Annotated in this window: 58 protein-coding genes (2 of these 58 only partly in view); 27 read left to right on the forward strand and 31 right to left on the reverse strand. The window is 60.6% G+C overall.

Going from position 1 to position 55,930, the window contains the following annotated elements; genetic code table 11:
• Window positions 1-349, reverse strand: partial view of a peptide chain release factor 1 gene (prfA, locus tag ACMU_RS11225; RefSeq protein WP_035259496.1) — the 5' end (the start) only. It extends 704 nt beyond the left edge of the window; the window shows 349 of its 1,053 coding nt (coding positions 1-349); the start codon lies at window positions 347-349; the stop codon falls past the left edge of the window.
• 74 nt (window positions 350-423) lie between these two features.
• Between prfA and ACMU_RS19080 the strand changes: the two genes are divergently transcribed.
• Entirely contained in the window at window positions 424-714 is a 291-nt protein-coding gene (locus tag ACMU_RS19080) for a hypothetical protein (protein ID WP_081805499.1), read from the forward strand.
• Here the strand turns inward: ACMU_RS19080 and ACMU_RS11230 are convergent.
• The 4 genes from ACMU_RS11230 to dksA form a co-directional block, all read right to left on the reverse strand.
• Window positions 646-1,074 carry a DUF1499 domain-containing protein gene (locus tag ACMU_RS11230; protein WP_035259498.1) on the reverse strand — a complete coding sequence of 143 codons (429 nt, stop codon included), beginning with the start codon at window positions 1,072-1,074 and terminating at the stop codon, window positions 646-648. The two genes, ACMU_RS19080 and ACMU_RS11230, sit on opposite strands and share 69 nt — an antisense overlap.
• Window positions 1,075-2,037 (reverse strand): agmatinase, encoded by a 963-nt coding sequence (gene speB / locus ACMU_RS11235; protein ID WP_035259500.1) that lies wholly within the window; start codon window positions 2,035-2,037, stop codon window positions 1,075-1,077.
• A 13-nt stretch (window positions 2,038-2,050) separates the two neighbouring features.
• A complete protein-coding gene (locus ACMU_RS11240; protein ID WP_035259501.1) occupies window positions 2,051-3,211 on the reverse strand; it encodes an FAD-dependent monooxygenase in 1,161 nt (386 codons plus the stop codon).
• A gap of 75 nt (window positions 3,212-3,286) precedes the next feature.
• Window positions 3,287-3,709 carry an RNA polymerase-binding protein DksA gene (gene dksA / locus ACMU_RS11245; protein ID WP_035259502.1) on the reverse strand — a complete coding sequence of 141 codons (423 nt, stop codon included), beginning with the start codon at window positions 3,707-3,709 and terminating at the stop codon, window positions 3,287-3,289.
• Window positions 3,710-3,889: 180 nt separating this feature from the next.
• Between dksA and ACMU_RS11250 the strand changes: the two genes are divergently transcribed.
• The 7 genes from ACMU_RS11250 (at window position 3,890) to ACMU_RS11275 (ending at window position 10,195) form a co-directional block, all read left to right on the forward strand.
• Window positions 3,890-4,732 (forward strand): AAA family ATPase, encoded by an 843-nt coding sequence (locus ACMU_RS11250; protein WP_035259504.1) that lies wholly within the window; start codon window positions 3,890-3,892, stop codon window positions 4,730-4,732.
• Between the two features lie 107 nt (window positions 4,733-4,839).
• Window positions 4,840-5,283 carry a GNAT family N-acetyltransferase gene (locus ACMU_RS11255; RefSeq protein WP_035259505.1) on the forward strand — a complete coding sequence of 148 codons (444 nt, stop codon included), beginning with the start codon at window positions 4,840-4,842 and terminating at the stop codon, window positions 5,281-5,283.
• 12 nt (window positions 5,284-5,295) lie between these two features.
• A complete protein-coding gene (locus ACMU_RS11260) occupies window positions 5,296-6,660 on the forward strand; it encodes a DUF2927 domain-containing protein (RefSeq protein WP_035259506.1) in 1,365 nt (454 codons plus the stop codon).
• Complete coding sequence (locus ACMU_RS19085) at window positions 6,657-6,821, forward strand: apolipoprotein acyltransferase (RefSeq protein WP_081805500.1); 165 nt, start codon at window positions 6,657-6,659, stop codon at window positions 6,819-6,821. Before ACMU_RS11260 ends, ACMU_RS19085 begins: the two co-directional genes overlap by 4 nt.
• Window positions 6,822-8,006, forward strand: a complete 1,185-nt coding sequence (locus ACMU_RS11265; protein ID WP_035259508.1) for a vWA domain-containing protein — start codon at window positions 6,822-6,824, stop codon at window positions 8,004-8,006.
• A 109-nt stretch (window positions 8,007-8,115) separates the two neighbouring features.
• Window positions 8,116-9,474 (forward strand): family 16 glycosylhydrolase, encoded by a 1,359-nt coding sequence (locus ACMU_RS11270; RefSeq protein ID WP_035259509.1) that lies wholly within the window; start codon window positions 8,116-8,118, stop codon window positions 9,472-9,474.
• A gap of 43 nt (window positions 9,475-9,517) precedes the next feature.
• Window positions 9,518-10,195 (forward strand): M48 family metallopeptidase, encoded by a 678-nt coding sequence (locus ACMU_RS11275; protein WP_035259510.1) that lies wholly within the window; start codon window positions 9,518-9,520, stop codon window positions 10,193-10,195.
• A gap of 52 nt (window positions 10,196-10,247) precedes the next feature.
• Here ACMU_RS11275 and ACMU_RS11280 read toward each other — a convergent pair whose 3' ends face one another.
• The 3 genes from ACMU_RS11280 to ACMU_RS11290 all read right to left on the reverse strand — a co-directional run bounded on the left by ACMU_RS11280 (window position 10,248) and on the right by ACMU_RS11290 (window position 12,742).
• A complete protein-coding gene (locus ACMU_RS11280) occupies window positions 10,248-10,787 on the reverse strand; it encodes an RSP_2648 family PIN domain-containing protein (protein WP_035259512.1) in 540 nt (179 codons plus the stop codon).
• Window positions 10,784-11,983, reverse strand: coding sequence for an RSP_2647 family RNA methyltransferase (locus ACMU_RS11285; protein ID WP_035259514.1), 1,200 nt, complete (start codon window positions 11,981-11,983; stop codon window positions 10,784-10,786). Before ACMU_RS11285 ends, ACMU_RS11280 begins: the two co-directional genes overlap by 4 nt.
• Before the next feature lie 117 nt (window positions 11,984-12,100).
• Window positions 12,101-12,742: a DUF6778 family protein gene (locus ACMU_RS11290; protein ID WP_035259515.1), complete on the reverse strand. Its 642-nt coding sequence runs from the start codon at window positions 12,740-12,742 to the stop codon at window positions 12,101-12,103.
• A 287-nt stretch (window positions 12,743-13,029) separates the two neighbouring features.
• On the opposite strand from ACMU_RS11290, the gene edd reads away from it, so the two are divergent.
• Window positions 13,030-14,835: a phosphogluconate dehydratase gene (edd, locus tag ACMU_RS11295; RefSeq protein ID WP_035259517.1), complete on the forward strand. Its 1,806-nt coding sequence runs from the start codon at window positions 13,030-13,032 to the stop codon at window positions 14,833-14,835.
• Window positions 14,836-15,018: 183 nt separating this feature from the next.
• Here edd and ACMU_RS11300 read toward each other — a convergent pair whose 3' ends face one another.
• The 4 genes from ACMU_RS11300 to ACMU_RS11315 form a co-directional block, all read right to left on the reverse strand.
• Window positions 15,019-15,870 (reverse strand): alpha/beta fold hydrolase, encoded by an 852-nt coding sequence (locus ACMU_RS11300; protein ID WP_081805501.1) that lies wholly within the window; start codon window positions 15,868-15,870, stop codon window positions 15,019-15,021.
• Window positions 15,867-17,354: a tripartite tricarboxylate transporter permease gene (locus ACMU_RS11305; RefSeq protein ID WP_035259520.1), complete on the reverse strand. Its 1,488-nt coding sequence runs from the start codon at window positions 17,352-17,354 to the stop codon at window positions 15,867-15,869. Before ACMU_RS11305 ends, ACMU_RS11300 begins: the two co-directional genes overlap by 4 nt.
• Before the next feature lie 6 nt (window positions 17,355-17,360).
• Window positions 17,361-17,819 carry a tripartite tricarboxylate transporter TctB family protein gene (locus tag ACMU_RS11310; protein WP_051588284.1) on the reverse strand — a complete coding sequence of 153 codons (459 nt, stop codon included), beginning with the start codon at window positions 17,817-17,819 and terminating at the stop codon, window positions 17,361-17,363.
• Between the two features lie 64 nt (window positions 17,820-17,883).
• Window positions 17,884-18,837 (reverse strand): tripartite tricarboxylate transporter substrate binding protein, encoded by a 954-nt coding sequence (locus ACMU_RS11315; protein WP_035259521.1) that lies wholly within the window; start codon window positions 18,835-18,837, stop codon window positions 17,884-17,886.
• 45 nt (window positions 18,838-18,882) lie between these two features.
• Between ACMU_RS11315 and ACMU_RS11320 the strand changes: the two genes are divergently transcribed.
• Window positions 18,883-19,971 carry a LacI family DNA-binding transcriptional regulator gene (locus ACMU_RS11320; RefSeq protein WP_152544592.1) on the forward strand — a complete coding sequence of 363 codons (1,089 nt, stop codon included), beginning with the start codon at window positions 18,883-18,885 and terminating at the stop codon, window positions 19,969-19,971.
• Between the two features lie 137 nt (window positions 19,972-20,108).
• Here the strand turns inward: ACMU_RS11320 and der are convergent, their stop codons facing one another.
• From der to ACMU_RS11335, 3 genes are all read right to left on the reverse strand, one after another.
• Complete coding sequence (gene der / locus ACMU_RS11325; protein WP_035259524.1) at window positions 20,109-21,578, reverse strand: ribosome biogenesis GTPase Der; 1,470 nt, start codon at window positions 21,576-21,578, stop codon at window positions 20,109-20,111.
• Window positions 21,579-21,627: 49 nt separating this feature from the next.
• Window positions 21,628-22,950, reverse strand: a complete 1,323-nt coding sequence (locus tag ACMU_RS11330; protein WP_236626240.1) for a PQQ-like beta-propeller repeat protein — start codon at window positions 22,948-22,950, stop codon at window positions 21,628-21,630.
• A gap of 66 nt (window positions 22,951-23,016) precedes the next feature.
• The gene (locus ACMU_RS11335; RefSeq protein WP_035259527.1) at window positions 23,017-23,661 is read right to left on the reverse strand and encodes a tetratricopeptide repeat protein; all 645 of its coding nucleotides are present in this window, start codon (window positions 23,659-23,661) and stop codon (window positions 23,017-23,019) included.
• 210 nt (window positions 23,662-23,871) lie between these two features.
• On the opposite strand from ACMU_RS11335, the gene ACMU_RS18810 reads away from it, so the two are divergent.
• The 4 genes from ACMU_RS18810 (at window position 23,872) to ACMU_RS11355 (ending at window position 31,071) form a co-directional block, all read left to right on the forward strand.
• Entirely contained in the window at window positions 23,872-25,878 is a 2,007-nt protein-coding gene (locus ACMU_RS18810; protein WP_051588285.1) for an efflux RND transporter periplasmic adaptor subunit, read from the forward strand.
• On the forward strand, window positions 25,875-29,726 hold the full coding sequence (locus ACMU_RS11345) for an efflux RND transporter permease subunit (RefSeq protein ID WP_081805502.1): 3,852 nt from the start codon (window positions 25,875-25,877) through the stop codon (window positions 29,724-29,726). The genes ACMU_RS18810 and ACMU_RS11345 overlap by 4 nt, the downstream gene beginning before the upstream one ends.
• Before the next feature lie 179 nt (window positions 29,727-29,905).
• Window positions 29,906-30,106 carry a hypothetical protein gene (locus ACMU_RS11350; RefSeq protein ID WP_035259528.1) on the forward strand — a complete coding sequence of 67 codons (201 nt, stop codon included), beginning with the start codon at window positions 29,906-29,908 and terminating at the stop codon, window positions 30,104-30,106.
• 260 nt (window positions 30,107-30,366) lie between these two features.
• Window positions 30,367-31,071: a DNA helicase gene (locus ACMU_RS11355; protein WP_035259530.1), complete on the forward strand. Its 705-nt coding sequence runs from the start codon at window positions 30,367-30,369 to the stop codon at window positions 31,069-31,071.
• Here ACMU_RS11355 and ACMU_RS11360 read toward each other — a convergent pair.
• The 3 genes from ACMU_RS11360 to ACMU_RS18815 form a co-directional block, all read right to left on the reverse strand.
• Complete coding sequence (locus ACMU_RS11360) at window positions 31,068-32,900, reverse strand: ABCB family ABC transporter ATP-binding protein/permease (protein WP_035259531.1); 1,833 nt, start codon at window positions 32,898-32,900, stop codon at window positions 31,068-31,070. The genes ACMU_RS11355 and ACMU_RS11360 overlap by 4 nt on opposite strands.
• Window positions 32,901-32,953: 53 nt before the next feature.
• Window positions 32,954-33,334, reverse strand: a complete 381-nt coding sequence (locus ACMU_RS11365; protein ID WP_035259532.1) for a VOC family protein — start codon at window positions 33,332-33,334, stop codon at window positions 32,954-32,956.
• Between the two features lie 71 nt (window positions 33,335-33,405).
• A complete protein-coding gene (locus ACMU_RS18815) occupies window positions 33,406-35,292 on the reverse strand; it encodes a LysM peptidoglycan-binding domain-containing protein (RefSeq protein ID WP_051588287.1) in 1,887 nt (628 codons plus the stop codon).
• 99 nt (window positions 35,293-35,391) lie between these two features.
• On the opposite strand from ACMU_RS18815, the gene ACMU_RS11375 reads away from it, so the two are divergent.
• Entirely contained in the window at window positions 35,392-35,943 is a 552-nt protein-coding gene (locus ACMU_RS11375) for an LOG family protein (RefSeq protein ID WP_236626241.1), read from the forward strand.
• A gap of 73 nt (window positions 35,944-36,016) precedes the next feature.
• Here ACMU_RS11375 and ACMU_RS11380 read toward each other — a convergent pair whose 3' ends face one another.
• Window positions 36,017-36,616 (reverse strand): superoxide dismutase, encoded by a 600-nt coding sequence (locus ACMU_RS11380; protein ID WP_035259535.1) that lies wholly within the window; start codon window positions 36,614-36,616, stop codon window positions 36,017-36,019.
• 196 nt (window positions 36,617-36,812) lie between these two features.
• On the opposite strand from ACMU_RS11380, the gene ccmI reads away from it, so the two are divergent.
• The 3 genes from ccmI to ACMU_RS11395 are packed head-to-tail and all read left to right on the forward strand — an operon-like array spanning window position 36,813 to window position 38,733.
• The gene (gene ccmI / locus ACMU_RS11385; RefSeq protein ID WP_035259846.1) at window positions 36,813-38,039 is read left to right on the forward strand and encodes a c-type cytochrome biogenesis protein CcmI; all 1,227 of its coding nucleotides are present in this window, start codon (window positions 36,813-36,815) and stop codon (window positions 38,037-38,039) included.
• Complete coding sequence (ruvX, locus tag ACMU_RS11390) at window positions 38,036-38,515, forward strand: Holliday junction resolvase RuvX (RefSeq protein WP_035259536.1); 480 nt, start codon at window positions 38,036-38,038, stop codon at window positions 38,513-38,515. Before ccmI ends, ruvX begins: the two co-directional genes overlap by 4 nt.
• A complete protein-coding gene (locus ACMU_RS11395) occupies window positions 38,512-38,733 on the forward strand; it encodes a DUF1289 domain-containing protein (RefSeq protein WP_035259537.1) in 222 nt (73 codons plus the stop codon). The genes ruvX and ACMU_RS11395 overlap by 4 nt, the downstream gene beginning before the upstream one ends.
• Here ACMU_RS11395 and ACMU_RS11400 read toward each other — a convergent pair.
• On the reverse strand, window positions 38,730-39,554 hold the full coding sequence (locus ACMU_RS11400; RefSeq protein ID WP_035259538.1) for a sulfite exporter TauE/SafE family protein: 825 nt from the start codon (window positions 39,552-39,554) through the stop codon (window positions 38,730-38,732). The genes ACMU_RS11395 and ACMU_RS11400 overlap by 4 nt on opposite strands.
• Window positions 39,555-39,760: 206 nt before the next feature.
• Here ACMU_RS11400 and ACMU_RS11405 point away from each other — a divergent pair, with 206 nt between their 5' ends.
• Complete coding sequence (locus tag ACMU_RS11405; protein ID WP_035259540.1) at window positions 39,761-40,960, forward strand: multidrug effflux MFS transporter; 1,200 nt, start codon at window positions 39,761-39,763, stop codon at window positions 40,958-40,960.
• Here the strand turns inward: ACMU_RS11405 and dusA are convergent.
• From dusA to ACMU_RS11430, 5 genes are all read right to left on the reverse strand, one after another.
• The gene (dusA, locus tag ACMU_RS11410; protein ID WP_035259541.1) at window positions 40,957-41,958 is read right to left on the reverse strand and encodes a tRNA dihydrouridine(20/20a) synthase DusA; all 1,002 of its coding nucleotides are present in this window, start codon (window positions 41,956-41,958) and stop codon (window positions 40,957-40,959) included. The two genes, ACMU_RS11405 and dusA, sit on opposite strands and share 4 nt — an antisense overlap.
• A gap of 183 nt (window positions 41,959-42,141) precedes the next feature.
• Entirely contained in the window at window positions 42,142-43,173 is a 1,032-nt protein-coding gene (locus ACMU_RS11415) for a zinc-binding alcohol dehydrogenase family protein (RefSeq protein ID WP_236626242.1), read from the reverse strand.
• Window positions 43,170-43,961 carry an ATP-binding cassette domain-containing protein gene (locus ACMU_RS11420; RefSeq protein WP_035259544.1) on the reverse strand — a complete coding sequence of 264 codons (792 nt, stop codon included), beginning with the start codon at window positions 43,959-43,961 and terminating at the stop codon, window positions 43,170-43,172. Before ACMU_RS11420 ends, ACMU_RS11415 begins: the two co-directional genes overlap by 4 nt.
• A gap of 65 nt (window positions 43,962-44,026) precedes the next feature.
• A complete protein-coding gene (locus ACMU_RS11425) occupies window positions 44,027-44,974 on the reverse strand; it encodes an ABC transporter substrate-binding protein (RefSeq protein ID WP_035259545.1) in 948 nt (315 codons plus the stop codon).
• A 37-nt stretch (window positions 44,975-45,011) separates the two neighbouring features.
• Window positions 45,012-46,034, reverse strand: coding sequence for an ABC transporter permease (locus tag ACMU_RS11430; protein ID WP_035259546.1), 1,023 nt, complete (start codon window positions 46,032-46,034; stop codon window positions 45,012-45,014).
• Between the two features lie 122 nt (window positions 46,035-46,156).
• Here ACMU_RS11430 and ACMU_RS11435 point away from each other — a divergent pair, with 122 nt between their 5' ends.
• Window positions 46,157-47,059 carry a GntR family transcriptional regulator gene (locus tag ACMU_RS11435; protein ID WP_035259548.1) on the forward strand — a complete coding sequence of 301 codons (903 nt, stop codon included), beginning with the start codon at window positions 46,157-46,159 and terminating at the stop codon, window positions 47,057-47,059.
• A gap of 6 nt (window positions 47,060-47,065) precedes the next feature.
• Here the strand turns inward: ACMU_RS11435 and ACMU_RS11440 are convergent, their stop codons facing one another.
• Both ACMU_RS11440 and ACMU_RS11445 read right to left on the reverse strand, forming a co-directional pair.
• The gene (locus tag ACMU_RS11440) at window positions 47,066-48,031 is read right to left on the reverse strand and encodes an aldo/keto reductase (protein WP_035259550.1); all 966 of its coding nucleotides are present in this window, start codon (window positions 48,029-48,031) and stop codon (window positions 47,066-47,068) included.
• A 2-nt stretch (window positions 48,032-48,033) separates the two neighbouring features.
• A complete protein-coding gene (locus ACMU_RS11445) occupies window positions 48,034-49,143 on the reverse strand; it encodes a mannitol dehydrogenase family protein (protein ID WP_035259551.1) in 1,110 nt (369 codons plus the stop codon).
• 117 nt (window positions 49,144-49,260) lie between these two features.
• Between ACMU_RS11445 and ACMU_RS11450 the strand changes: the two genes are divergently transcribed.
• From ACMU_RS11450 to ACMU_RS11475, 6 genes are all read left to right on the forward strand, one after another.
• The gene (locus ACMU_RS11450) at window positions 49,261-49,812 is read left to right on the forward strand and encodes a permease (protein ID WP_152544593.1); all 552 of its coding nucleotides are present in this window, start codon (window positions 49,261-49,263) and stop codon (window positions 49,810-49,812) included.
• Window positions 49,809-50,297, forward strand: a complete 489-nt coding sequence (locus ACMU_RS11455) for a hypothetical protein (RefSeq protein ID WP_081805503.1) — start codon at window positions 49,809-49,811, stop codon at window positions 50,295-50,297. The genes ACMU_RS11450 and ACMU_RS11455 overlap by 4 nt, the downstream gene beginning before the upstream one ends.
• Before the next feature lie 41 nt (window positions 50,298-50,338).
• Entirely contained in the window at window positions 50,339-51,022 is a 684-nt protein-coding gene (gene rpe, locus ACMU_RS11460; protein ID WP_035259553.1) for a ribulose-phosphate 3-epimerase, read from the forward strand.
• A 2-nt stretch (window positions 51,023-51,024) separates the two neighbouring features.
• Window positions 51,025-51,576, forward strand: coding sequence for a thioredoxin family protein (locus tag ACMU_RS11465; protein ID WP_035259554.1), 552 nt, complete (start codon window positions 51,025-51,027; stop codon window positions 51,574-51,576).
• Window positions 51,573-52,217 carry a phosphoglycolate phosphatase gene (gene gph / locus ACMU_RS11470; RefSeq protein WP_035259555.1) on the forward strand — a complete coding sequence of 215 codons (645 nt, stop codon included), beginning with the start codon at window positions 51,573-51,575 and terminating at the stop codon, window positions 52,215-52,217. Before ACMU_RS11465 ends, gph begins: the two co-directional genes overlap by 4 nt.
• A gap of 71 nt (window positions 52,218-52,288) precedes the next feature.
• The gene (locus ACMU_RS11475) at window positions 52,289-52,708 is read left to right on the forward strand and encodes a TIGR01244 family sulfur transferase (RefSeq protein WP_035259557.1); all 420 of its coding nucleotides are present in this window, start codon (window positions 52,289-52,291) and stop codon (window positions 52,706-52,708) included.
• Here ACMU_RS11475 and ACMU_RS11480 read toward each other — a convergent pair.
• Window positions 52,705-53,844: an alpha-D-ribose 1-methylphosphonate 5-triphosphate diphosphatase gene (locus ACMU_RS11480; protein WP_035259559.1), complete on the reverse strand. Its 1,140-nt coding sequence runs from the start codon at window positions 53,842-53,844 to the stop codon at window positions 52,705-52,707. The genes ACMU_RS11475 and ACMU_RS11480 overlap by 4 nt on opposite strands.
• Window positions 53,845-53,918: 74 nt before the next feature.
• Here ACMU_RS11480 and ACMU_RS11485 point away from each other — a divergent pair, with 74 nt between their 5' ends.
• Window positions 53,919-54,608, forward strand: coding sequence for a DUF1045 domain-containing protein (locus ACMU_RS11485; protein WP_035259560.1), 690 nt, complete (start codon window positions 53,919-53,921; stop codon window positions 54,606-54,608).
• Here the strand turns inward: ACMU_RS11485 and phnN are convergent.
• The 3 genes in view from phnN to phnK are tightly spaced (at most 57 nt apart) and all read right to left on the reverse strand, a layout consistent with a single transcriptional unit that may run on beyond the window.
• On the reverse strand, window positions 54,590-55,132 hold the full coding sequence (gene phnN, locus ACMU_RS11490) for a phosphonate metabolism protein/1,5-bisphosphokinase (PRPP-forming) PhnN (protein ID WP_035259561.1): 543 nt from the start codon (window positions 55,130-55,132) through the stop codon (window positions 54,590-54,592). The genes ACMU_RS11485 and phnN overlap by 19 nt on opposite strands.
• A 4-nt stretch (window positions 55,133-55,136) precedes the next feature.
• The gene (gene phnL, locus ACMU_RS11495; protein WP_035259563.1) at window positions 55,137-55,817 is read right to left on the reverse strand and encodes a phosphonate C-P lyase system protein PhnL; all 681 of its coding nucleotides are present in this window, start codon (window positions 55,815-55,817) and stop codon (window positions 55,137-55,139) included.
• 57 nt (window positions 55,818-55,874) lie between these two features.
• Window positions 55,875-55,930: the final stretch of a phosphonate C-P lyase system protein PhnK gene (phnK, locus tag ACMU_RS11500; RefSeq protein WP_035259564.1), read on the reverse strand. The gene runs 715 nt beyond the window's last position; only the last 56 of its 771 coding nucleotides appear in the window; its start codon lies beyond the right edge, outside the window; the stop codon is at window positions 55,875-55,877.

Here is a 55,930-nt window from a genome sequence, read left to right on the forward strand (position 1 = left end):
CGTCCCCACCGGTGCCGGGGCGGATCTCGATAATGGCGGGGCGGGCGTCGGCGGCGTCCTTGGGGATCAGCGCCAGTTGCAGCGCCTCTTCGGTGCCGGGCAGCCGGGCTTGCAGCTCGGGCAGTTCCTCCTGCGCCAGCTCGCGCATCTCGGGGTCGTCCAGCATCGCCTCGGCCTCGGCAATGTCATCGAGCAACTGGCGATATGCGGCGATCTGTTCGGCCACCGGCTTCAGCTCGGCATATTCGCGGCTGATCTGGGCGAAGTCCGCCATGTCCCCCGCGGCCAGCTTGGCCTCGAGAAACTGGAAACGCTGGGTGATCTGATCGAGTTTTTCAAACGGAACCATGGGGTTGTTTTGCGCAAGGGCACGGCGGGGTCAAGGGGGATGCGACAGGACGGGCGATGTGATATGCTTGGCACATGATGCGTGTTTTCTTTGTTCTTTTGCTGATGGCTGCACCTGGGTTGGCGGATGTGACCAGCCCCTCGGGCAAAACGGTCGACTGCTATTGCACCGACACCGCCGGTGGTCGGGTTGAGTTAGGGCAGAGCATTTGTCTGTACGTGGATGGCCGCGCGTTCATGGCGCGCTGCGAGATGTCGCTGAACAACCCGATGTGGCGGCCCACAGGGGATGGCTGCCTAAACTCGGGCCTGCCGCAAAGCCTGCAACCAGTTCTGGATTCGGTTCCGGTTAACGCCCAAATCTGAGCGGCCCAGTACCAGATGCCCCTCGATCACCAGCCGGTCATCGATCAGGGCGATGTTTGTGACATCGGGAAACCCCCAAAAGGTTGACCGCGTCACAAAGCTCAGGTGCCTGTCTTCCAGCGATCCGGCCAGGCCCACGGTACGCGGCGTATCCTGGATCAGCGCGGCAAGGCGGGCCAGGTCCTGGATCGCCGGATCGGCGCTGTTCAGCACCGCGGCAAACCCGCCCGGCGCCGGGTATTCCCCAACATCGCGCAGCTCGGGCCGCTTGTGCCATTTCTCGGCGTCGATCTTGTAAAGGCGCACCCAGGCCATTGCGGCCAACAGCGCAATAAGCGCCAGAATTGTCAGCGTTTTCATTTATTTGCCTTTCTGGCCAGCGCCCCAAAGGCAAATCAGTTCTACTATCGCATGGGCACCTGCAATGGCCGTGGCCCCTGTGGAGTCAAATGGCGGCGAGACCTCAACCACGTCGCCCCCAACCATGTTGATCCCGGCCAGCCCGCGCAAGATTGCAGCCGCCTGCGCCGAGCTGAGCCCTCCCCAGACGGGCGTACCGGTGCCCGGCGCAAAGGCAGGGTCCAACGCGTCGATGTCAAAGGTCACATAGGCCGGGGTGTCACCGACAATGTCGCGGATTTGCTTGGCAATTTCTGCCGGTGTCGACGCGTGCACGGCGGGTGCATCGATGACGTGCACGCCCATCGTGTCGGGGTTCGACGTGCGGATGCCCACCTGCACCGATCGCGACGGGTCAACCACACCGGACTTCACCGCCTTGTAGAACATCGTGCCATGGTCAATCCGGTTCATGTCGTCATCGGCCCATGTGTCGGAATGCGCGTCGAACTGGATCAGGCTGAGAGGCCCAAATTTCGCCGCGTGGGCCTGCAGGATCGGAAAGCTGACATAGTGGTCGCCGCCCATTGCAATGCAGGCTGTTCCGGCATCCAGAATGGTGGCGACATGATCGCGCAGTGCTTTGGGGAAAGCCGGAACATTTGCATAATCAAAGGCCACATCGCCGTAGTCGATGATCTGAAACGCCTCGAACGGATTCAGATTCCAGCCATAGGGGGCGTCGGCGGCCTGCAGGGCGCTGGCCTCGCGTATCGCGCGGGGGCCAAGCCGCGTGCCAGGCCGGTTTGTGACGGCCTGGTCGAAGGGTACGCCCGTGATGGCCAAATCCACCCCGTCCAGATCTTTGCCATACGACCGGCGCAGAAAGCTTGTGACGCCGGCAAAAGTGTTCTCATTCGACATCCCGCGATTTCCAGAGGTCAGCGCCGTGTCCACCTGTGATTTCGCGTCATTCATCGCCATAAGGCACCTGCTGTCAGTCAAATTCCCGGGTTACATCATAGTCATATATCCACCGCAGCCGGTTTGTCAGCACTTGCGGCGCAATGCGACCCAACGTGCGCAAAACCACCTGCGCCGCCAGCCGTTTGGGCGGGAAAGAGATGTGGAAGTTCCGGGCGTTGGCAGCGGCAGCATCAACAAGCCGCGCGGTCCGCGGAGCACGCGCTGCCTGATAGGCCGCAAGGGCCTGCCCGGTTTCAGGGGTCGAGGACAGCGCAGCAGCCAACGCCCAAGCATCCTCGATCGCCATATTTGCGCCCTGGGCCAGGAACGGCAGGGTCGGATGGGCCGCATCACCCAGAATCGCCGCATGCTGGTTGTGCCATTTTGGGGCCACCGGGTGGCGGAACAGCCCCCACAGATGCACTTGTTCAGCCCGCTCCAACACCGCACGCAGGCGCGGGTTGAAACTGGCGAAGGCCGCGCGCAGGTTGGCGGGATCATCGGCGTGAGACCAGCTTTCGGCGACCCAATCGCTGCGCTCTTCTACCGCAACCACGTTCAGCAACTTGCCCTCGCGCAGCGGATAAGTAACGGCATGCCGCCCCGGCCCCATATAGAGTGTTGCCTGTGCGGGCACATCTTGATCTGCGGGCACCAAAGCGCGCCAGGCCACCTGACCAGTGAAACGTGGCTTTGACGGGCCATTCAGATGAGTGCGGACCTTTGAATGCAACCCATCGGCCCCGATCAACAGATCGGGACGGCATTGCGCACGTTGCAAAGTTGTAAGCAACAACCCACGATCATCCTCGGTCACGGTATCAACCTGCTGTAGCAGCTTGATCTGCACCCCGGCGGCCCGCACAGCTTTTTCCAGCATCGCCAGAAGGTCCGCCCGATGCACGAAATGGTAGTTGGTCGTGGGCAGCAGCGTGACCTTGCGGTCACTTGGCCCGTCACGCAGTTCAATCGCGTTGGCCGCTACGCCGATCTTTGCAAGATCCGGGCCCAGCCCCAGCGCGTGCAGAACAGCCGCGCCGTTGGGTGAAATCTGCAACCCCGCGCCAACCTCGCGCAGCGCTTCGGACTGTTCCAGCACCCGCACCTGCGCCCCGCGCATAGCCAGTGCCAAAGCCGCCGTCAGCCCGCCAATCCCGGCCCCGACGATGGTAATGTTACGGCCGATCAGCATGCCTGCCCTTTGGTTGCAAAAACGGCCGGGGCGGTGGGGCCCCGGCCGTGTTTTTGTTTCAAACCGACCGTCGGGTCAGTCGTCGCGATGTACCCGCTCGCGGCGCTCGTGACGCTCTTGCGCCTCAAGGCTCAACGTGGTTGTCGGACGTGCATCCAATCGCTTCAGCGAGATCGGCTCGCCAGTATCCTGACAATAGCCATATTCACCTTCTTCGATCCGGCGCAGCGCGCTGTCGATCTTGCCGACCAGCTTGCGCTGTCGGTCGCGAATGCGCAGTTCCAACGCACGATCGGTCTCTTCGCTGGCACGGTCGGCAATATCGGGGATATTGCGGGTGCCATCTTGCAGGCCTTCGATGGTTGTTTTGCTTTCATCCAGCAGCTCACCCTTGAGGGCATTGAGCTTGCGCCGGAAATACTCAAGTTGACGCTCGTTCATGAACGGTTCGTCTTCAGCCGGACGGTAATCATCGGGCAAGAAAACTTCGGCTTTCATACCTGCTCCCTTTCGCAGGCCGGGACCACGACCATAAGTACAAAGTCGGTCACGCGGCTGTCCTGCCGGTGCGTTTATCGGAACATCTGGACATTGTCACTAGCCAATAGTCCGCTTAAAGGGAATTTGTACTGGCCCATGTCCGGCTGGGGGAACAATGTTTAGTGGAACGGAAACATTATGAAATTTTCGGGTACCCAGACCTATGTGGCCACCGATGATCTGACCGTTGCGGTCAATGCTGCCGTAACGTTAGAACGGCCTTTGTTGGTAAAAGGCGAGCCCGGCACCGGCAAAACCGAGCTGGCGCGGCAGGTCGCCGCCGAATTCGGGGTGCCGATTCTGGAATGGCACATCAAATCGACAACCCGCGCCGCGCAAGGTCTGTATGAATACGACGCGGTCAGCCGCCTGCGCGACAGCCAGCTGGGCGATGAACGGGTCAACGACGTGGCCAATTACATCCGCAAAGGCAAGCTGTGGCAGGCGTTCGAGGCGGGCGAACGCGTGGTGCTGCTGATCGACGAGATCGACAAGGCGGATATCGAGTTTCCCAACGACCTGCTGCAGGAACTCGACCGGATGGAGTTCCACGTCTACGAGACCGGCGAGACGGTGAAGGCCAAGCAGCGTCCCATCGTGATCATCACCTCGAACAACGAGAAAGAACTGCCTGACGCCTTTCTGCGTCGCTGCTTTTTCCACTATATCCGCTTTCCCGACGAAGAGACCCTGCGCCGAATCGTTGAGGTGCATCACCCCGGAATCAAGCCAGCGCTTCTGACAACGGCCCTGACGCAATTCTACGAAATCCGGGAAACTCAAGGACTTAAGAAGAAGCCGTCCACATCCGAAGTTCTGGATTGGTTGAAACTTCTGCTGGCCGAAGACCTGAGCGCCGAGGATCTGAAGGCGGATGCAAGCTCTGCCCTACCCCGTTTGCATGGCGCATTGTTGAAGAATGAGCAGGATGTTCAGCTGTTTGAGCGGTTAGCGTTTATGGCTCGGAACCAACGCCGTTAATTTGCCACAATCGCGCCGCATTCCGGTCATGACCCGCAACCAATCGTCAGCGAGCAGATCGAATTTCTGATAAACTTTAGCTATCGAGCCCTTGGGGGGAGACCAGTTTGAACTTGCGAATCCGCGCTATCGCCGAAGGTGACCGCGCCCACTGGGGCCGACTCTGGCGGGACTACTTGGCGTTTTATGACACCGAACTGCCTGAACCTGTCTATGACAGCACATTCGCACGGCTGATCGGCGATGATCCGCAGGATTTCAACGGTTTGATTGCAGAACTGGACGACCGGCCCGTGGGGCTGGCACATTTCCTTTACCATCGCCACGGGTGGAAGGTTGAAAACACGTGCTATCTGCAAGACCTTTACGCAGACCCCGACATACGGGGTCAGGGCGTGGGACGTGCGTTGATCGAGGCGGTCTATGCCCGTGCGGACGCGGCCGGAGCGCCGTCGGTTTATTGGCTGACGCAGGAATTCAATACACAAGCCCGGCAGCTTTATGACCGGGTCGGGGTTCTGACCCCTTTCGTGAAATACAATCGTGTGTAATTGGTGAACGCTATGACAAGAAAACTGCTGATCCTGCCGCTGCTGCTTTTGATGGCGGCCTGTGCTGCGCCCTCGCCCGAGGTTGCCGCGCGGAAAACAGCCTTGGACGCTTTGCCGCCAATGAAAACATTCGTGACGCCGGTGACAACGCCGCCAGGACGGTCAAACACGGATATTGCGCGCGATTTCCTGGATTTGTCCTTCCGAATGGAAAGCGGCCGGGTCCTGCCGTTTATGACCCGGTTCGAGGGACCGGTAACCGTGCGTGTCGCAGGCAATGCCAGCACGTCGCTGAACCGCGACTTGAACACGCTGATCAACCGTTTGCGCACCGAGGCTGCCATCGATATCCGACGCGCGCGCAGTGGTGAGCAGGCGAATATCACGGTGCAGGCCCTGCCGCGCGCCGAGCTGCAGCGGCTGGTGCCGCAGGCCGCTTGTTTCGTTGCCCCCAATGTGTCCAGCTGGTCCGAGTATCGCCGGACCCGCCGCAGCTCGGCGGTGGATTGGACCTTGCTACGGTCGCGCGAGCGTATCGCCGTCTTTTTGCCATCGGATGTCAGCCCGCAGGAAACCCGTGACTGCCTGCACGAAGAGATCGCACAGGCTCTGGGCCCGCTGAACGACCTGTATCGCCTGTCCGACAGTGTTTTCAACGACGACAATTTCCACGCCGTTCTAACAGGCTTCGACATGCTGATCCTGCGTGCCTATTACGCGCCGGAAATGCGTAACGGCACAACCCGCGCACAGGCGGCAGCCATCCTGCCGGCGCTGCTGAACCGGTTGAACCCGGCAGGGGCACGCATCGCATCGCGCCCGGTCAAGGCCACTCCTCGCGCCTGGATTAACGCCATGGAGACCGCATTGGGGCCGGGCGTATCGCAGGCCAATCGTATCCGCGCCGCTCTTGCCGCCATCGAAATCGCGCAGAACGAAGGGTTGAACGACACGCGCCTCGCGTTCAGCCAGTTCGCCCTTGGTCGGCTTGCGCTTGGGGGCGACGTCAAGACCGCGCTGAACGCTTTTGTCTCGGCCGAAGCGACCTATGCCAACCTGCGCGGCGCGGGCATTCACCGCGCGCATGTCACCATGCACCTGGCGGCGTTTACGCTGTCGTCGGGGCAATCGCAGGCCGCGCTGGACATGATCAACGCCAATTTGCGTACGGTCGCGGCGGCTGAAAACGCCTCGCTTCTGGCGACGATGCTGATGATCAAGGCCGAGGCGCTGGATGCACTGGGCCGTGGTGCCGAGGCGAAATCGGTTCGGCTCGACAGCCTTGGCTGGGCGCGCTATGGGTTCGGCTCGGACCAGGAGGTGCGCACGCGCCTGCTGGACATTGTTGCCCTAAGCCCTGAAAGGCCCGCCGGATGATCTTTCTGCCCCTTGCCGCGATTGGTGCAATCTATGGAGCGTTGCAGGCCCGTCGCCGAAAAGGGAATGGCTTTGACATTGCCCAATTCGCCATTGGGTACGCCATTGCCTTTGGCCTGATCGGTCTGTTGGCAACGGTTGTGCTTGACCGGATGTTCTAAGTGTTCCTGCCCTTCTACCATTCGCTGCGCGACGCCGGTTTGCCGGTTTCGCTGCGCGAGTTTCTGGGATTTCTGGAAGGTGTCAAATCGGGGCTGGTGACCTATGATCTGGACGGGTTTTATTACCTGGCCCGCGCCACGATGGTCAAAGATGAACGCCTGATCGACCGGTTCGATCGCGCCTTTGCAGCGGCGTTCAGCGGGTTGGAGACCTTTACCGAACAAGACGTGATGGAGGCGCTGGACCTTCCCTCCGATTGGCTGCGCAAACAGGCCGAAAAGGTGATGACGCCCGAAGAGATGGCCGAGATCGAGGCGCTGGGCGGGTTCGACAAACTGATGGAGGCGCTGCGCGAGCGCCTGAAGGAACAGGAAGGCCGCCACCAGGGCGGCAACAAGTGGATCGGCACCGCCGGCACCTCGCCCTTTGGCGCCTATGGCTATAACCCCGAAGGGGTGCGTATTGGCCAAAACGAAAGCCGCCACCAGCGCGCCACCAAGGTTTGGGACAAACGCGAGTTTCGCAATCTGGATGACACCGTGGAACTGGGCACGCGCAACATCAAGGTGGCGCTGAAACGGCTGCGCCAATGGGCCCGCGACGGCGCCAACGAAGAGTTGGACCTGGACGGCACCATCCGCGCCACCGCCGATCATGGTTATCTTGACGTCAAAACCCGCCCCGAACGCCGAAACGCGGTAAAGATCCTGCTGTTGCTGGATGTGGGCGGGTCGATGGACCCGCATATCAAACTGGTCGAAGAACTGTTTTCTGCTGCGCGGGCCGAGTTCAAGCATCTGGAATACTACTATTTCCACAACTGCGTCTACGAAGGCCTTTGGCGCGACAACAGCCGCCGCTGGAACGCGCAGACCCCCACATGGGAGGTGCTGAACACCTATGGGCGCGACTACAAATGCATCTTCGTGGGTGATGCCAGCATGTCCCCCTATGAGATCGCCGTGCCCGGTGGTGGGAACGAACATTGGAACGAAGAGGCCGGCGCGGTCTGGTTGCAACGCTTTACCGAGGCCTGGCCCGATCACCTGTGGCTAAACCCCCTGCCCGAGCGGCACTGGGGCTATACCCAGTCCGTGCACATGATTCAGCAGATATTTGTCGACCGAATGGTACCAATGACGCTGGACGGCATCGACCGCGGTATGCGCCTTCTTGGCCGCTAGTCCCTACCCCATTCGTTAACCAATATCGGCGGCATTCCTTGCAGCCCCTTAGCCAACCATTAACCTTAACCAGGCCGTTAAGGTTAATGCGTTTAAAGCGGAGGCAACCATGCCCGACTTTCCCCCGACGCCACCAAATCTGTTCATCGACGGCTCCGGCTATGTGCTGACATTCGCCGAAGAATTCTCAGGCACACCGGAATACTACATGGGGCACGGAACCGGCAGTATTTGGACCACCTCTTATGCCCCCCACCTGCATGACGGCCGCTGGGCACAGGCAAACACCGAAGGGCAGTTTTTTGTCGATCCTGACATGGTCGACTTGCCCAACGCCTTTGATGTTGCTGACGGGGCGCTGAGCATCAAGGCGTCCGCGCTTTCTGCCGAGCAGCAGGTTCTGGCTGACGGTCAGCTTTACAGCTCGGGGATCCTCACAACTGAACTGAGCTTTTCCGCCTCGTCCGGCTACGTGGAAATCCGCGCGGATGTGCCGGACGAGGTTGGTTTCCTGTCGGCCTTTTTCCTGCTTCCCGCCGACGGCGATTGGAGCGCCGAAATCGATGTGTTCGAGATATTGGGCGACGACACCGACACTGCATTTACCAACGTCTGGAACGACGGTGTGGGCGACGTCGAGGCCGTTACGGTCACCGGTTTGGGCGACGGGTATCACACCTATGGCTTGCGTTGGACTGATGAGATGATCCAGTGGTTCATCGACGGCGAATTGGTGCGCCAGGAAGCCAACACCGTCACCGAAGACATGTACCTGGCCACGGCTCTGATCGTTGACAGCGAGTGGACCGGCAGCCCGGACAGCACAACGGATTTCAACGACGGGCTGCGTATCGACTATATCCATGTTTACGAGCTGGAAAGCGATCCAAATCGGAACGACGCTATCGGGGATGCCACGGCGTTTGTCCCAATACCATACGGGAATGGCGATCTTGGCGGCACGCTGTTTGGCACACGTTGGGGCGACGTGATCGATGGTTTGGCCGGTGACGATGTCCTTTACGGGCGCGGCGGAGCGGATCAGCTTTGGGGTGGCGAGGGCACTGACACGTTGTTCGGGCAAAGCGGCGCAGACGCCCTGAACGGCGGTGCAGGCCGCGACAAGCTGGTGGGCGGTGATGGCGACGACACGCTAATCGGCGGCGCCGGGACTGATCATCTTTGGGGTGGCAGCTATAGCGCGGCAAGCGGGAACGACACCTTCGTTTTCTCCATCGGTGATGGCATGGATTTTGTGCACGATTTCAACGCCTTGACTGACCGCATCGACCTGTCCGGCTATGAAGTGGATATGACCTTACTGTCCGCGCATTTGCATGATCGCGGTTGGGCTGTCGAAATCAACCTTTCCGGCATAGGCGGTGACTCTGGCGATCGGGTGTTTCTGATCGGGGTTGAACTGGCAGATCTGAGCGTCGGGAATTTCGACTTTGACCTGTTGATCTAGCCGTTGCTTGCCGAATGCGCCGATCCGCCCCATATCTTGATGGATGTTAAAGCTTACACCCATTTTGCTGGCCGTCCTCTATGGCCTGATCATGTATCGCTTCTCGGTCTGGCGCACCACACGCGAGCTGGACGAGAAATCGGCCGAGCTGGCTGATCCGACCCTGCGCGCACTGGCCGCACGCATGGCCACGGCGCTGGATCTGCCGCGCATCAAGGTGCATATCTATGACATTGACGCGGTGAACGGATTGGCCGCGCCCGACGGGCGGATCTTCATCACCCGCGGCTTTTACCAGAAATACCGCGCAGGCGAGGTCAGCGCCGAAGAACTGGCCAGTGTCATTGCGCATGAACTGGGCCACGTGGCGCTGGGACATTCACGCCGCCGAATAATCGACTTTTCCGGCCAGAACGCCATGCGCGTGGCCTTGGGCATGATGCTGTCGCGGTTTCTGCCCGGGATTGGTGTGTATATCGCCAACGCGCTGACCACGCTTCTTGCGGCCCGATTGTCCCGGCAGGACGAGTTTGAAGCCGACGAATACGCTACCGCATTGCTGACCAAGGCTGGGATCGGGTCAGCGGCGCAGAAATCGATGTTCCGCAAGCTGCAAAAACTCACCGGTCAAGGCACGCCGATGGCAGCGTGGCTGATGAGCCACCCCAAGACCGAAGACCGGATTGCCGCCATTGAGGCCAATGAGGAGAAGTGGGCATAGGGCGCGGCACCTGAAAGGCTGCCGTCCGGTGACCGGCCATGACTTTCACCATTTACGCCAGCGCTTTACCCAGTCGCGGCAACCGCGCCCGTTTCAGCAGGGCGCGCAACGCGATCTCCTCCCCCGCCATGTCCTGAGCCGTGGCATGAACGTTGCGGGCCGTGTTTTCCACGGTGTCCGGGTGGGCGTGCCACAGGTCCATGATCCAAGCGTCAGGGCCCAGAAGTGTAACGCCCTCGTCCGCCAAGGTGCCACGCGGGAAGTCGCGGGCGTTGAACGTCAGCAGGGCATCGGCCGAGCCCGCAATGGCGGCGGCCAACACGTGCACATCATTGGGGTCGGGCAGATAGAGGCGCGCCTCGTCGGCGGCTTTGGGGTGCACTTCGGCGCGGGGCCAGTTGGCACGCAGCAGGGCGATCTCGGCCCGCGCCTGCATCTCGCCGGTATCGCCCAGCTTGCGCGCGGCGCGCGCCCATTCCTCGAGAATGCGCGGTGACCAAAGCGGTTGATAGAGCCCTTCGCGCGCCAATCCGATCAGAATCTCGCGCAGAACGGTGGGATATAGGACGCAGGCGTCCAGAACCACCTTCATGGCAGCAACCGGAAGAACAGCGCCTTCAGGTACCCGCTTTCGGCCAGTTGCGGCATCAGAGGATGGTCCGGCCCGGCAAAACCGGTATGGATCAACTGTGCTTGTCGACCGGCCCGCCCGATACCGCGCACCGAAGCGCCACGGAACTTCGCCAAGTCAGCCGCGTGCGAACACGAGCACAACCCCAGGAATCCACCCGGTTTCACCAGCGGTGCGGCGAGTCGAGCAATGCGTTCATAGGCGCGCAACCCGGCCTCAAGCGCGGGTTTCGACGGGGCAAAGGCAGGCGGGTCACAAATGACCACGTCAAACTGCGCGTTCTCGGCGGCAAGAGCGGCCAGAGTGTCAAAGGCGTCTCCCTTACGGGTAGAGAAACGGCCCGCCAACCCGGCGGCTTTGGCCCCGGATGTTGCAAGCTCCAACGCGGCGGCGGAACTGTCGACCGACAAGGCACTTGCCGCCCCGCCCGCCAATGCGGCAAGGGCAAAACCGCCGACATGCGAAAAGACATCCAACACTGCCGCATCTTTGGACAGGCTGGCCGCAAAGGCGTGATTGGGCCGCTGATCGAAAAACAGGCCGGTTTTTTGCCCGCCCATCAGATCAGCCATATAGGTGGCACCGTTCATCGGAACCGGCAAAGGGGCATCGACGCCGCCCGACATAACCAACGTTTCCTCGGGCAGGCCTTCCAGTCCGCGCGCGCGGCCGGTGCCGTTTTTGATCACGGTCTTTACCCCGGTTACCTCGGCCAGCGCAGTGTGGATTTGTTCGCACATCGCGTCAGCCCAAGCGGCGTTCGGCTGCATCACGGCAGCATCGCCAAACCGGTCAATCACCAGACCGGGCAGCCCATCCGCCTCGGCGTGCACCAAGCGATAGTAAGGTGCGTCAAACAGGTGTTGGCGCAGCGAAAACGCCGCCCGCAGACGCGCAATCAGCCAATCACTGTCCACAACAGCCTCGGGGTCGCGATCCAGCACCCGGCAGAAGATCTTGGAACCGGGGTTTACAGCAACCGTGGCCATAGGGCGCCGATCATTGTCCTGTAGCTGTGCGATGGCACCTGGCGCAATGGCCTTGGTACGACGGTCGGCGACCACTTCGTTGGCATAGACCCAGGGAAAGCCATGGCGGATGGCGCGGGCATTGGCCTTGGGCAACAGGCGGATCACGGGACGGTGTTGTTCTGTCATGGCGGCGTTCCTAGTGGCTTTGCCCCCCCGAGGAAAGACCACCGCAATAGAAAAGGGAGAGGCCGAAGCCCCTCCCCATCGTAAAACCGACTGACGCCAGTTATTCGATCAGTACGTTCAGTATTGAGCCAGCAGGTTCTCACGCTGCTGTGCCGGGATCGGTGTGGTGCGGAACAGTTCGTCCAGTTTGGCGACCACGTGATCGGTGATGCGCACCTTTTGAGTTTGGCCACGGCTCATGGCTTCCAGCGCGCGGGCACCGCCCAGGGCTTTGAACTCCATCTCGATCGCCTGCGGCTGCGTCAGGCGCTGGCCGGTTTCGGCGTCAACCAGCGACAGGTAATAGTGGATGTCATGCGTGCCACCAACGGTATAGCGCGTGCGCTCGGTCAAGGCATGGAAACGTGTCATCTGAATGTCGACAATAACGGGGCGCCCCTCGGTGTGGCCAGCGGCCGCACGTTCGGCTGCCGCCTGCATGATCACCTGCACCTGCTCGTGGCGGTTGCCAAAGGGATCTTCACGCCAAACGATATCTGCTTTGGGCAAAAAGCTGTTGGCTTCGGAAACCGACAGGTTTTGCGGCACACGAACGTTGACGCCGGTGATGTTGATCGGTGCGGCATAGGACTGCACAGCGGCCGGTGCCTGCGTCGCGGTCTGAAGTCCAACCGGCGCGTTCCGCGTTGCGGTGTCGACGCTGGCGCAGGCCGAGAGACCCAGCACAGCGGCAAGCATTGTGATCTTAGCAAGAGACATTGTGACCTCTCTTTCCAGCAAGATTGACGCAGTTCGCGCCTGTTGCTTTGGTTTCTGCAGGTCAATTGAGGCAAAATTGAGAAAAATTTTCTGCTATTCAAAGACTGTTTCCCTATTGGGAACAAATGGCAGGCAATGGTGCGCCATCGGGAACTGCGGGATGGCAGCCCGAAAAAATCATGCATTGAGACCTTTTGCCACCTTTTGACAGGTTGATTTCGTTAGCGCTAACGGATAGGGATGCGCGCGAAGGCCAAGCCCACACAGCCACAGCGAAAGCTACGATCATGCCCCTGAATTCCACCGTCCAGTCGGTCACTGACAGAATCATCAATCGTTCCAAGGACAGCCGCCAAGCCTATTTGGACCGCATGGCACGCGCCGCCGACCAGGGCCCCGCACGGGCGCACCTGACCTGCGGCAACCAGGCCCATGCCTATGCCGCAATGGGGCAGGACAAAGACACGCTGTTGGCCGAACGCGCGCCCAACCTGGGCATTGTGACGGCCTATAATGACATGCTGTCGGCGCATCAGCCTTATGAAACTTACCCGCAGGTCATCAAAGCCGCCGCGCGCGCCCAAGGCGCCACTGCACAGGTTGCCGGCGGCGTGCCGGCCATGTGTGACGGGGTCACGCAAGGCCAGAAAGGCATGGAGCTGAGCCTGTTCTCGCGCGATGTGATCGCCATGGCCGCCGCCGTGGGCCTGTCGCACAACACGTTTGATGCGGCGGTGTTCCTGGGTGTCTGCGACAAAATCGTGCCGGGGCTGGTGATGGCCGCGGCCAGTTTCGGCCACATCCCAACGGTGTTCATCCCAGCCGGCCCGATGACCAGCGGCCTGTCGAATGACGAGAAAACCGCCGTGCGCAAGAAATTCGCCACAGGCGAGGTGGGCCGCGACGAGTTGATGAAGGCCGAGATGGCCAGCTATCACGGTCCGGGCACCTGCACTTTTTACGGCACCGCCAACACCAACCAGATGCTGATGGAGTTCATGGGGCTGCACCTGCCCGGGGCCTCGTTCATCACCCCCGGCACGCCGCTGCGCGAGGCGCTGACCACGGCGGCCGCCGAACGCGCGCTGGCGATCACCGCCTTGGGCAATGATTTCCGCCCCGCCAGCCAAATCCTTGACGAACGCACCTTCGTGAACGGCATCGTGGGGCTGATGGCAACGGGTGGGTCGACGAACCTGGTGCTGCACCTGCCCGCAATGGCGCGCGCGGCGGGGATCCAGCTGGATATCGACGATTTCTCGGACCTGTCCTCGGTCGTGCCGCTGATGGCCAAGGTTTATCCGAACGGTCTTGCCGATGTGAACCATTTCCACGCCGCCGGCGGGCTGGGCTTTATGATTGGCGAGCTGTTGGAGGCCGGGTTGCTGCACCCCGACACGGTGACGGTGGCCGGCGACGGTTTGGCCCGTTACGCGCAGGAACCCAAGCTGAAAGACGGCGCCTTGACCTGGGAGGATGGCGCCGCCGAATCCCAGAACGACAAGATCCTGCGCTCGGCATCAAACGGGTTTGCCACCACCGGCGGGTTGAAAAGCCTGGACGGCAACCTTGGCCGCGGGGTGATCAAAGCCTCGGCCGTGGCGCCCGAATTGCAGGTGATCGAGGCTCCGGTGCGCGTCTTCCCCGGCCAGCAAGAGGTCAAGGACGCCTTCCGCAACGGCGAATTCACCGAAGACACAATCGTCGTGGTGCGCTTTCAGGGCCCGTCGGCCAATGGCATGCCGGAACTGCACGGGCTGACGCCCACCTTGTCGGTGCTGCTGGACCGTGGGCTGAAAGTGGCGCTGGTCACCGATGGCCGCATGTCGGGCGCTTCGGGCAAAGTGCCTGCGGCGATCCATGTCTGCCCCGAAGCGGCCCAGGGCGGCCCGCTGGCCCGCCTGCGCGACGGTGACATGGTACGGCTGGACGCCACCACCGGCACTCTGGACGTGCTGACGGCTGATTTCGACAACCGCCTGCCGGAAACCGCCGACCTGAGCGCCAACCAGGCCGGCATCGGCCGCGAACTGTTCGAGAGCTTCCGCCAGAACGTTGGCCTGGCCACGGCGGGTGCATCGCCGCTGTTCTGACCCGGAACCCCAATCAATTCTGAACGGGTCGCAACAGTGCGGCCCGTTTTTTCTGCAGAATCGCGTCCAATGCGACGAACACTGAACTATGCGTGAATGGCGATTGCACGAACCAACGTCGACGACGGCCGCACCGCGAAGCACCCACGCCGGAAAAAGACACCGCGCTAAGCATTGAACAGTTTAGGTGGATGCACTTACCGCGACACGTTCCTTTAGAAATTTAAGCGCGCTATCAAAAGCTTGCGGATCGGAAAACAAAACACCGTGCCCGGCAACGAATACTTTGCAAACCGCGTTTGGCATTGCGTCGCCTAGGGCTTGTTGCGCGACAAGCGGGGCTTGCTGGTCGTGTTTGCCTGCGATCACCAGTGCGGGTGTTTGGATAGAGGCCACCAAATCCGTGCAGTCATGACCGCGCCGCGCTTCCAACAAACGGGCATAGCCTCCATTCTCGACAGATGGGTTGGCAAATTCCTTGTTGTATCCCAAGCGTTCGGACACTTTTTGAGAAAACGCCTGCGGGTCGGTTTCGGCCAACCGTGTATTTCGGGCGTCCTGTAGAAACAGTGTTGCTCTTGCGGCCTCTTCGTCGGGCAAGCTCAGAAGCTTTGAGATATCGTATGATTGGTGTTGCGGTCCGCCGGCTGTTGCGGCGGCGACAACCAATCGGGTCACGCGTTCAGGTGCCAACAAAGCCAGATGAAGCGCCGTCATGCCGCCGAAACTTTCGCCGATCACATGCGCGTCTGGCCAATCCAGCGCGTCCAACACGCTCAACGCATCTTTTGCATAATCCGCCATGCGCCAGGTTCCGGACGGGTGTTCAGTGCGCCCGATACCGCGCGGTTCGTAGGTGGCAAAGTCAAACTCTCGGATCAGTGCGGTGGACAGAAACCCCCGCTTTAGGCGCAGATCAAAATTTGACCCGCCCAGATACAGCACGCGCGGACGGTTCCGTGCAGGAGTATTGCGCAGAACATAGACGCTTAGTCGGGACGTCTTTAGCAGTCCTTCGGTACTCTGGTTGCTCACCCGACCGTCCCTTTTCGCATGCTACGCACCAGTGGCAAAAGCAGAGCCGCGACAGCAGCCAAACCAAGGACCAGCGCAATGGGGTGGCCCGTGAAGAAGGCCGGGAAACTGCCATCCGTCAGGATCAGCCCCTGTCGCAATGTCAGTTCAAGCGTGGGGCCAAGCACCATGCCGATGACCAGCGGCGCCATGGGAAATCCCTGCCGGCGCATCAGAAATCCAACGACCCCGGCGCCCCCCATCACCAGAAGGTCAAATGGATTCCCGCGCACGAAATAGATACCGACGACGCAAAGGATGACGATGGCCGTCATCATGAACGCCTCGCGGATGCGCAGGATCGGTGCCGCCACTCGCGACAGCAACATGCCCAATGGCAAAAGCAGCAAATTGATGATGAAAAAGCCCGCGAAAATCGCAGCGATCAGCGTCGGGTTGTCCTCGACCAGTTTCGGGCCGGGCGTGATCCCATGCAGCGTCAACGTGGCCAGCATGACGGCGGTGATTGCATCGCCAGGAATGCCAAGCGCCATCGTCGGCACCAGCGCACCACCGGTCACCGCGTTGTTGGCAGCCTCCGAAGATACAATTCCGTCCGGCTCGCCTTTGCCAAAACCACCTCCGTTCCGCGACGACCTGCGCCCCTCGGCGTAGGAAATGAAAGCTGCCGTGGCGGCTCCCGTGCCCGGCAAAACGCCAATGACATTGCCGATCGCCACGGATTTGGCCAGGTTCCTTACCCGACCCTTCCACATCTTCATGCGCGGCAGCACCACGCCGTTGAAACTGACCAATTCCGAAACCGTAGAGATCTGGTTGCTGGCACGGATGAAAACCTCGGACAACGCAAACACACCGATGACCACGGCCAGCAGGTTGAACCCTGCAAACAGCTGCCAGTTACCAAAGGTAAAACGCATTTCGCCAAGGATGGGGTCGCCGCCGACCGTTGACAGGAAAATGCCGATCATGCCCGCCAAAAGGCCCTTCACGACCGAACCAGTCGATACAGAGACGATGCATGTCATGCCCAACAGGATCAGGGAAAAGGTTTCGATCGGGCCAAACTCCAACGCCAGGGCGGCCAATTGCGGCGCGGCAAAGATCAGAACAACGGCCGAGACCAGCCCCCCGATAACCGATGCAACCGTTGCCCAGCCAAGCGCCAGACCGGCCTCGCCGCGTTGCGCCATGGGGTACCCATCAAGGCAGGTCGCCGCCGATTGCGGTGTCCCCGGCGTGTTGATCAGGATCGCCGCGATAGAACCGCCATAGACGGATCCGGCGTAGACTGCGAGCAACAGGATAATCGCCGGGGCCTGGCTCATTGTCAGGGTGAACGGCAGGATGATGGCAACCGCCACGGTCGAGCCGATACCCGGCATGGCGCCAAGGACAATGCCGAGGATCGTTCCGAGAGTAAGAACCAACAGCCCTTCGAGGCTGAGCAAAATGCTGATGGCTTCGGGCAAGGCAGAAAGCATGGGGCCTCAGAAAAGATAGGTGAAGCGGGAAGTTGGCAGGGGCATGCCGAGCGTGTGGTTGAACAAAACCACAAGCGCGCCCGGCACCAACAGGGCGAACAGGATCAACAGCCATGGACGGCGAATGCCGAACGCCAAAAGGCACACAATGGCAAACCCGACAGACGGCAGAAAGAACCCTTCCGATGCAACGACATTGGTGTAAATCAGAGCAGCCACAAGCACGACGGCCATACGTGGCCAGCTGTCGATTTTTGTCGTGCGTTCATCCGATCTGATCGACTGCAGCAACGCAATCAGGCCCAACCCCATCCACAGGATCAGGATGACCCTTGGAAAGAACATCGGCGACTGCGCGAGGTCGGCGGACGAGAATTGCTGACCGAAGGTCGAGGCAAAAAGCGCCACTGCCACGATCAGTAGGCCGATCTGCACCAGAACCCGCTCGTTGGTGACACGCTGCATCTCGTATTCCTCGTCTGCTGAGAAAAGACACCTGCAGCACAAGCCGCAGGTGTCGGTAATTGGCTCAGAGGCCCGCGGCTTCGATCAAGGTTGCATTCGCCGTGTATTGCGCACGGTAGAAAGCATCGAACTCTGCCGCGCCGCGATAGTTGATCACGGTGCCAGAGTTGGCCGCGAATTGCTGGAACCCATCCGAGGCCACCGCAGCCTCGCATGCCGCTTCCAATTTGGCCGTCACTTCCGGCTCAAGCCCGGCTGGGGCAAACAAACCACCCCACAGGTAAAGCTCGTTCAGTGGTGCTTCGATGCCCACTTCGGTGGCCGTTGGCACGTCGGGGAAGCTTTCGACACGCTCGTTGTTGAACACCATCAAGGGGCGGAAATCGCCACGCTTCATAAGCAATTCGGTGTCTCCAAAGAACTGGATATTGCCTGCGGTCAGCTCTTTGATCGCCGGTCCTGAACCTTGGAACGGCAGGTGCTTCATGTCATCGATAATGCCAAGACCGGCAAAGGCCGAAACCATTGTCAGATGCGTGATAGCACCGGGACCGGACGATCCGAAAACCAGCTCTCCGGGGGCGGCATTTACCGCGGCAATCACGTCATCCATGGATTGGTAGGGGCTGTCGTCGCTCACAAATAGCATGGTCGGCGATGCCGCGATCGAGCAGATGGGTGTCCAGCTGTCGATGCCATAGGGGACGTTTTTTATCTGAGGCTGAATGGTCGACACGGTCACCGACATATAAGCCAGCTGATAGCCGTCCGGCCGCTGCCCCTGCAGGGCAGACGCCGCAACCGTGCCGGATCCTCCTGCCATGTTCGATACAAAGGCGTTCGCGCCGATCGCCTCAGAGAAATGCGGCGCCAGGCCACGCAACAAAAGATCGGTACCCCCTCCAGCATTAAACGGTGCGATCAGGTTAATTGGGCGCTCTGGATAACCCTCGGCGGCAACACCGGATGCGGCAACGACGGCAACAGCAGCAGCCGTGGCAAATGTCTTGAGCTTCATGATTTCCTCCCTTTGAAGCCAACTGTTGGTAACGTTGTCATTTGATTGACAGCGTTGTCAATACGCTTTGTTATCGTTGTCATTGGAAACCCTATCGCTTATGCTGCCGATATGACCAACCCGTTGCCTCTAAAGTCCGAAAAGCCCTCCCGAACGACCCTGAGAGATGTTGCGATTCTTGCCGGGGTATCCGAAATCTCGGTCTCACGCGTTATGCGAAACGCGCCGAATATCTCGGATTCGCTCCGCGAAAAGGTGATGACCGCAGCAAATGCGCTCAGCTACACGCCCAACCGTGTGGCAGGCGCATTAAAGAACCAAACCAGCAATCTGGTGGCGGTGGTCCTGCCCTCGATGAGCAACGATGTCTTTCCGTCTGTACTGGATGGGATCGAGACGGTTCTGAACGAACACGGGCTGCATGCGGTGCTTGGCGTAAGTGAATATGATTCGGAACGAGAGCTTCGGGTGGTCCGAGAACTGCTATCATGGTCCCCGATGGGGATTATCTTAACCGGCCTGCATCATAGCGACCATATCCGTGGCATGATCGCGCAACTGGATATTCCGGTTGTGCAAATCATGGATGTGGAAGGTGACCCAATCGGGTCGGCGGTTGGCGTTTCGCACAGCGTGGCCGCGGTTGCGGCAGCGGATTACCTTCACGGCCGCGGTTATCAAAAGTTCGGATATATCGGCGCGTGGAGCGAACGCCCCGGACGTTCTCGTGCCAGAAGGTTGGCCTTTGAACGTCGGCTGGCCGAACTTGGTACGCCGCTGGTTGCATCTCATATTTCCAAGGATCGGTCATCGGCCATTGTTGGTTCGGAGGCGACGAAGGCACTTCTGTCCGCGCATCCCAACATCGATTGCCTTTTCTATGCGAATGATGACCTTGCACTGGGCGGACTGTTCCATGCAATGCGCGCGGGCATTGATGTGCCTGGCAAGCTTGGGCTGATGGGATTCAACGGCATAGAAATTGGCAAGGCAACGCCTTTGCCGTTGACCAGCATCGAAACCCCACGTTTCGAAATGGGTGAAGAGGCCGCACGATTGCTTTTGTCGCAAAGCTCTGAAGGTTTCCGCGTTGTCGATTTGTCGTTCAAGCTGGTCGAAGGCGGAACGACCTGATCCGGTTTACAACGTTCCGCGCGAAGATCCTGGCCGCGATATGTGCGTACCCGACAACGGGAATTATTAAGCAGCTTCCTTTTCCCACACATTCTGAGTGACACGATTTTGCGGCTGGGGCGCAAAAGCTGCTAAAGTCACTCGTCCGCGCGGCCTTTGCCCAGGTGCTTGCGCAGCCGGGAGGGTGTGGATTTTTTCTTTCCCTTATAAGGGTTTGCATCCGACTGGCTGCGGAAGGTCAGGCGGATCGGGGTACCGGGCATGTCGAAATCTTCGCGCAAGCCGTTGACCAGATAGCGGCGATAGCTTTCGGGCAGTTTTTCGGGGTGCGAGGCCATCACGACAAAGCCCGGTGGGCGGGTTTTCACCTGGGTCATATAGCGCAACTTGATCCGGCGGCCACCCGGCGCGGGGGGCGGGTGCACCTCGAGCATCGCCGCCAGCCAGCGGTTCAGGCGCGCGGTAGACACGCGGCGGTTCCACACGTCATGGGCGCGCAAAACGGCGTCGTGCAGGCGGTCCATACCTCGGCCAGTCTTGGCCGAAACAGTGATCAGCGGAGCACCCCGTAACTGTGGCAACAGGCGGGTGAAACTCTCTTTCAGGTCTTTCAGCTTGGCCTGCTTTTCCGGTTCCATATCCCATTTGTTCACGGCCACAACAACCGCGCGGCCCTCGCGCTCGGCCAGATCGGCGATGCGCAGGTCTTGTTGTTCAAACGGGATCGAGGCATCCAGCAGAACCACCACAACCTCGGCAAAACGCACCGCGCGCAGGCCGTCGGCAACCGACAGCTTTTCAAGCTTTTCCTGCACCTTGGCGCGTTTGCGCATGCCAGCGGTGTCCCAGATGCGGACAGGAGTGCCAGACCAGCTGAACTGGGTCGAGATCGCGTCGCGGGTGATGCCGGCCTCGGGGCCCGTCAGCAGTTTATCTTCGCCCAACAACTGGTTGATCAGGGTTGATTTTCCTGCATTTGGCCGCCCAACAACAGCAACCTGCAGTGGCTTTGCCGCCGTAATGGGGCGTGGGGCGTCGTCATCCTCGTCTTCCGAGATGTCCAGATCGGTCTCAGGGGCCTCGGCGGCCACGGCTTCGGCGGCCTTGTCGAAGGCATCGGCCAGCGGTTGCAGGGCGGCGTAAAGATCCGTCATCCCCTCGCCATGTTCGGCCGAGATGCGCACCGGATCGCCCAGGCCCAGGCCCCATGCCTCGGCCACGCCGGCATCGGCGGCCGCGCCCTCGCCCTTGTTGGCGGCCAGCACCACGTGTTTGGCGCGGCGGCGCAGGATATCGGCAAAGATCTCGTCGGCGGGCAGGACGCCAGCGCGGGCATCGACCATGAACAGGCAGACATCGGCCATGTCCACCGCGCGTTCGGTCAGCGCGCGCATGCGACCGGGCAGCGAGGCGTCGTTGGCCTCTTCCAGACCGGCGGTATCAATCACGGTGAAGTTCAGGTCCCCCAGCCGCGCATCTCCTTCGCGCAAGTCGCGCGTCACGCCGGGCTGGTCGTCGACAAGCGCCAGTTTGCGCCCAACCAAACGGTTGAACAGCGTCGATTTCCCAACATTCGGACGGCCCACAAGGGCCAGCGTAAAGCTCATGATGGCCCCCGCAATGACAATGAAGCGCTGGCCTTACACCATCCTGCGCCTAGCGGAAAGCGTGAAGTTGGCCGTTCGTGGTGACCAGATACAGCGTACCGCCGGCAACAACCGGGTTCGACGCCGCGCCGCTGCGCAATTTGGTGGATTTCAGCAGGGTGCCGTCCTGCGGATCAAACTCGCGCAGCTGTCCGTCGTCGGACACCACGATCAGACGGCCACCGGCCAGGATCGGGCCGTAATGCGCAAAGACCGATTTGAGGCGACGTGGGCGTTCTTTAACGAAGTAAGGCAGTTCAAAGCCCCAGACGCGTTCACCGGTTTCCGCATCAAGCCGCACAAGCTCGGCCTGATCGGTGACAAGAAATACCGAGTTTCCGGCGGGAACAACTGGGCTGTAGGCCCCCTCTTCGGCGGTCCAAAGGCGTTGGCCGCCGCTGGCGGTGACGGCCACGGTACGCCCGGACTGTGTGCCAGCATAGACGCGATCACCGGTAAAGACCGGATCACCAGAAAGGTCCGACACTGAAGTGTAAGCGGTGCCGCGACGTTGGCCGCTGATGGGCGAGGCCCAAACACGCACACCGCTTTTCTTAAGGGCTGCAACAAGTTCCGACGAGCTCAGAGGAAAAACAGCCACGCGGTCGGTCACTACGGGTGCCGCCCCACCAATCAGCCCCGATGGCGACGGTGTACCCGGCAATTGCCACCGAATGCGCCCGGTTTCGGCGTCCAGCGCCCAGGCGCGGTTATCACGGGAAACGGTGTAAACCAGACCGTCGGCGAAGGTAGGTGGACCGGCAACAGCCGAGTCGGTGTCTTGCACCCAAAGCTCGGCGCCCGTAGCAGCATCCAAAGCGACCAGCGAGCCGAAGCCGGTCGTGGCATAGACGCGGCCATCCCCAAAGGCCAAGCCACCGCCTGATGCATCGGCATTGCGTTCCGAACCCGGAGTCAGATCAGCACTCCAAAGCGCCGCACCGGCTGTGCTGTGTGCTTTGACCTGGCTGCGGGAATCCAGCGTAAAGACGCGACCATCAGCGACAACCGGGTCCGCAGAAAGTCGGTGTTTGCGGCTGTCACCCGACCCGATATTGGCGGACCACAGCTGTGTCAGATTGCCACCAAGCGCCGGATTCAAAACAAAATGTGCAGAATTCCCACCCTTTTGGGTCCAATCTGCGTTGGCCGTTTCGGTGGGAATTTCGAATTCTGGTATCTCGGCTGCAGCTTCTTCGACGGTTGCGTCCAGCGGCTCATCGCCTTCGGCCAATTCACCAACCGAAGCAAACGCCCGTACTTCCAGCCGCTCGCCTTCCAATGGTCTTTCGCGATTACCGCACGCCCCGAGAATGGCAAGCACCGCTATCACACTGATTGTCCGAGATAGTGTCACCGCTACTTGTCCCTCTGGCTTTCGGTTTGTCTAGGAAGACCGTTAAAGTTCCCCGCCAAGCGCCACAATCAACTGTGTGGCCCGCTGACGCAAGCCCGATGTCGTTTCAGCGTCGGCCAGAAGGTTCTGAAGGCGACTAATCGCCGCCTCGGTCTCACCTGCTTCGATATCGATCAGGGCCAGCTGTTCCTCGGCCAAAAGGCGGAAACTGCTGCCAGATGCCAGCGGCTCAAGCAACGCGCGGCGTTCCTCGATTGACGCCTCAGCCTCCAGGGCCAGCGCCAGCTTCAGGGCGGCCAATTGCCGGAACGGCTGTGCGACATTTGCATCGTCTGCGATCGAACGCAGCGCCGTCGCAGCGGCCGCCGAATCTTCACTGGCCAATTGTTCCGCTGCGGCCAACAGTTTTACAACCACCGAACCCGGCATATCTGTTGTGTCGATAGCCGCCAGAGCCGCGGCACGCTCTTGCGACGTTTCCTGCCCCAAAGCCGCGTTCACAGCATCACCCAAAGCCTGCGCAGCGGCATCAGCGCGCGCTGTCCGCCACTCGTTGTAAGCCGTGCCACCAACCAGAATCAGAACAACCGCAACAGCGATCCAGCCATAGCGGCGCAGCATCGCAAACAGGCGGTCGCGGCGGACCTCTTCGGTGACTTCGTCAATGAAACTGTCAGGATTGCTCATATGCCCCTCGCTGCCCCTCTTTTCGGGGTTGATCCCGCCTCTCTTAACGCAGGGCGCGGCAATTTGCCAAGCCCTTGTCAGCAGGGCGATAGCCTAGGCTTGAACCCTGTGGACGAGCGCCCTATTTTAAACTGGTCGGTTCAGTCTGGTTCGCGCGCGCGCCGGATCGGTTGATTTTGCCGGGTCGCCGACAACAGGATTGAGGGAACTATGCGAATTATTTCTTTTGGCATTGCCGCCTTGGTGGCGATTGGTTTGTACCTGATGGTGATCGAACGGGACCGGGTTCTGGACTTTGCAGGGCGCGCGCAAACCGTAACGCCTGTGGATTCCGAAGACGCGGCGGCGGAACCCGCGGAAACGCCGACCGCAGAAACTCCTGTCCAGGAAGGTGTCGCAGTGATCGCCGTACATTCCGAAGCGCGCCCAATTGACAGCCTCGTGCGGCTGCGCGGTCAGACCGAAGCCGCGCGACAGGTTATTCTGGCGGCCGAAACCTCGGGGCGGATCGCCTCGGAGCCGTTGCGAAAGGGGCGGTTCATCGAGGAAGGCGAAGCCGTTTGCGAGATTGCCCCCGGCACGCGTCAGGTGACCCGGAACGAGATGCTTGCGCGTTTGGCCGAGGCCGAGGCCCGGCTGCCCGAAGCCCGCGCCCGATTGATTGAGGCCGAGGCGTCTGTTCCCGCCGCTTTGGCGCGGATCGGCGAGGCCGAGGCGCGTGTGCCTGAAGCGACCGCTCGATTGGCCGAAGCACAGGCAAGTGTCATCACCGCTCAGGCCCGTCTGCGCGAGGCCAACACGGGTGTCCCGACGTCCGAGGCTCGGCTGATCGAAGCACAAGCCAGCCTGCCCACCGCCGAGGCGCGCCTGAAAGAGGCGCTGGCCAATGTGCCGGCCGCCGAGGCGCGACTGGCCGAAGCCCGCGCCAATGTCCCCGCCGCCGAGGCGCGTCTGCGCGAGGCCGAGGCCCGCGTGCCCGCCGCCGCCGCGCGGCTGGTCGAGGCGCAATCGCGCCTGCCCGAATCCGCCGCCCGCCTGGTTGAGGCCGAGGCGCGCGTTACCGAGGCCTCGATCAACCTGAACGCCGCTGAGCAGCTTGCCAGCGGCGGTTTCGCAGCCGACACCCGCGTCGCCGCGGCCCGTACCGGTTGGGAGGCCGCGCAGGCCGGGGTGAAATCGGCACAATCGGCGCAAGAGGCTGCCCGGTCGGGGATCGAGAATGCGCAATCCGATCTGGAAGGGACCGCCGCCTTGATCGAAACAACCCGCGCGCAGGTCGAAAGCGCGCGCGCCGCCGTGCAATCGGCGTTGGGCGCGGTCGAAGGGTCCAAGGCACAGGTTCAGGCCGCCAAGGGTCAGGTCGAAAGCGCGCGCGCGCTGATTCAAACCGCCAAGGGACAGGTTGAAAGCGCAGGTGCGCAGATCCAGGCCGCCATGGGCCAGGTTGAAAGCGCCAAGGCCGCCGTTCAGTCCGCGCGTTCGCAGCTGGAGGCAGCAGAGGCCGGCGTGATCTCGGCAAGTTCGGGGCTGGAAAGCGCACATGCGGGTGTTCAATCCGCTAAATCGGGTGTCGCAAATGCCCAGGCAGGCATTCAATCAGCCGAGGCCGCCGTCGCCACAGCCGACAAGGAAATTGAGCGTCTGGTTATTCACGCACCGTTTGGTGGCGTGCTAGAGGCCGACACCGCCGAGCTGGGCGCGTTACTGCAGCCCGGCGCGGTATGTGCTACGATCCTGCAACTTGATCCGATCAAGCTGGTCGGGTTTGTTCCGGAAACCGAGATCGACAAGGTTACGATCGGCGCGCAAGCCGGCGCGCGGCTGGCCACAGGTGCCGAAGTTATCGGCAACGTCACCTTCATCGGACGTTCGGCTGACGCTGCCACCCGCACATTCCGTATTGAAGTTGAAATCCCCAATCCTGATTACTCCATCCGTGATGGACAGACCGTGGAAATGGTGGTCTCGTCTGGCAAGGCCAAGGCGCATTTGCTGCCACAGTCTGCCCTGACGCTAGACGACAACGGCAATCTGGGGGTGCGTGTCGTGGACGCGGCCAGCATGGCGGCCTTTACCCCCGTGCAGGTATTGCGTGACAGCGTCGACGGGATTTGGCTGGACGGGCTGCCAGAAAAGGCCGACGTCATCATCATCGGTCAGGAATACGTTATCTCTGGGGTGCCGGTTCGCCCCTCGTTTGAAGGGCTGAGCGAATGACAGGTATCATTGATTGGGCGGGCAACCATGCCCGCATGGTCATCGCGTTCATCGTGATGTCGATCACCGCCGGGGCATTCGCCTATGTGGGCCTGCCTAAGGAGGGTGAGCCTGACATCGAGATCCCGGCGATCTTCATCTCGGTCCCTTTCCCTGGTATCTCGGCCTCGGATGCGGAAAAGCTGATCGTGAAGCCGATCGAGACCGAAATGGCCGATCTGGACGGGTTGAAAACCATGTCCGGCACCGCGCAAGAGAACTATGCCGGTGTCGCGCTGGAGTTTGAGTTCGGCTGGGACAAAACCAAGATCATCGCCGACATTCGCGATGCGATGAACACGGCCGAAGCAGATTTCCCGGCAGGTGCCGAGAAGTATTCGATCAACGAAATCAACTTCTCAGAATTCCCGATTATCGTTGTGAACATGTCGGGCCAACTGCCTGAACGAACCTTGGTGAATGTCGCCAAAGATTTGCAGGACCGCCTGGAGGCTCTGGACGCTGTGCTTGAGGCCGGGTTGGCCGGCCATCGCGACGAGATGGTTGAGGTGTTGATCGATCCCCTGCGGCTGGAGGCCTACAACGTCACGGCTGCCGAATTGATCAACGTCGTGGTGCAGAACAACCAGCTGATCGCCGCCGACCAGGTCGAAACACCGGGCGGCGCGTTTGCGGTTAAGATACCGTCCTCATTCGACGAAACGCAGGACATTTATAACCTGCCTGTGAAAACCAATGGCGACAGGGTAGTGACGCTGGGTGATCTGGCCGAGATCCGCCTGACCTTCGAAGACCGCGCCGGCACCGCCCGGTTCAACGGGGAAAACACCGTGGCCTTGCAGGTGGTCAAACGCAAGGGTTTCAACATCATCGACACCTCGCAACTGATCAAGGACACGGTCGAAGAAGCGCGTGCCGAGTGGCCTGAGGAGCTGCGCGAGGCGATCACCGTGGGTACCTCGCTGGACCAGTCGCGCACAATTGCGTCGATGGTGTCGCAGCTTGAAGGCTCGGTCCTGACGGCGATTGCGCTGGTGATGATCGTGGTGCTGGCCTTTCTTGGTACCCGCTCGGCGCTGCTGGTTGGATTTGCGATTCCGACGTCGTTCCTGCTGTGTTTCGTGCTGCTTGGGCTGATGGGGATCGCGATTTCGAACATCGTGATGTTCGGGCTGATCCTGGCGGTTGGTATGCTGGTGGATGGCGCCATTGTTGTGGTCGAATACGCCGACCGGCGGATCAAAGAGGGCACAGGCCCGATGACCGCCTTTACAGATGCCGCCAAACGCATGTTCTGGCCGGTTGTCAGCTCCACCGCGACAACGCTTTGCGCATTTCTACCCATGCTGTTCTGGCCGGGCGTTCCGGGCCAGTTCATGGGTATGCTGCCGGTGACACTGATCTTCGTGCTTAGCGCCTCGTTGATTGTTGCGTTGATCTATCTGCCGGTTATGGGCGGCGTCTTTGGACGGTTCAGCCGTGCGCTGGATAATGCTGCCTCTGTTCTGCGCCCGTTGCCCTGGGCCGTGCGCGCCGTGCTTGTACCAATCACGGTCTTCGTTTCCTACCAAGGCCTGATGCAGATGCTGAACCCCGCCCGGATGATGGGGGACGAAGCCGGAGCTGCGGGTGTCATTCTTGGGGCACTGCTGTTCTTTATCGGTGCATCAACATCTTCCGTGACAATGACCGCCGCGTCTATCACGCGCGATCGCAAACGCATCCGCGCCGGATATCGCCGCACGCCCTTTGGTCACTTTATCAAGCTGATTGCAGGCAACCCGGTCATGCCCGTGGCAACCATCGCGGCCGTCGTCTTCTTCGTCGTCAGCGTCTTTGGTTACTTTAGTCAGAACAACAATGGCGTTGAGTTCTTTGTGGAATCCGAGCCCGAGCAGGCCATCATCTATGTCCGCGCCCGCGGCAACCTGTCTTTGGATCAGCAGGACGCGCTGGTCAAAGCTGCTGAACGCATTGCACTGGACCATCCCGGGATCGACAACGCGTTTTCTTTTGCAGGCAGTGGCGGGCTGAACAACAACACCGGTGGTGCGGAACCGCCGCTGGACACAATCGGCCAGGTGCAACTGGAACTGGTGCAATGGGAAAAACGGCCTGAGGTTTCGGTGCCGTGGTTCACCATCCCGGTTCTGGGTGTGACCGTGCCGCGCAGCGTCAAAGACCCCGAATGGGACGGCGACAAGGTGCTGGAGGATATCCGCGCCGATCTGAAATCGCTGCCCGGCGTCAAGACCGAGATCCTGAACCTGGCCCAGGGGCCGGCCTCGGCCAAGCCGGTGCATCTGCGCATCAAGGGTGAGAACTGGCAGGACCTGCTGGACGTCACCGCCGACGCCCGCGCGCAATTCGAAGCCACGCCCGGTCTGAAAGATATCGAAGACACCCTGCCCCTGCCCGGCATCGACTGGCAGATCGACGTGGATGTCGAGAAAGCCGGCCGGTACGGCGCCGACGTGGTGACCGTGGGCGGCATGGTGCAGCTGGTCACGCGCGGGCTGTTGCTGGACACGATGCGTGTCGACAGCTCGGACGAAGAGATCGAAATCCGCGTTCGCCTGCCCGAGGAAGACCGTGTGCTCAGCACGCTGGACGACCTGAAGGTGCGCACGCCGGACGGCTTGGTACCGCTTTCGAATTTCGTCACTCGCCAGCCGGTCGAGCAACTGGGCCGGATCACGCGGGTAGATCAGAAACGCTATTTCGATGTGAAGGCAGCGGTCACGGAAAACCTTGTGTCCTTGCAACGTGTTGTCGAAGGTGAAGCACCAGAGCGGTTGGCGGTTTTGCAGGCTGTTGAAGACGACGACCTGGCCCAGCTCACCGATACGGCCGACAAGAACTACGTTATCTTCAACGATCTGACGGGCCTTGGCGTTGACGGTCTGTCTGAGGCAATCAACAACGGTGCGCAAACTGTACCGGTGAACCCGAATGACCGGATCGCCGTTGTCACCGAATGGCTGGAAGCCACCGACCTGCCCGCCGGCGTCAGCTGGGAGTGGACGGGCGACCAAGAGGACCAAGAGGAAAGCGGACAGTTCCTGATGACCGCCTTTGCGGGCGCACTGGCCCTGATGTTCGTGATCCTGCTGGCGCAGTTCAACAGCTTTTACAACGCGGTGCTGGTTTTACTTGCGGTGATTTTGTCCACCACCGGTGTGCTGATCGGCATGCTGGTGATGAACCAACCGTTCTCGATCATCATGACGGGCACGGGCATCGTGGCGCTTGCCGGGATCGTGGTGAACAACAATATCGTTCTGATCGACACGTATCAGGAGTTCAGCCGATATATGCCGCGGATCGAGGCGATCATCCGCACGGCCGAGCAGCGTATTCGACCAGTGTTGCTCACCACCATCACAACGATGGCGGGCTTGGCCTCCATGATGTACGGCCTCAGCTTTGATTTCTTTGCCGGCGGCTATTCAATCGACAGCCCCACCGCATTGTGGTGGAAACAGCTGGCCACCGCCGTTGTGTTCGGCCTGGGCATTGCGACGGTCCTGACACTTGTCTTTACCCCGTCGATGCTGGCCCTGCGGGTGTGGGCGGTTACCTATCTGCACCTGCTGGCCCGTGTTCTGGCGCGCCTTTCGATGGGCCGCACGAGCCAAGCCGCACGCGACTGGGCCCTGCGTCGGTCTGCCCGGCGTACCGCCGCGCCTGAAATCATCTGGGCCGATGGCTTGGACATCTATGAACCGGGTGTGAAAGGGATGACCACTTCCGACCCCAACGACCGGCGACCGAAAACGGTAGACCTGGACACAGGTTCAGTCGACGAAACAAAAAAACCGGGTTCGCCCCTGCGCGCGGCAGAGTAGTTTCTGCGATTGCGAAAGCGCGCAAAGCTCTGCGCATCAACGCACGGATAATCACATTCAGTTGTGATCCCGTGCGTTGAACCGCAGGAAGTTATCCCCATATCGGTATCACAGGACGACAAGGCGACACGCCGCCCTGTAAAGCAAACTAGTGACACCACAACTCTAAAGGATAGGCCATGACCCGTATCATGCTTATTGCGTCCGTGCTCGCACTGACCTCCGGCCTGCCTGCAGCCGCAGACACAGCCCACAGTGTCCGTCACGACGCAGATACCGCAAAAGGGGAAACCCTCAGCTGGACGCTTTCTGGCAAGTTCAATTCGAACACCGATCGCGCCCAAGCCATCTTCGACCTGATCGAAGCTCAAAGCGACTAATCAGGCTCTCGCCTGACCGATGACATTTCAGCCGCCGCCGGCAACATGCCGTGTGGCGGCTTTCATATTTTGGGGCGATGGTTTTTCTTGCGCGCTTAAGAGACCGGCAATACCCTGCAAACAGGGCTGACCCGGCCCTCCTCCTCCGAACAGGGAAAGCGATAATCGCGTGGGGTTTGATTACGTATCGGAGCATCCCTTTGGACGGGGTCCAGTGCTGACGGAGGACGCACAGATCGCCCCGGCAAGGAGACGCATCCATGTCGCTTTCATCCCCGATTTTCGCCCTGAAACGTGAGGCTCGTCAAATTGGGCGTCGCCAAAACATGCCACTGCACGCGGCGTTAAACGCTGTGGCCCGTCGCGAAGGCTATCGCAGTTGGTCGCATCTTTCAGACAATCAAAAAGCCACTGATCCGCTGTGGACGCTTTTGAACACAACCGGCGATGGCGGGTTATTCCTGCTGGGTGGAAGACCGGGTCACGGGAAAACTCTGCTGGCACTGCGCCTGCTGGATCAGGCGGCCCGCAACAGCGGCAATGCCACGTTCTTCACACTGGACTATTCCGTGCCGCAAGTATCCAACCGGTTGGAACCTCTGGGCCTTGCCACACCACCACGCTTTGACATGGATGTCTCCGACAACATCACGGCGGCCTACGTTGCGGAACAAATGGACGCACAAGGCGGGCCATCCGTGGGTGTAATTGATTACCTGCAAGTGCTGGATCAAAACCGAAGCACCCCTCCGCTGGCCAACCAGGTACGTGAGTTGGCAAATCACGTTGCCAGAACCCGCGACACAATTGTCGTGTTGTCACAGGTCGATCGGCAGTTCGACGCCAAGAATTCGACCATGCCAACCCCCGAGGATATCCGCCAACCCAACCCGTTTGACCTGCAAGCGTTTGACGCAATCGTGCTGCTGCATAACGACCAGGTGCAAGTGTTCAAGCAGGGTTAGGCTGCGGCATCATCCTCGGCCTGCTGGCGGTGCCACAGTGCGCCATAGCGCCCATTGGCCGCCAGCAGTTCGGCATGGGTGCCGCGCTCGGCCACCACGCCCTCGTGCAGCACCACGATCTCGTCGGCTTCGACAATGGTCGACAACCGGTGCGCAATGGACAGAACCGTGCGGCCCTGGCCCATCGCAGCCAGTTCGTGCTGAATCTCGGCCTCGGTCTCGCTGTCCAGCGCGCTGGTGGCCTCGTCCAGCAACAGGATGGCGGGGTTTTTCAGAATGGTGCGGGCAATGCCGACGCGTTGCTTTTCACCACCCGACAGTTTCAGCCCGCGCTCGCCCACCTTGGTATCAAAACCGTCGGGCAAGCCTTGGACAAAATCGTAAATCTTAGCGGCCTTCGCGGCCTCTTCGACTTCGGCCCGCGTCGCTTCCGGGCGGCCATAGGCGATGTTGTAATAGATCGTATCGTTGAACAGCACCGTGTCCTGCGGCACCACGCCGATGGCGGCGTGCAGGCTGTCTTGCGTCACATCGCGCACATCCTGCTCGTCGATCAGCAGCGCACCATTGCCCACGTCGTAGAACCGGAACAACAGCCGCCCGATGGTGGATTTGCCCGAACCCGACGCGCCCACCAGGGCCACCGACCCACCCGCCGGCACCGAGATCGACACGCCTTTCAGGATCGGCCGCGCGTCATCATAGCCAAAGACCACATCCCGCAATTCCACCGCGCCGCCTTTGACAGCCAGCGCGCCGGCGTCGGGTTTGTCTTGAACCTCGGCCGGCTGGGCCAGCAGGTCGAACATCTCGCCCATATCCACCAGGCTTTGCCGGATCTCGCGGTAGACGGTGCCCAAAAAATTCAGCGGCTGCGTGATCTGCAACATGTAGGCGTTGACCATCACGAAATCGCCCACCGTCAAGTCACCAGCCTGCACACCCTGCGCAGCCATGACCATCACCGCGATCAGGCCGCCGGTGATCAGCGCCGCCTGGCCGAAATTCAGCAGCGCCAGCGAATATGACGTCCGAATAGCGGCGGCTTCATAGCCCTCCATTGCACTGTCATACCGTTCGGCCTCACGCTTTTCGGCCCCGAAATATTTAACCGTTTCAAAGTTCAGCAGGCTGTCGATGGCTTTCTGGTTCGCATCGGTGTCCAGATCGTTCATCTGCCGACGGATCTTTACCCGCCATTCGGTCACCGAAAAGGTAAAGCGGACATAAAGGATCACCGTGACCGCCACGACCGCCAGATACCAGACGTCAAAAAGCACAAAAAAGATCACTGCGACCATCGCCAGTTCCAGGATCAACGGCCCGATCGAGAACAACAAAAAGCGCAGCAGGAACTCTACACCCTTCACACCGCGCTCGATAATCCGGCTGAGACCTCCGGTTTTGCGGGTGATGTGATAGCGCATCGACAAGCGGTGGATATGGGTAAAGGTCTGCAATGCCAATTGCCGTAACGCCCGCTGCGCCACCTTGGCAAAGATCGCGTCGCGCAGCTGTTGAAACCCCGAGGTCATGAGCCGTGCCACACCATAGGCCACGGTCAAACCAACGGCCCCCATGCCCAGCATCCAAGCCGCATCCGTTGTTCCTTGCCCGGTCAACGCGTCCACGGCGGCCTTGTAAACCAACGGCATGGCCACCGTGACAGCCTTGGCCAGAAACAGTGCAATCATTGCCAGAACCACGCGGCGTTTTACCCAAGGCATATGGGCAGGCCACAGGTAGGGCGCGACCTTACGCAAAGTGCGCACAGCGCGCCCGCGTTCCAGAGTTGAGATATCGGCAGTGGTCGGGCGGCGGGGCGACATGGCCTCTCCTTTTAGGTCAGTTCTTCGCAGCTAGGCGCAGTGCCGCCAGAAGGTCAACCACCCTGCAGCCGCCAGGGTGGGAAACGGCGATCGGGCCCTGCGTTGAACAGGCATAATTCGTGCCCGTCAGGATCGCGAAATCGCGCCTCCGCCCAACGCCAATTCTGTGCGGTAGGCGGGGTATCAAAAACAATGCCATTTCCGGTCAGTTCGGCGTGTCGGGCCGCCAGATCGGCCACCTCGAAATACAACACCGTTCCGCCGACGCGCGGGTGTGCTGCGTGGTGCAGCGAAAACGTGGTGCTGCCGATGGGCATTTCGAAGCGGGCATAGCGGTCTTTGGCCCGCACAATCAAGTGCAGGCCGATTTTTCGATAAAATTCAATGCTTTGATCAAGGTCACTGACCTCGATCGTGATCTGGTTCAAATCCATGTTGCGCCTCGGAATAGAAAACGATGCGCGACGGTCTACACCCTCAAGTTCGGTTGAGGTCAATCGGTAATCTATTCGGCCCCAGGCACGCGGAAGATTTGCCCCGGATAGATCAGGTCAGGGTCGCGGATTTGCGCCTTGTTGGCTTCGTAAACCGCCACGTATTGCACCCCATCCCCATAGTTTTCACGCGCAATCGCCCACAGCGTAAAGCCCGGCTGCACCGTTACAACGGCCACGCCAGATTGGTTCGGGCGCGCCTTCAAAGCATTGGCAGCCGCCAAGGCGGCGGGTTCTTCCCGTTTGAATGGCGTCTCAAATCGCGAAGTCACGTCACCTTCGCCATTCAGTTGATCCACCCGCAATGTATAAAGGCCAGGCGCAATATCGCTGCTCTTGCTGGACCAACGGCCATCCAGACCAATCTCTTCGGTCGCCAGTGCCTTGTTGTTCAGATAAAGGCGTACGAAATTCTCGGCTGCACCCCGGCCGGTCAGGTTCACACCGCCGTCCTCGGAATACGAGATTGCATCGACAACCACTTCCTGAACAATCTCACGCGCGGTTGCATTGCCCGCCTGTGGCAACACCCGCACGCCGGATTTGTCGGCGATAATGACCGACGGGCCCCGTTCGGGCACGGTCTCGGCAGGTGCATTGGTTGGGGCACTAGGCGCTTCAGCGACCACGGCGGGGGCAGCTTCTGGCGCTTCTTGTGCGGCTTGCGCCGGGTCCGCTGCGACGGTTTCAACCTCGTCGGGGACTGCGGGCTGATCAACTGCGGTTTCCGGCGCTGCGGGTGCTTCGGCAACAGCTTGGGGGGCGTTGGGCTCCACCACTTCCTCGGCAACTTGCGCAGGATCTTCTACCGGTGCCGGGGTCGTATCCGGCTGAACCGTTTCGTCGCGGACCACCTGTTCGACCGGAGTTTCCGGGGTATTTGCCGTTTCAGAAACCGGAGATTCGGCAGCAGGCACGGCGGTCGCTACTTGCGGCGCGTCCGCCTCTGGCGCGGCTTGTTCGCCTTGCGGAGGCTCGGCCGGCGCGGTCGCCACTCTCGGATCCGCGGTTACGTCGCCGGTGCCGGGGTTATCTGGTGCCCCGGAAGTGCCAGGTTTCGATGTCGCGCCAGTCGGGCCACCTGCAACGGGAACCTGACCCGGCTGCGCCTCTGGTGGTACGGCCGCGGTTTCATCCGGAACGGTGTCGGTTGCATTGGGCGCTGTGCCGTCAGGCAATTCGGCAACGATGACCTCCTCTGCCGGGGTTTCTTCGGCGGGAACCTCCGTTGCTGGGGCTTCTTCAACGGGAGCTTCGTCTGCTGGGGCTTCGTCTGCAGGGGCTTCTTCAACGGGAGTTTCCGCTTGCGCTATGGCTTCCGGTTCTGCGGCGGTTTCCACTTCGGGAACGGGTTCCACTTCAGCAGGGGCTTCGGCAACAACGACCGGTGCGACACCCTCGATAATCACGAAAGATTCGGATTGAATCACGTCCCCTGCCTTTGTCGACATCGACAAGGTAAGCAGGCGCGGCTCGGGGCTGGGCAGCAGGTCGAACAGGGCAACAAATTTGCCGGCACGATCCGCAGGTGTCTCGAAAACGCCATTGCCGTCTACCAAGATTTCCACAAGCGCTTCGGGTTCGGCGGCGCCCGCAACCAAGGCATCGCCGTCGGGTTCGATCCGCACCACGTCAAAAGTCGGCGCAACTGGCTGCGGCGGTTCTTCGGCAACCTCTGGCTCGGCCTCTTGTTCCGGCTCTGTCTGGGCAGTTTCAGGTTCTGCCGGAGCGGCCGGCTCTGCGGCGGGTGCAGGCTCGGACACCGGCGGTGCCACGACCACCTCTTCTGGTTGCGGGCGCATCTGATACAGGCCATAGCCCAAAGCGCCCGCCGCAGCGACCGCAACGGCACCAACCGCAACTTGCCCAGTTGTTCCGAGATTTGCCAAAAACTTCATATATTACATCCCCTTGCACACCCGATCCCCTCGGGCCCGCTTGCGGGACCATATCAACACCGCTATCAGGGGTCCAGAACCCCCGGTTAAGAGGCCAAAATGCCTGATCAAATGCTCTCGATTTGCGTGTTTTGTGGCTCACGCGCAGGTAATCGCCCGGAATATGGAACCGACGCCGATGATTTGGGTCGCGCATTGGCAGCCGCGGGGATGCGCCTTGTCTACGGCGCCGGCGATGTCGGCCTGATGGGCCGCGTGGCACGCGCCGCCCAACAGGCCGGCGGCAACACCTTTGGGGTGATTCCGGTGCACCTGTTCAAAAAAGAGGTTGGCAAACGCGACCTTTCGACCTTTGTCGTCACCGAGAACATGCATGAGCGCAAGAAGGTCATGTACATGAACTCGGACGCGATTGTCATGTTGCCCGGTGGTGCCGGCTCATTGGACGAGTTCTTTGAAGTGCTGACATGGCGCCAACTGGGCCTGCATAACAAGCCGATCCTGTTGATGAATACACAAGGATATTGGGATCCGCTGCTGGCGCTGATGGATCACTATATAAACGAAGGCTTTGCCGAGGCAGATATGCGCGGCTTCGTTCAGGAATTCGCAACCGTCCCTGAGCTCATGACGGCCTTGAAGGCCACATGACACCCGCTGTTTGCCTGCGGATCGAAAACCAAAGGTGATGTGAGGGGCCACAACCCCTCACACCGAAATTCGCTTACAGGCGCGAGGCCACGTTTTCCCAGTTCACCAGTTTGTCGAGGAAGTTCGACAGATAAGCCGGGCGCTTGTTGCGGAAGTCGATGTAGTAGGAATGCTCCCACACGTCGCAGCCCAACAGTGCGGTCTGACCAAAGCACAGCGGGTTCACGCCATTTTCGGTCTTGGTCACTTTCAGGCTGCCATCGGCGTCTTTCACCAGCCAGCACCAGCCCGAGCCAAACTGACCGGCGCCTGCAGCGGAAAATTCCTGCTTGAATGCGTCAACCGAACCAAAGCTTTCGGTGATGGCAGCTTCCAGCTCGCCGGGCATTGCGTTGCCATCCGGGCCCATCATCTCCCAGAACTGAACGTGGTTCCAGTGCTGCGAGGCGTTATTGAAAATGCCGTTCTGGGCAACAGCGCCGGCCTGGTAAGTGCCGGTGATGATGTCTTCCAGCGCGGCGTTTTCCCACTCGGTGCCCGCGATCAGCTTGTTGCCATTGTCCACATAGGCCTTGTGGTGCAGGTCGTGGTGAAATTCCAGCGTTTCAGCCGACATGCCGGCATCGGCCAGCGCATCATGGGCGTAGGGAAGATCGGGAAGTTCAAAAGCCATGTCGGGGCTCCCTGTTCGTCTGAAGGTTACGCAGGATAACTGCGGTGCCGGGGGCGGCGCGTCAAGCCCTATGGGCCCGCCATAAGCGATCCCCGGCCCAGAACCACACGAAAATGCGACCTCTGGCCGCCGTGCGCCCTCTTTCGTTGCGTTGCGAAAAAGCATAGACCAAGGCGACAAGGAAAGCGGAGCGCGCATGGAATTCTGGCTGGTGGCAACAGGTTTGGTGGCAATCGTGGCGATCAGCCTGATCGTGGCGCTGATGCGGGGCCGCCCCGTGGGCACCGATACTGCGCCCGACATGCAGGTTTACAAAGACCAACTGTCCGAGATTCAGCGCGATCTTGATCGTGGTGTGCTGAACGAGACCGAAGCCGAACGCACCCGGGTCGAAATCGCGCGCCGTGCACTGGAGGCAGACAAGGCCGCGCAAGCAATGTCGGCAGGGGCCGCCCTGCCCCGTCCCGTGACACTGGGCCTGTCGGTGCTGGTCTTGATGGTGTTAATCGGCGGCACCGGGGCTGTGTACTGGCAACTTGGCGCACCGGGCTATGCGGACCTGCCCCTTGAGATTCGCAAAGCGTCGGCAGAAGAACGCCGTGCGACACGCATGAGCCAGGCCGAGGCCGAAGCGCAGTTGCCTCCGGCCCCGCTGATCACCCCCGAGGACCCTGATACTGCTGCGCTGATCAAACAGTTGCGCGACGTAGTCGCCGAACGTCCCGATGACGAACGTGGCCTGACCTTGCTGGCCGGTTACGAGGGCTGGTTGGGGAATTTCAAAGCGGCCTACACCGCAATTGGTCAGGTGATCCTTATCCGTGGAGACGAGGCCCAGGCCGAAGACTATGTCGCCCTGACCGAGATGATGGTGCAGGCCGCGGGTGGCTATGTCTCGCCCGAGGCTGAGGCCGCGATAGAACAGGTGCTGGCGCGCGACCCGAATAACGGCGCGGCCCGTTATTTTCTTGGCCTGATGTACGCGCAGAACGACCGTCCGGATGTCGCCTTTCGGCTGTGGCGTATTCTGCTGAACGAAAGCACGCCACAGGCCCCATGGTATCCGGTGCTGATCTCGGAGTTGCCTGGCCTGGCCGAAGCTGCAGGGGCGCGTTTCACCCCGCCGCAAGAGGCAAGCTCTGCTCCTGGGCCGTCTGCCGAAGATATGGCCGCCGCAGCCGAGATGGCCCCCGAAGATCGCGAGGCGATGATCCGCGGAATGGTGGAAGGTCTGGCCGATGAGTTGGCCACACAGGGCGGCCCAGCGGACAAATGGGCACGCCTTATCCGTGCCTTGGGTGTTCTGGGGGAGACCGATCGTGCGCAGGCAATTTACGAAGAGGCCCTGAGTGTATTTGCCGGTCAGGACTCAGATATTGGTCAGTTGACCACGGCGGCCCAGTCCATCGGACTCGCCGAATGAACGTGTATGAGACTGCCGAAGACTTTCTGGCCGCCCTGCCCCCCACCGGCGCATTGATGGGGTTGGATCTGGGTACAAAGACCATCGGGGTTGCGGTCTCGGACGGGCTGCGTGGGGTTGCGACCCCGTTGGAAACCGTCAAACGCAAGAAATTTGGCGTTGATGCCGCGCGATTGCTGGACATTGCCATGGATCGCACTGTTACGGGTGTTGTATTGGGCCTGCCGCGCAACATGGACGGCTCGGAAGGTCCTCGGTGCCAATCAACCCGCGCCTTTGCGCGCAACCTGTCGGGCCTGACCGATCTGCCCATCGGGTTCTGGGATGAACGCCTCTCCACCGTCGCCGCCGAACGCGCCTTGCTTGAGGCCGACACATCGCGCCGCCGCCGCGCCGAGGTGATCGACCACGTGGCGGCCGGTTACATCCTGCAAGGCGTGCTGGACCGCGCCCGCCATATCGGGGCCGCCCAATGACCGACGAGATCTGGAAGCGCGACGAAATCGCCTCGCCCTGTGTCAACCTGTGCACCATCCACCCCGCCGAACGGATTTGCATAGGATGTTATCGGTCGATCGACGAGATCACCGAATGGTCGCGCTACACGCCCGAAAGACGCGCGGAACTGATGGAAGAACTGCCCAACCGCGCCAGCCGCCTTAAAAAACGCCGCGGCGGGCGCAAGGGGCGTTAGGCGGCCAAAAGCTCGCGCAGCATGTTCAGCGCCACCAGCATCAAAAACAGAGCAAAGACCCGGCGCAGCGGCTTTGGATCCATCGCATGGGCCAGTTTTGCGCCCAGTGGCGCGGTGATCAGTGTCATCGAGATCACGATCAGGAAGGCCGGAATGTTGACCGCGCCGATGGTTAGCGGCGGGCGCATCTCGGCCGGGATATCGACCAGCAAGAACCCCAGAACCGACGGCACCGCCAGCACCACCCCAAACCCCGCCGCCGTCGCCACGGCCCGGTGGATCGGATAGGCGCACAGCGTCATGGTGGGCACCGCCAACGAGCCGCCGCCGATGCCCAAGAGCACCGACAACAGGCCGATGGCGGTTGAGACCCCCCACCGCACGCCACCGCCCGGCATCGCCGATGCCAGCCGCCAATTGGGGTTGCCAAACGCCATATAGAGGCCGATCACAATGCCCAGCGTGCCAAACAACGCCTGCAACGCCGAACTGTCCAGCCGCGTGGCCACGGCCACCCCCAGCAGCGCCCCGATCACGATACCCGGCGACCAGCGGCGCAGTACGTCCCAATCCACCGCGCCTTTGCGGTTGTGGCTCATCACCGACCGCAGCGAGGTCACGATGATCGTGGCCAATGACGTGGCCAGGCAGATCTGCATCACGTAATCGCCGCCATAGCCCAGCGCGCTGAACGTATAGAAAAACGCGGGCACCAGAACGATACCGCCCCCAACTCCCAACAGTCCAGCAAGCACCCCGGCGAAGGCGCCGATGGCCAGCATAATGGCAACGATTGGCAGTAGGGTCGTCAATTCCGGCATCTGGGCCTCCGTGCGATTGCCTGGCCGCGATATCTGGAAACGGGTGGGTTTTCAACTGCCCGGCACATCCTGACAAGACCCTGTCAGGACACCAGAGGTCCGATCGTTCAGCCCCTTGCAAGATCACAAAGAGTTGTTACCTTCCGCCCATCGCGTCCACCCCGATTTTCCTGCCTGGTGGCGCGGATTTCTGAGAGGTCTTTTTCATGCAACCCGGTTTGTTAAAAACCGCGATGGTTCTGGGTCTTTTGTCGGTCTCAGGCTCTTTCGCGATTGATATGTTCCTACCGGCAATGCCGATTATCGCCGCGGATCTGTCGGCCAGCGCGGCAGCAACCCAGTACACGGTCACAGTCTACATGCTGGCCTTCGGCGTTGCCCAGATGATCTATGGCCCGTGGGCGGACCAGTCTGGCCGCAAGGTCCCCCTGATCACCGGCGTGGTCCTGTTCATTGCCGGCGCTGTTGGATCGGCACTGGCAACGTCGGTCGAGGCGCTGGTCGCTGCGCGTTTCGTTATGGGTTTTGGCGGCGCGGCCGCCATGGTGGTACCCCGCGCCATCATCCGCGACGGGTTTACCGGCGACGCGGCAACGCGCCTGATGGCGTTGATCATGCTGATCGTGGCGATCTCGCCCATGCTGGCACCACTGGCCGGAACTGGTGTGATTGCGCTTGCCGGATGGCGCGCCATCTTTTGGGTTATCTGTGCAACTTCGGCCTTTTCGCTTGCCGTTTTCGTATTCTCGATGCCCGAAACGTTGAAACCCGAACACGTGGTGCGCGTGAACCTGCGATCCATGGGCCAGGGAATGAAACGCCTGTTCACTGACGCCGGCTTCATGGGGCTGACAATGGTAAACGGGTTCGGCATGGCCAGCTTCTTTGTCTTCTTGGGTTCAGCCTCGTTTGTCTACACCGGCCAATATGGCCTGACGACGACACAGTTCTCGTTAGCATTTGCCGTCAACGCAATCGGGTTTTTTGCTGCGTCTCAGGCCGCCGGGCCACTGGGCGCGCGGTTCGGGCTGAATCGCATGGTGCTTTGGGGCGTCGTTGGGTTTGCCGTGGCTGCCGCCGTGTTGCTGACAATTACGCTGACCGTTCACCTAAGCCTTTTTGCGCTGATCGGCCTGTTGATCCTGGGAAATGCGTTCCTTGGCCTGGTGATCCCAACCTCGTTGGTACTGGCGTTGGAAGAGCATGGAGAGATCGCCGGGCTGGCCTCGTCGCTGGGCGGGTCGCTGCAGTTACTGACCGGTGGGGTGATGATGGCCATTGGCAGCCTGTTCTTTGACGGGAGTGCCACGCCGATGGTTATCATGATTGCGATCAGCGCTGGTTTGGCACTGATTTGTGCGCTTGCCACGGTCCGGCCCGGCCGTGTTGCCGCGAACTCGGCTTAGCTTGCCAAGGGGCGCTGCGTGACTTCGGTCAGCGCAGCGTCCAGCACCTCCAGCCCCGCACCGGAGGCCGTGGCGCCCTGCGACAGCACGCGCCGCCAATGCCGCGCCCCGGGGCGGCCGGCAAACAGGCCCAGCATGTGCCGAGTCACCTGATGCAACCGCCCGCCTTCGGCCAGATGGGCCGCGATATAGGGCCGCATTTCGTTCACCACCTGCTCGGGTGTTTTGACAATGCCGCCGCCATAGATGGTGGCATCCGCGGCCAGCAAAATGTCAGACGGCGTGTGATAGGCCGCGCGCCCGATCATCACCCCGTCCAATCCCGCATCAAGAAACGCCTGCGCCTGTTCCAGGCTTGTGATCCCCCCATTGACAGAGATGTGCAGCCGTGGAAACGCTGCCTTCATCGCATGGACCAGATCATAGTCCAGCGGCGGAATATCGCGGTTCTCCTTGGGGCTCAGTCCCTGCAGCCATGCTTTGCGCGCGTGAATCGTCACGCGAGACACCCCGGCCGCCGAAACCTTATCCAGAAACTCCGGCAATATGGCAGCGGGATCCTGATCATCCACGCCAATGCGGCACTTCACGGTGACCTCCACCGCACAGGCTTCGATCATCGCCGCCACGCAATCGGCCACCAAGTCGGGCGTTTTCATCAGCACCGCGCCAAACGCACCCGACTGCACCCGGTCAGACGGGCAGCCAACGTTCAGGTTGACCTCGTCATAGCCAGTATCGGCGCAAATCCGGGCCGCCTCGGCCAATTCAGCCGGGTCCGAGCCGCCCAGTTGAACCGCGACAGGATGCTCGACCGCATCAAAGCGCAGCAAATGTGTTGCTCCACCGCGCACCAAGGCAGGTGCCGTCACCATTTCGGTAAACAGCAGCGTTTTCGCCGACATCAGTCGGTGCAGATACCGACAATGCCGGTCTGTCCACTCCATCATAGGGGCAACAGACAAGCGTGCGGTGGATTTCAGGTGTTCAGCGTCCATCAGGGCCGCTTTTTCCTCCGCGCATCGCGATAGATCAAGTGGGAATGTGCCTCTGCGTTACGGCAGCATTCACACAAACCTGTGTCGCGCGGCCAATTGTTGCAAAGCAAATGCGCGGATTGACCGCCAATTTTGCCCCATCTGTTGGCTGGGCTGCATTTCCTGCTTCTGGCAGGTCCACGCCTATTTCAGCGGTGTAACGATCGCTTTGATCAAGGTCTCGCGGTCTTCGGCGAGCCGACCAAAGCGCGCAGGCAATTCGGAAAGCGCAATGGTTTCGGAGCACAGCGCCGCGCTGTCAATCTGACCTTCCCGCATGGCAGTCATGACACGATCAAAATCGGCCTTCAACGCGTTGCGACTGCCGATAATCTGCGTTTCGCGTTTGTGAAAATCTGCGTCGTTGAACCGGATGTCATCCTTGACCACGCTGACCAGTACATAGCGGCTGCCATGGGCAAGCAGGTCGAACCCTGCCTCGATGGCCTTTGCGTTGCCGGTGGCGTCAAAGACCACATCGAAACCATCCTGCAGATCTCCGGTCAGAACCGGGTCACCGACAAGATGAAGGTTGTCGAAACCAAACTTCCTCTGCGCCATTTCAAGCCGTGTTGGCGACATGTCCAGCAGGTGCACCTGCGCACCGGATAGCCGGGCAAACAACGCCGTGCCCAAACCAATGGGGCCGGCGCCGGTGATCAGCACCCGGTCCGCCGTGGTCAGGTCGGCCCGCGCGACCGCGTGGGCACCGATGGCAAGGAATTCAACCATGGCTGCCTGAACCTCGGTCAAGCCTACGGCAGGGTAGAGATTCTGGGCGGGCACCGCGATCCGCGCGCACATGCCGCCATCAGTATGCACCCCAAGAACAGCAATGTTGGTGCAGCAATTGGGTTTTCCGCGCAGGCAGGCCCGGCAGGTACCGCAAGATATGTAGGGGTTGATTACAACCAACTGCCCCGCGCCAAAACCGGCCGCGGCTTGAACCACGCGACCGCTGCACTCATGCCCAATCACGCGGGGGTATTCGAGGAACGGGTGCTTGCCTTGGTAGATGTGGTAATCGGTGCCACAAATCCCAACCGCCGCGATGTCCACCAGAACATGCGCATCAGGCGCGGCAACGGGCAAAGGTTTGGGCGTCAGCTCAAATTGCCCCGGTGCAACACAGGTGCCGCACAGCATTTCTTCTGTGGGTATTCCACTGTCTTTCACAGCGCCACCTCAAGGTTGCGGGGCGTCCAGTCGTCCGGCAACGCACCCTTGATGATCAGGCTGAGCACGTCGTCTTTTGTTACCTCGTCAATCCGGTGCGATCCCACATTGACCCCCTTATTCATCACCATCACACGATCACAAAGCGCGAACACATCATGCATATCATGGCTGACCAGAAAAATCCCGATGCCTTCTGCGCTGAGCCGTTTGATCAAATCCGCTACCATCGCTGTTTCCGAAGGGCCCAGCGCGGCGGTTGGCTCGTCCATGATCAGGATTTTCACATCGAAGTAGATGGCGCGGGCAATGGCGATCACCTGCCTTTGGCCGCCCGAAAGGCTGGACACCGCGTCACCAAGGTTATGGAAATTAGGGTTCAGACGCCGCAGCACTTTGCGTGCCTCATCCAACATCCGTTTTTCGTCGAGGTTGCCGAAGCGCGTCTTTAACTCGCGCCCCAAAAACAGGTTGGCAGGTGCATCCAGATGATCCGCCAAGGCAAGGGTCTGATAAATGGTCTCGATCCCCAACTTGCGGGCGTCATGAGGGGAGCTGATCGTCACAGGACGACCATTCACCTTGATCATCCCGCCATTTGGGATCATTGCGCCGGAAAGAATGCGCATCAGGCAAGATTTGCCTGCACCGTTGTGGCCCAGTACCCCCACGACTTCGCCCGGATTCAGGTCCAATGAAACACCGTTTACGGCACGCACGCCGCCAAAGTGCTTTTCGATGTCGGTCATCTCGACAAGCGGTGTGGGATGGGTCGGGGACGAAGTCATATCCGCGCTTTCATGTTGGAATTTGCTTGTCGGGCCGGCGCAAACCGCGCGCCGGCCCCAACGTTTTAATACAGAACGTTTTGCGCAACCGGTGTATCGATGTTCTCTTTCGTCACCAGAACCACGCCGGTATCGATGAAGCCATCGACGGCGTTGCCCGAAATCACATCAAGAACCGCTTTCACGCCCAGTTCGCCCATCTGGAACGACCCCTGTACAGCGGTGGCGTTCAGTGTGCCGTCCTTGACGAAGTCTTGCAGATCGCCGTTTCCGTCAAAGCCAAAGGCGGCAATCTGGCCAGCCTTACCCGACTGCACCAGCGCACGTCCCATACCAACCGCGGTTGGCTCGTTCGCGCCGAAGATCCCCTTCAGGTCCGCGTTTGCGGCCAGAATGTCGGTGGTCTGATTCAACGCGGTTGCCATCTGCGACTGCGAGTAGAACGGGCCGACAATGTCCAGTTTCGAGTTGGCGCCAAGATAGTCCACAAAACAGCCTACCCGGCCAATTTCCGAACCTACACCGGCCACGTAAGACATCACGGCCACTTTGCCTTCGGTGCCCACCGCGTCGATCATCGACTGGGCCACCAATTCGCCCGCCGCACAATTGTCGGTGGACAGAAAGGCCTGATAGGTGCCCTTGGCATCCTCACCCAGGCCCGAGTCGATGATGGCGACAGGAATACCCGACTCGAAAGCACGCTGTACGGCTGGCGTCAGGGCGTCAGGGTCTGACGGCGCCAGAACAATACCCGCCACGCCACGGTTGATGGCATTGTCGACCATGTTGACCTGATCGGCGATGGCGCTTTCCGCGGCCGGACCGTCAAAGGTCATGGTATGCTCGGACTGACCAGCGATGGCCGCCGAAGCGCCCTTATTCACGTTCTGCCAAAAGTTCGAGTTGGTGGTTTTCACGATTACGGCGATTTCACCCGCCATTGCGCTGCCCGCTGGCAAAGTCAGGGTCAGGGCCGTGGCGGCAAGCAATTTGGTTACTTTGGTTGTCATAGCTTTCTTTCTCCTCCTGTTGGAAAGCGTTGGGTCGTTAACGTTTGGAGCGCAGTTGATCGACGTAGACCGCCAGGATCACGACTGCTCCGATGATGATTTGCTGGATGAAGGACGATACGCCGGCCATGTTCAGCCCGTTGCGCAGGATGCCGATGATGAAGGCGCCAATCATCGTACCCGAGATCGTGCCCACCCCACCCATCAGCGACGCACCGCCAATCACGGCGGCCGCGATGGCGTCAAGCTCGGCCATTACGCCCTCGTTCGGCTGTGCAGTGATCAGACGCGACATCAGGACGATGCCCGCAAGACCCGCCAACGCGCCAGACATGGCGTAGGCCATGATTTTGGTGCGGTCGACGACAACACCTGAAAGGCGCGCGGCTTCTTCGTTCGACCCAGTCGCGTAGATATGCCGCCCCAGCGCCCGGCGACGCAGCAGATAGGCCGCAGCTATCGCCACCACGATCAGCAGGATCGCCGGGTACGGGATGCCGGGAAAAATGACCTTGGGAAAGCCGTTCTCTTGCATTTCGACCATGCGGAACAGCGATCCGTTACCCAAAACGCCGAACGCTTTGCCCAACTGCGAGATCGGAGCAGCGCCGGTTAACTGCAGAGCCAGCCCACGCGCCATCAACATCATGCCCAGCGTGGCCACAAACGGCGTGATCCGCATCTTGGTGATGATCAAACCGTTCACCACACCGCAAGCCGCCCCGACCAGAATGCCAAGAAACATGCCCGGCACCACCGGCACCCCCGCTTTTACTGCCAGCCCGGTCACCGTGCCCGACAGGGCTAGAACCGAACCCACGGACAGATCGATCCCGCCGGTGATGATCACCATGGTCAGACCGATCCCCAGCAATCCGATCACCGAGGTCTGCAGCAAAATGGTCAGACCGTTATTGACTGAAAAGAACGCATCGTTGCCAAAGGCGAAGACAAAAACCAGGATCAGCATTGTCAGCAGCGCCGACAACTTGTGAAAGGCCTCGTTGGACAAGCCGGCACCGGCACCAGCCTTCCTGAGCCTTTGCACGAGTTCTACCATGTTGATCCCCTCCCGAATCCGGTACGTAATTAATAAAAACATTTATCGGCAGCGCTTGAGTTCTGTCAACGGTATTTTATAATTTAAGACTTAATGGGGATATTCAGGAAGGAGACGCAGCGATGGCCCGGACAGATGAACGCCTGAAAAGCGTTTACAATCAGCTTCTTGACCGGTGCTCCACCCTGGGCCCCGAGGCACATTTGCCCTCCGAATTGGCCCTGGCCACCGAGATGCAGGTCAGCCGAACTGTGGTTCGTTCCGCCCTTCGCAAGCTGGATGAGAACAGTATCATCCAATGGAACGGCCGAAACAAGACTGTGCTGCGCGTACCGGATTCCGGTGATTGGCTAGACGTCGCTTCGGCCCCGCCGACCTTGGACCAATTGGAAAGCAACTTCTTCGACTGGGTCCTGCGCTTTGACGTCCCGGCCGGCACGCCGCTGAACGTTACCAAGCTGGCCCGGGATTTCGAGGCCCCTTCTCATTCTCTGCAGGAACTGCTTGCCGCGCTCAGCCGGTTTGGTCTGGTCAAACGTCGTGCGCGTGGCGGGTGGGAACTGGTGGGGTTCACCGAGGAATTTGCGCTGGAACTTTCCGACTTCCGGCTGGTTCTGGAACTGAACGCACTGAAGCAATTGTTCAACCTGCCCCAAGATCACCCGATTTGGCAAAACATGCAGGATCTAAAGGCGCAGCACCTGGCATTGGCCGAGGAAATCGAGGAAAAATATCACGACTTTTCACGCCTTGACGAAGCGTTCCATGACGCCATCAGCGGCGTCGTAAAAAATCGGTTCGTGATCGAATTTCAGCGCGTGATTTCTTTGATTTTTCACTATCACTATCAATGGAGAAAAGAGACCGAAAAGGATCGCAACCGCGCAGCCATTTCTGAACATCTGGCGATCATAGACGCGATCCTTGCGCGTGACGAAGACGCGGCCATATCCGCAGCCGAAGAGCATTTGGCCACCGCCAAGAAAACCTTGTTGGAGTCCATGCGCAGTCACGAGTTTGTCTGAGACCGCTCAGCGCAACAGCACATCCGCTTCCGGTGGCCATGGCGCGTCCAGAGCGGCCAGATTGCGTAACAATGATGTCGACTTTGAGGTACCCAGCAGCACAGACACCACCGCCGAATGGCGCCGAGCAAACTGCAACGCCGCGGTGGCCAAGGGAACTCCGAACTCGTCAGCCCGCGCCTGCAATGTGCCCACCTTTTGCAAGATTTCCGGCGAGGCCGGTGCATAATCATAGCTTGCCCCGTCAACAGGCCCGGTCGCCAGAATACCCGAATTGAATATGCCACCCAGTACCAAGCTGGTACCTTGCACCTTGCACAGCGGAACCAGTTCTTCTTCGGCAGATCGGTCCAACAAAGTCAGCCGACCGGCCAACAAGATCACATCCAGAGGGGTCTGTTTCAGGATGTCTATGCAGACTTCATTCTCGTTTACACCCAGCCCAAAGGCCCCTATGCGCCCTTGCCGTTTAAGTCGCTCTAATCGGTCCAGCCCGTCGCGCATCAAATCGCGGTAATGGCCCTCGTTTTCAAAGCCGTGCGTGTACGTTCCGATGTCATGGACGTAGACGATGTCCAAATAATCCGTGCCCAATCGCGTGCAACTGCCATCGATCGCCGCTTCGATTCCATCACCGGAGTAATCATGGGATACGTCGTTGGGCAGCGGGTTCACGAACCCTTCGGCCTCGGCCAGTTGTCTGCCAGGTGACAGCAACCGCCCAACCTTGGTTGAAATGACGTAGCTGCTGCGATCACGGCCCTTCAGAAACGCGGCAAGACGTTGCTCGGCTAATCCCCGACCGTATCGCGGCGCGACGTCGAAATAGCGGATGCCATTGTCCCATGCTGTTCCCAGAACGGTGTCGGCTTCGGCATCGGAAATTGCATGATATAGGTTCCCAATCCCCGAACACCCAAACGAGACATCCGTCACATAAACGTCTGTCGCGGCAATACGATTGCGTTGCATGACTATGCTTGGGCCTTCACGATGGCGCGCAACCGCGGCATCGGCTCGTTCGCACCCAACCCGTTTGCCCAATCGCAAAACGCCTCGACCCGGCGTTGCAGTTTTTCGGTGTGGTTTTGGGCGATATCGTCCAACTTGTGATCCAGAAACGGATTGGCGAAACGATCCAGCACATCCTGGACGTATGCACGCGCTTCGTTCCCCTGCCCTGCGCTGACAAAGGCGGGAATAACCTCTTGATCGTAAAGAGACTCCAGATCCGCCCGGATCGCGGCGTCATCCATCAAGTCCCGAACAAACACGGCCCCGGATTTGCCACGCGACAACCAGCCCGCGACCAAATAGGTATGACCAAGGTTCAACAGGAACAGTTTGCGCGTTTCAATCGGTTCAAGGGCGGGTACAACCTGCATATCGGGATGTTTGCAGGGCAAAACCAAACCCGGACAATCTTCGATTGCCCACAAAGCATAAGGTTCTGCCACGGCGCCCGCTGGGTCAATGGGTTCCGAAACAATCCGATCCACCAGCGAATTGACAAAGGTCACGTTGCTGTCGATCCACGCGTCAAACTCGTTGGACAACGGTGCTGCGATCTCGCGCACCAGCCCACGCAACACGTCTCCGTTTCTTGTCACCAATTCTGCCGGCATCACCTGAATGGGGTTGCCGCCCGCCCGAAAGCGCGCAAAAAGCAGATGGGTCAGCTTGGCAGGAAACGACATCGCCTGATCAAAGACGGGCCCATTGTCCGCCGATGTTGGGCGAAACCCCGCGTCCGAAGTGTTGGACAGGATGATTTGCGCTTCTTCCACCATAATACGTTGCACTTCATTCAAGTCGGTCCGCGTGGACAAGGCGCGGGCAACGCTGCGCACGTTCCGCTCTTCATCGATCAACGTGCCGCTTTGAACACCCCGGATTCGCACCGGAAACCCGCCTTGCGCCGCCAGGGCCCGAACCCTGTGCGCCCGGTCTGCCGAACCACTGGTTTGTACCACTGTTATCGGTCCTAACGCCTGACCACGATCCATTGCCTCGGACACAAATAAATCTGCATGCGCCTGCAGGAATCGGCTGGTTCCGAATTGAAGAATCGGGGTCGTCGGCATGGGGTTCTCCTCTCTCAAGGAGTTTTTTATGATTAAAAACATATTGTCAACAGCAATCTTGCCCCTGTTTGCCAGCGAGCGCTTGCCAGAAGCAAACGCAACTGGCACATGACGGGCATGGCCAAGAATTCAACTCTCCCTGGCTCTTCGACCCCGCGAAAGCTGGTGGACGGCAGCCTGATCTTCCTGATCGCGTTGGGGGTGGCAGGTGCAATCGGGGTTTGGTTTTTGAAAGGCCCGGACGTCTTCTGGCAGATCCTCGGACATGAGGTGGTCTTTGCTGCGGCCTTGATGCCAAAAATTGTCGCCGGTGTGCTGATCGCCTCGGCGCTGCCCTTCCTGATTTCTCGTGACAGGATCACCGCAGCAATCGGCCCTGAAAGCGGCTGGCGCGGCCTTGCCATTGCTGCAGCGGCCGGTGCGATCATTCCCGGCGGCCCTTCGGTGACTTATCCCCTGGCCCTTGGCCTGATGGCGGCGGGGGCAGATCTTGGCGCTGGTATCGCGATTGTATCGGGTTGGGTGTTGCTGGGTCTTAACCGCACGCTCATTTGGGAGCTCTCTTTTTTGCCAGCCGACATCGTTGCCCTGCGCTTTGTGCTTTGCCTGCCATTCCCGATATTGCTGGGACTTGCCACGCGCAAATTGTGGAAGGACTTCGCCCCGTGAATATCCTGATCGGGACCATCCTTTTGGCCATCGGTGCGGCGACCATGCTGCGCCACCTGTCGCGAACGCAGCCGGACGCGTTGCCTGACATTTTCACCCGCACCAAGCAAACAACTACGTTCATGGTCCCGCGCATCTTTGCGGGGCTCATCGGTGCCGGGTTTTTGGCCGCGCTGCTGCCCGTAGACCAGGTTGAGCGTTTCTTTGGTGAAAGCGCCGGGGTAACGGGTGTCCTCTTTGCCACCTTGTTGGGTGCGCTGACCCCGGGCGGACCGTTCGTCGCCTTTGCCATAGGAGCCTCGGCTTTGAAAGCCGGTGCTGCGTTGGCCCCGCTGATGGCCTATGTCACCGCATGGTGTATTTTCAATTTCAACCGTGCGCTGGCCTACGAGATGTCGTTTATGGGGCGCAGGTTCACCGCGATCCGCCACATCGTATCGTTGCCGGTTCCCATCATTCTGGGTTGCTTGCTGTTGGTGATCTGACCCGCTAGACCTTGGCGCAGATGTTCACGCGGAGGAGCCCCATGACATTTGACCGTTCCATCAAGATCGCCCCATCGATCCTGGCCGCCGATTTCGCCAGTTTCGGCGCCGAGATCCGCGCCATCGAGGCCGAGGGCGCCGATTGGGTTCATATCGACGTGATGGATGGCCATTTCGTGCCGAACCTGACCTTTGGACCGCCCGCGGTCAAAGCCTTTCGCCCGCACGTAAAAACGGTCATGGATGTGCATCTGATGATCACCCCGGTGGACCCGTTCATCGATGCCTATGCCGAAGCGGGCGCCGATATCTTGACCGCGCATGTCGAGGCCGGCCCCCATATCCACCGCACGCTGCAGGCCATTCGCGCCGCCGGCATGAAGGCCGGCGTGGCGCTGAACCCCGCCACCCCCGCCGAGGCGGTGCAACACGTGCTGGACCTGACCGACCTTGTGTGCGTGATGACCGTGAACCCCGGTTTCGGCGGACAGAAATTCATCGACATGACCACCAAGATCGCCGCGTTGCGCGCGATGATCGGCGACCGGCCCATCCATATCGAGATCGACGGCGGTGTTGACCCAACCACCGCCCCTATGGTCGCCGGGGCCGGGGCGGATGTTCTGGTGGCCGGCTCGGCCGTCTTCCGCGGTGGCAGCGCGGACAATACCGCCCCCTATGGCGACAATATCCGCGCGATCCGCGCCGCCGCAGAAGGAGCATAACCATGGCCGTCACCCCACCCGTCTGCGACTTTGACTGGCCGGCGCCCGAATTCTCGTTGCCTGCCACCGACGGCAAGACCTATCGGTTGGCCGATCTGGCCGGGCCCAATGGCACGCTGATCATGTTCATTTGCAACCACTGCCCCTATGTGCTGTCGGTGCTCGACCGTATCTTGCGTGACGCAAGCGACATGCAGGCCCTGGGGGTTGGTGTTGCCGCCATCTGTTCGAACGACGCCCAAAGCTATCCGGCGGATAGCTTTGAGAACATGGTGAAAATGGCCGAAACCAAAGGCTTCACCTTCCCGTATCTGCACGACGAAAGCCAATCCGTCGCACGCGCCTTTGACGCCGCGTGCACACCCGATTTCTTTGGGTTCAATGCCGAACTTGGCCTGCAATATCGCGGGCGGCTGGACGCATCGCGGCGCGAGGCCGGGCCGGAAGACCTGCGACGTGACCTGTACGAGGCCATGAAGCAGATCGCCCAGACCGGCAGCGGGCCGCAAGATCAGATCCCGTCGATGGGGTGTTCGATCAAGTGGAAACCATGACCCCCGTTATTTTCGACCTGGACGGCACGCTGATCGACAGCGCGCCGGATATCGCCGCCGCCGCAAACGCGATGCTGGCCGAGCAGGGCAAGGCAGCGCTGGACCTGGCCACCGTGACGTCGTTTGTCGGCAACGGCGTCTCTAAACTGGTCGAGCGGGTGATCGGCGCCACCGGCCTGGACATGGCCGATCACGCCGCGCTGACTGCGGATGTGGCGCGCCATATGCACCGGGGCGACGCGGCGCTCAGCCGTCCCTACCCCGGTGTTCTGACCGCGTTGCGCGCCTTGCAGGCCCAGGGCACCCCTATGGCCATCTGCACCAACAAACCGCACGGCCCCGCCCGCGCCATTCTGCAGCATCTTGAACTGGACGGGTTCTTTGCCGCGGTGATCGGCGGTGACAGCCTGCCAACGCGCAAACCCGACCCCGCGATGCTGCGCGCCGCGATGGATGGGCTTGGCGCTGATGCCTGCGCCTATGTTGGTGACAGCGAAGTTGATGCCGAAACCGCGCAAAACGCAGCGCAGCCATTCTTTCTGTTCACCGAAGGGTATCGCAAAACCCCGGTGGCCCAGATCCCCCATACCGTGGCTTTCGGCGATTTCGCCCAACTGCCACACTTGCTCACGCAGAACTGACCAGGCGGGCTTGCGCAGCGGGGCATTTGCGCTAGGGTCAGCGCAACGCCCCAGTTTGAAAGTTTGCCGCCATGGATATCCGCGTCATCACGCCCGAGTTTTCCGCCGCCCCGCAGATCGAGGCGACCGACCTACCTGCTATTGCCGATGCTGGCTACAAAACACTGATTTGCAATCGCCCAGACGGCGAAGCGCCAGATCAGACCGGCAGCGACGAAATGGCTGCCGCAGCCAAAGCCGCCGGGCTGACCTTTCACCTGGTGCCCTTTGCTGGCATGATTTCACCTGAAACTCAGGCCGCATTTGACGCGGTGATGGACAGCGCAGAAGGTCCGGTTCTGGCCTATTGCCGGTCGGGCACCCGATCGACCACCATTTGGGCATTGTCCATGGCACGGTCCACGGAATCCGACGCATTGATTTCGGCCGCAGCGGGCGGCGGCTACGACCTTGCCCCCATGAAACCCATGATGGACGCGCGGCGCGGTTAAGCCACCCGGCGCCCCTGAACCCAGGTTTCGCGTACCATTGGGGTGCCATCCACGCGGCGCAGACGCACCAGATCGGCGCGGGCGCCAATCGCGATCCGCCCCCGGTCTGACAGGCCGGTGGCGTCAGCCGGTGCCTTGGTCACGGTGGCAATCCCGCGCGCCATGTCGTCCCACAGATCGCCCAGCATCACCGCCGCCATAATCAGCGCCGAAGGCACGTAATCCGACGACAGGATGTCCAGCAGCCCCTTTTCGGCAAGTTCGTGGGCGGCGACATTGCCCGAATGGCTTCCGCCCCGGATCAGGTTGGGCGCCCCCATCATCACTGCAATTCCGTGGTTGTGGCAAGCCAGCGCGGCCTCGACCGTGGTGGGAAACTCGGCCAGCTTCACGCCATACCCCGCCGAGGTTTCGACATGCGCCCGCGTGGTGTCGTCGTGGCTGGCCAGATAGGCGCCATAACGCGCGGCCTCGGCCACTGCGGCGGCCTCGTGCTGATCCCCCAGCCGGTCGCGCATGTCTTTCAGATTGGCGACATGGTCGGCGAACTCATCTTCGGTCAGGTTGTTCTTGCCCATTACGTAGGATTTCAACTTGCTGATATCGCGGAACTGCCGCTGGCCGGGCGTGTGGTCCATCAGGCTGACGATCCCTACGCGGTCATCGGGGCCGAACTCGGCCATCTCCTCGACCAGCGTTTCCGAGCAGACCTCGGCCCGCAGATGCAGGAAATGGCTGATCCGCAGCGCTTCACGCTCGCGCAGGTCCAGCAACTCGCGGCTAAGACCCCGCGCATACTTCAGATAGCGCCCCTTGCCTGTGGGAATGGAGCCAACGCGCATCGCGTCAAACACCGTGGTGATCCCGACGCTGGCCAGTTCCGCGTCATGGGCAAGGATCGCGCTGGCATGGGGCCAGTCCACTTTGGGACGCGGTTGAATATGCCGCTCCAGGTTATCGGTGTGCAGTTCGATCAGGCCGGGCATCAGCAGGTCGCCCTCGCAATCCTGCGCCCCATCAGCCACCTGTTCACCCGTGTCGATCGCCGTGATACGGCCATCCTCAACCACCAGAGCGCCGCGCAGGGTTTCGGTGGGCAAAACGATCTGGGCATTGGCAAAAATCTGGGCGGTCATGCGGATCTCCGTCTAAGGAAAGGATATACGCGGCTGTCACGCAGTTGTTGCGGGGCCGACATACATGGGGTGTCATGGAAAACTACAGGCGTTACGCAATTTATTATGCTCCCGAGCCGGGCCCGCTGGCCACGTTCGGGGCCGAATGGCTGGGATGGGATGCTGTGGCCGGGGTTGAAACCGCGCAGTTGCAACCCGCAGGTCTGCCCGCACCGGCCGAAGAGATCACCGCAACCCCTCGAAAATACGGGTTTCACGGCACGATCAAACCGCCCTTCTTTCTGGCCGAGGGCAAGACGATTGACGGGTTGCACACCGAGATGCAAAATCTTGCCCGCGCCCTTGCGCCGGTCACGCTGGACGGGCTGGTGTTGTCGCGGCTGGGCCATTTTCTTGCATTGACGCCAAAAGGTTCGGTCACCGAGTTGGCCTTGTTGGCCAGCCACATCGTGCGCGAGCTGGACGAATTCCGCTCTCCGCCATCGCCCGACGAAGTGGCGCGCCGACGCCCCGCCTCGTTGTCGGACACACAACGTGCGTTGTTGGCACGCTGGGGCTATCCCTACGTGATGGAAGAATTCCGCTTTCACCTGACGCTGAGCGGCCGTTTGGAGGCCGACGACGTTGAACCGGTCGAGGCTGCTTTGCGTCCCGTTGTCGAGCCCATTCTGCCCGAACCATTCGTTGTTCGTGACCTGTGTCTGTTCGGCGAGGCCGACGATGGGCGGTTCCACCAATTGCACCGCTACGTCCTTTCCGGGTGAAACGCGGTCAGCAGGGCGTTCACGGCATCCTGCAGGTCTCCTGAATTGTCGATGGTGATCACCTTCAGGCCCTGCGGCAGGCCCGTATCGGCCCGGCGCAGACGGGCGGCAATATCTTCGGCGGTTTCGCGGCCACGCGCGGCAAGGCGTTCGGCCAGAACCTCAATCTTGGCAGTTATGTGCAAAACACGTAGCGACGGGTACCGTGCGGCGGCCTCGGCCAGTGCCGCGCGTGAACCGTTAAAGGCCACGTCGCGGTCTGCGGCCATGTCTTCTTCGATGCTTATCGGCACCCCATAACGCAGACCATGCGCGGCCCAATGCAGCGCAAAATCACCGGCGGCAAGGCGGCGGTCAAACTCGGTCTCACTCACCCCGTCGAAATCTTCGCCCCCTGCCGCTGCGGGCCGAGTGATCACGCGCCGCGCCATCACCAGACCCGGCAGATGCGGCGCCACGGCCTCCATCAGCGTGTCCTTACCCGCCCCTGATGGCCCCACAATGGCGTATAAGCGCCCCGGCATGGCCTCAGGCCGCCCTTGGCGTGAATTCGGTCACGTCCACTTCGCGGTCGCACACACGGTTGCGTGCAGCTTCGTCGTGGAAAATGCCGACAATCGCCGCTCCGCGCGCCTTGGCTTCCTCAATCAGGCTCAACACGACCTCTCGGTTGGTGGCGTCCAGACTGGCAGTTGGCTCGTCCAGCAAAAGCGCAGGATAGTCATAGGCAAAGCCGCGTGCGATGTTCACACGCTGCTGTTCGCCGCCCGAAAAGGTTGTCGGCGACAACCCCCACAACCGTTCCGGAATATTCAAACGCTTCAGCAACGCGCGCGCGCGGTCACGTGCCTGCTCCATGTCACTACCAACATTCAGCAAAGGCTCGGCAACCACGTCCAAGGTTGATACGCGCGGCACCACGCGCAAGAACTGGCTGACATATCCCAGCACCTCGCGCCGCAATTCCAAGATCTCACGTGGTTCGGCCTTGGCGACATCAACCCCGTTCACCAGAATCGATCCACCTTGTGCAAGGTAGTTGCCATAAATCATCCGCATCATGGTCGACTTGCCCGCGCCCGAGGCGCCAATCAGCGCAACACATTCGCCCGCTGCAACCGACAATTCGCCGCCAGCCATCACAGGGATCACAGCACTGCCCTGATTGTGCAGGGTAAAGGATTTTTCGAGGTCTCGAATTTCAATCATGGCTTCAACTTCGTCCAAATATACTTGGGGTGACCGGGGGCATGGCGCCTCCGGCGCTCAGACCTGCAGCACCGACGAGACCAGCAGCTGCGTATACGCGTGCTGCGGGTCGT

Origin of the sequence: Actibacterium mucosum KCTC 23349, from assembly GCF_000647975.1 — a bacterium.
GTDB classification, from domain to species: Bacteria; Pseudomonadota; Alphaproteobacteria; order Rhodobacterales; family Rhodobacteraceae; genus Actibacterium; species Actibacterium mucosum.

Coding starts and splice junctions, on each gene's coding strand:
- ACMU_RS19080 (WP_081805499.1), top strand. CDS start 424: ATGATGCGTGTTTTCTTTGTTCTTTTGCTGATGGCTGCACCTGGGTTG.
- ACMU_RS11230 (WP_035259498.1), bottom strand. CDS start 1,074: ATGAAAACGCTGACAATTCTGGCGCTTATTGCGCTGTTGGCCGCAATG.
- speB (WP_035259500.1), bottom strand. CDS start 2,037: ATGGCGATGAATGACGCGAAATCACAGGTGGACACGGCGCTGACCTCT.
- ACMU_RS11240 (WP_035259501.1), bottom strand. CDS start 3,211: ATGCTGATCGGCCGTAACATTACCATCGTCGGGGCCGGGATTGGCGGG.
- dksA (WP_035259502.1), bottom strand. CDS start 3,709: ATGAAAGCCGAAGTTTTCTTGCCCGATGATTACCGTCCGGCTGAAGAC.
- ACMU_RS11250 (WP_035259504.1), top strand. CDS start 3,890: ATGAAATTTTCGGGTACCCAGACCTATGTGGCCACCGATGATCTGACC.
- ACMU_RS11260 (WP_035259506.1), top strand. CDS start 5,296: ATGACAAGAAAACTGCTGATCCTGCCGCTGCTGCTTTTGATGGCGGCC.
- ACMU_RS19085 (WP_081805500.1), top strand. CDS start 6,657: ATGATCTTTCTGCCCCTTGCCGCGATTGGTGCAATCTATGGAGCGTTG.
- ACMU_RS11270 (WP_035259509.1), top strand. CDS start 8,116: ATGCCCGACTTTCCCCCGACGCCACCAAATCTGTTCATCGACGGCTCC.
- ACMU_RS11275 (WP_035259510.1), top strand. CDS start 9,518: ATGTTAAAGCTTACACCCATTTTGCTGGCCGTCCTCTATGGCCTGATC.
- ACMU_RS11280 (WP_035259512.1), bottom strand. CDS start 10,787: ATGAAGGTGGTTCTGGACGCCTGCGTCCTATATCCCACCGTTCTGCGC.
- ACMU_RS11285 (WP_035259514.1), bottom strand. CDS start 11,983: ATGACAGAACAACACCGTCCCGTGATCCGCCTGTTGCCCAAGGCCAAT.
- ACMU_RS11290 (WP_035259515.1), bottom strand. CDS start 12,742: ATGTCTCTTGCTAAGATCACAATGCTTGCCGCTGTGCTGGGTCTCTCG.
- edd (WP_035259517.1), top strand. CDS start 13,030: ATGCCCCTGAATTCCACCGTCCAGTCGGTCACTGACAGAATCATCAAT.
- ACMU_RS11305 (WP_035259520.1), bottom strand. CDS start 17,354: ATGCTTTCTGCCTTGCCCGAAGCCATCAGCATTTTGCTCAGCCTCGAA.
- ACMU_RS11310 (WP_051588284.1), bottom strand. CDS start 17,819: ATGCAGCGTGTCACCAACGAGCGGGTTCTGGTGCAGATCGGCCTACTG.
- ACMU_RS11315 (WP_035259521.1), bottom strand. CDS start 18,837: ATGAAGCTCAAGACATTTGCCACGGCTGCTGCTGTTGCCGTCGTTGCC.
- der (WP_035259524.1), bottom strand. CDS start 21,578: ATGAGCTTTACGCTGGCCCTTGTGGGCCGTCCGAATGTTGGGAAATCG.
- ACMU_RS11335 (WP_035259527.1), bottom strand. CDS start 23,661: ATGAGCAATCCTGACAGTTTCATTGACGAAGTCACCGAAGAGGTCCGC.
- ACMU_RS18810 (WP_051588285.1), top strand. CDS start 23,872: ATGCGAATTATTTCTTTTGGCATTGCCGCCTTGGTGGCGATTGGTTTG.
- ACMU_RS11345 (WP_081805502.1), top strand. CDS start 25,875: ATGACAGGTATCATTGATTGGGCGGGCAACCATGCCCGCATGGTCATC.
- ACMU_RS11350 (WP_035259528.1), top strand. CDS start 29,906: ATGACCCGTATCATGCTTATTGCGTCCGTGCTCGCACTGACCTCCGGC.
- ACMU_RS11355 (WP_035259530.1), top strand. CDS start 30,367: ATGTCGCTTTCATCCCCGATTTTCGCCCTGAAACGTGAGGCTCGTCAA.
- ACMU_RS11360 (WP_035259531.1), bottom strand. CDS start 32,900: ATGTCGCCCCGCCGCCCGACCACTGCCGATATCTCAACTCTGGAACGC.
- ACMU_RS11365 (WP_035259532.1), bottom strand. CDS start 33,334: ATGGATTTGAACCAGATCACGATCGAGGTCAGTGACCTTGATCAAAGC.
- ACMU_RS18815 (WP_051588287.1), bottom strand. CDS start 35,292: ATGAAGTTTTTGGCAAATCTCGGAACAACTGGGCAAGTTGCGGTTGGT.
- ACMU_RS11375 (WP_236626241.1), top strand. CDS start 35,392: ATGCCTGATCAAATGCTCTCGATTTGCGTGTTTTGTGGCTCACGCGCA.
- ACMU_RS11380 (WP_035259535.1), bottom strand. CDS start 36,616: ATGGCTTTTGAACTTCCCGATCTTCCCTACGCCCATGATGCGCTGGCC.
- ccmI (WP_035259846.1), top strand. CDS start 36,813: ATGGAATTCTGGCTGGTGGCAACAGGTTTGGTGGCAATCGTGGCGATC.
- ruvX (WP_035259536.1), top strand. CDS start 38,036: ATGAACGTGTATGAGACTGCCGAAGACTTTCTGGCCGCCCTGCCCCCC.
- ACMU_RS11395 (WP_035259537.1), top strand. CDS start 38,512: ATGACCGACGAGATCTGGAAGCGCGACGAAATCGCCTCGCCCTGTGTC.
- ACMU_RS11400 (WP_035259538.1), bottom strand. CDS start 39,554: ATGCCGGAATTGACGACCCTACTGCCAATCGTTGCCATTATGCTGGCC.
- ACMU_RS11405 (WP_035259540.1), top strand. CDS start 39,761: ATGCAACCCGGTTTGTTAAAAACCGCGATGGTTCTGGGTCTTTTGTCG.
- dusA (WP_035259541.1), bottom strand. CDS start 41,958: ATGGACGCTGAACACCTGAAATCCACCGCACGCTTGTCTGTTGCCCCT.
- ACMU_RS11420 (WP_035259544.1), bottom strand. CDS start 43,961: ATGACTTCGTCCCCGACCCATCCCACACCGCTTGTCGAGATGACCGAC.
- ACMU_RS11425 (WP_035259545.1), bottom strand. CDS start 44,974: ATGACAACCAAAGTAACCAAATTGCTTGCCGCCACGGCCCTGACCCTG.
- ACMU_RS11430 (WP_035259546.1), bottom strand. CDS start 46,034: ATGGTAGAACTCGTGCAAAGGCTCAGGAAGGCTGGTGCCGGTGCCGGC.
- ACMU_RS11435 (WP_035259548.1), top strand. CDS start 46,157: ATGGCCCGGACAGATGAACGCCTGAAAAGCGTTTACAATCAGCTTCTT.
- ACMU_RS11440 (WP_035259550.1), bottom strand. CDS start 48,031: ATGCAACGCAATCGTATTGCCGCGACAGACGTTTATGTGACGGATGTC.
- ACMU_RS11445 (WP_035259551.1), bottom strand. CDS start 49,143: ATGCCGACGACCCCGATTCTTCAATTCGGAACCAGCCGATTCCTGCAG.
- ACMU_RS11450 (WP_152544593.1), top strand. CDS start 49,261: ATGGCCAAGAATTCAACTCTCCCTGGCTCTTCGACCCCGCGAAAGCTG.
- rpe (WP_035259553.1), top strand. CDS start 50,339: ATGACATTTGACCGTTCCATCAAGATCGCCCCATCGATCCTGGCCGCC.
- ACMU_RS11465 (WP_035259554.1), top strand. CDS start 51,025: ATGGCCGTCACCCCACCCGTCTGCGACTTTGACTGGCCGGCGCCCGAA.
- gph (WP_035259555.1), top strand. CDS start 51,573: ATGACCCCCGTTATTTTCGACCTGGACGGCACGCTGATCGACAGCGCG.
- ACMU_RS11475 (WP_035259557.1), top strand. CDS start 52,289: ATGGATATCCGCGTCATCACGCCCGAGTTTTCCGCCGCCCCGCAGATC.
- ACMU_RS11480 (WP_035259559.1), bottom strand. CDS start 53,844: ATGACCGCCCAGATTTTTGCCAATGCCCAGATCGTTTTGCCCACCGAA.
- ACMU_RS11485 (WP_035259560.1), top strand. CDS start 53,919: ATGGAAAACTACAGGCGTTACGCAATTTATTATGCTCCCGAGCCGGGC.
- phnN (WP_035259561.1), bottom strand. CDS start 55,132: ATGCCGGGGCGCTTATACGCCATTGTGGGGCCATCAGGGGCGGGTAAG.
- phnL (WP_035259563.1), bottom strand. CDS start 55,817: ATGATTGAAATTCGAGACCTCGAAAAATCCTTTACCCTGCACAATCAG.